The following is a 55,071-nucleotide window of genomic DNA, read 5'->3' on the forward strand; positions in this document are numbered from 1 at the left end:
CGCGCTTCACCCCGCGTGCCCCGCGCTGGATGGAGCACTTCGTGCCGCCGCGCTACCGGCGTCGCGGCTCGGTCGCGGCCCTCTCACCGGAGGTCTCGACGCCTGCGGCGACGGCGGACCAGCACGACCTTGCCGGGGCCGAGGAGCGCGCCCCCGTGGTGGCCGGGGTCGCCGGTGCCAACGGGGCGACCGCCATCGGCCCCCGTTCTCGCCTGACCGACCGGCGCAAGGCCGGGACAAGGTAAGAATCTGACTAGAGCATTGCCAAGTCGTGGGGTTGCGATGGGGGTGCGAAGCGCCCCAATACCAGACAACTCGGCACCCTTCCCGCTCAGACGCGCAGCGTCACTCTCATGTGTGACAGTCCGCACACCTCCAGGTAAAGACTGCATCAAATAGTTTGTGATACGGTTCACGAGAACCCCCGGATAGAGCCGAAGGACCGCAGTGCGACGGTCCGTTGGCGTGAGGTCTCCACTCAGCCCGGGGCTACGCTCGTCCATGACGACACCCCTGCCCCCTGCGAAAGCGGAGTTGCCGCCATGCCGTCCAATGACGCCCGGAACCTCTTGCAGTGCGCTGTGCCCACAGCCGCTGCCGGTGTGGTGGTGGTCGCCGTCAGTGGCGTGGTGGCCGGAGGCAAGGGAGCCGTCGGAGCGGCCGTCGGCACCGCACTGGCCATCCTCTTCATGGGGGTCGGTCTGTACGTTCTCCAGTGGACGGCAAAATCGCTTCCGCAGTTGTTCCAGGCCATGGGGCTGATGCTCTATGTCGCCCAGCTGCTGCTTCTACTGATCTTCGTCGCCCTCTTCAAGGACACCTCTCTCTTCAACGCGAAGACGTTCGCCCTCGGGCTCGTCATCGCCACGGTCGTGTGGATGGCCGCGCAGGCTCGCGCGCACATGAAGGCCAAGATCTTCTACATCGATCCGGAACCCGAGAAGAGTGAGAAGCCCGAGAAGACCGGACCGTCGTCGTGACGGGTAGGGGCGCGATAAAGGGCAGTAGGAACTCCTGCTATCGTCCGGTGCCAACTGCGGCATCGCGGGCGCGGGCATCTGAGCTGACGCCTGCTCGAACGCGAGGCTCGATGCCCCTCAGCCGCCCTCACATCCGTAACACCTGTCCGGTGCCGATCCGCGGCTGCGTGCCGCGCCGACACAACGAGGTTGCCGTACCTATGCGTCACGCCGAAGGAGCCCGTGGTGAGTGCTGACCAGACCCAGCTCGCCTTTGACTGGAGCTGTCGGATCATGTCCGACGGGTGTGGTTTTCCGGCACCGGGCCTGCACTCGTTCCTCTTCAAGCCGATTGCCACGGTTGGAGGGTTCGAGTTCAACAAGGTGATGCTGCTTGCCCTCATCACCACCATCCTCGTCATCGGCTTCTTCTACGCGGCCTTCGGCAAGGCCAAGGTGGTGCCGGGCAAGCTGCAGATGGTCGGTGAAGCCGGTTACGACTTCGTCCGCCGCGGCATCGTCTACGAGACCCTCGGAAAGAAGGAGGGCGAGAAGTACGTCCCCTTGATGGTCTCGCTCTTCTTCTTCATCTGGATCATGAACATCTGGTCCGTGATCCCGCTCGCGCAGTTCCCGGTCTCGTCGATCATCGCCTTCCCGGCGGTTCTCGCCGCGATCGTCTACGTGACCTGGGTCTCGCTGACCTTCAAGCGGCACGGCTTCGTCGGGTTCTTCAAGAACATCACCGGCTACGACAAGTCGCTCGGCCCGGTGCTGCCGCTCGTGATGGTCATCGAGTTCTTCTCGAACCTGCTCGTCCGGCCGTTCACACACGCGGTGCGACTGTTCGCGAACATGTTCGCCGGCCACCTGATGCTGGTCATGTTCACGGTCGCCTCCTGGTACCTGCTGAACAGCTGGATGATCCCGGCGGCCGGTGTCTCCTTCGTCATGACCGTCGCGATGATCGGCTTCGAACTCTTCGTGCAGGCCGTCCAGGCGTACGTCTTCGTACTCCTCGCCTGCACGTACATCCAGGGCGCTCTGGCCGAGCACCACTGAGCCCCTCACCCCCCGCAAGATCCCAAGAACGTCCGGTGGCCAACCCCCGCCGGTCCGTGAAAGAGAAGGAAGAAACAGCATGGCTGCCACTGAGACCCTCGCCGCTGTCTCCGGTTCGCTCGGCTCCATCGGCTACGGCCTCTCCGCCATCGGCCCCGGCATCGGCGTCGGCATCATCTTCGGTAACGGCACCCAGGCCCTGGCCCGCCAGCCCGAGGCCGCCGGCCTGATCCGCGCCAACCAGATCCTGGGCTTCGCCTTCTGTGAGGCGCTCGCCCTCATCGGCATCGTTATGCCGTTCGTGTTCGGTCAGTAATCACCTGCTCACCGACACGTTTCGACGAAAGGCACTGATGTGATCGCCAACCTGGTGCAGCTGGCGGCCGAGGAAGAGCAGAACCCGCTCATGCCTCCCGGCCCCGAGCTGCTCGTCGGCACCATCGCCTTCGCCATCGTGTTCTTCTTCTTCTGGAAGAAGCTGCTTCCGAACATCAACAAGGTTCTGGAGGAGCGCCGCGCGGCGATCGAAGGCGGTATCGAAGAGGCCGAGACCATGAAGGTCGAGGCCCAGAGCGTCCTTGAGCAGTACAAGGCACAGCTCGCCGAGGCCCGGCACGAGGCCGCGCGTCTGCGCCAGGAGGCGCAGGAGCAGGGCGCCACGCTCATCGCCGAGATGCGGGCCGAGGGCCAGCGTCAGCGCGAGGAGATCGTCGCCGCCGGTCACGCCCAGATCGAGGCCGACCGCAAGGCCGCGTCCTCCGCGCTGCGCCAGGACGTCGGCAAGCTCGCCACCGACCTGGCCGGCAAGCTCGTCGGGGAGTCCCTCGAGGACCACGCCCGCCAGAGCCGCGTGATCGACCGGTTCCTCGACGACCTCGAGGAGAAGGCCGAGGCCGGCCGATGAACGGAGCGAGCCGCGAGGCCCTGGCAGCCGCACGTGAGCGTCTCGACGCGCTGACGGACTCCACGTCCGTGGACGCCGGCTCGCTCGCCGACGAGCTGGCCGCCGTCACCGCTCTGCTCCACCGCGAGGTGTCTCTGCGTCGGGTCCTCACCGACCCGTCGCAGTCCGGCGAGGCCAAGGCCGAGCTGGCCCAGCGTCTGCTCGGTACCCAGGTCAGCGGCCCGGCCGCCGACCTGGTGGCCGGCATGGTGCGCTCCCGCTGGTCGCGCTCGCGTGACCTGGTGGACGCCCTGGAGGTGCTGGCCGACACCGCCGACCTCACCGCCGCGCAGCAGGCCGGCAAGCTCGACGACGTCGAGGACGAGCTGTTCCGGTTCGGCCGGATCGTCTCCGGCAGCACCGAGCTGCGTGCCGCGCTGACCGACCGCAAGGCCACCACCTCGGCCAAGGGCGAGCTGCTGCGCAGCCTGCTCGGCGGCCGGGCCCAGCCGGTCACCGAGCGTCTGGTCACGCGCCTTGTGACCGCGCCGCGGGGACGTAGCCTGGAGTCGGGACTGGAGTCCCTGTCCAAGCTCGCCGCCGAGCGCCGGGACCGCATGGTGGCCATCGTCACCTCGGCGGTGCCGCTGAGCGACCCGCAGAAGCAGCGCCTGGGCGCCGCCCTCGCGAAGCTCTACGGCCGCAAGATGCACCTCAACCTGGACGTGGACCCCGAGGTCCTCGGCGGGATCAGGGTGCAGGTCGGTGACGAGGTCATCAACGGCTCCCTCGCGGACCGCATCGAGGACGCCAGCCGCCGGCTCGCCGGCTGAGCAGCAACTCAATAGGCACTACGTACTTACGACGGCCCTGGTTGGGCCGTGCAGAAGAATCCTGGGGGTCGCCCCCAGACCCCCAAAGTGAAACTTCGGGCCCAACAAGGAGAGCAGGGAACCCAGATGGCGGAGCTCACGATCCGGCCGGAGGAGATCCGGGACGCGCTGGAGAACTTCGTCCAGGCGTACAAGCCGGACGCGGCCTCGCGCGAGGAGGTCGGTACGGTCACCTTCGCCGGCGACGGTATCGCGAAGGTCGAGGGTCTGCCCTCGGTCATGGCCAACGAGCTGCTGAAGTTCGAGGACGGCAGCCTCGGTCTCGCCCTCAACCTCGAGGAGCGCGAGATCGGCTGCGTCGTCCTCGGCGAGTTCAGCGGCATCGAGGAGGGTCAGCCGGTCTCCCGTACCGGTGAGGTTCTCTCCGTCGCGGTGGGCGAGGGCTACCTCGGCCGCGTGGTGGACCCCCTCGGCACCCCGATCGACGGCCTCGGCGAGATCGAGACCGAAGACCGTCGCGCCCTGGAGCTGCAGGCCCCGGGCGTCATGGTCCGCAAGTCGGTGCACGAGCCGATGGAGACGGGCTACAAGGCCGTCGACGCGATGACCCCGATCGGCCGTGGCCAGCGTCAGCTGATCATCGGTGACCGTCAGACCGGCAAGACCGCCCTGGCCGTCGACACCATCATCAACCAGCGCGACAACTGGCGCTCGGGCGACCCGAACAAGCAGGTCCGCTGCATCTACGTCGCCATCGGCCAGAAGGGCTCCACGATCGCCGGTGTGCGCGGCGCTCTCGAGGAGGCCGGCGCGCTGGAGTACACGACCATCGTCGCCGCCCCGGCGTCCGACCCGGCCGGCTTCAAGTACCTGGCGCCGTACACCGGTTCGGCCATCGGCCAGCACTGGATGTACCAGGGCAAGCACGTCCTGATCATCTTCGACGACCTGTCGAAGCAGGCCGACGCCTACCGTGCCGTGTCGCTGCTGCTGCGCCGCCCGCCGGGCCGTGAGGCCTACCCGGGTGACGTCTTCTACCTGCACTCCCGTCTGCTGGAGCGCTGCGCGAAGCTCTCCGACGAGATGGGCGCCGGCTCGATGACCGGTCTGCCGATCGTGGAGACGAAGGCCAACGACGTCTCGGCGTTCATCCCGACCAACGTCATCTCCATCACCGACGGCCAGTGCTTCCTGGAGTCGGACCTGTTCAACGCCGGTCAGCGCCCCGCGCTGAACGTCGGTATCTCCGTCTCCCGAGTCGGTGGTTCCGCGCAGCACAAGGCGATGAAGCAGGTCTCCGGCCGTCTGCGCGTGGACCTCGCCCAGTTCCGTGAGCTGGAGGCGTTCGCCGCCTTCGGTTCCGACCTGGACGCCGCGTCCAAGGCGCAGCTGGAGCGCGGTCAGCGCATGGTCGAGCTGCTGAAGCAGGCGCAGTACCAGCCGATGGCCACCGAGGACCAGGTCGTCTCCGTCTGGGCCGGCACCACCGGCAAGATGGACGACGTCCCCGTCGCCGACATCCGCCGCTTCGAGAAGGAGCTGCTGGAGTACCTGCACCGCAAGGAGCAGGGCCTGATGACCTCCATCCGCGAGGGCGGCAAGATGTCCGACGACACCCTTCAGGCCGTCGCCGAGGCCATCGTGGAGTTCAAGAAGCAGTTCGAGACCTCCGACGGCAAGCTGCTCGGCGAGGACACCCCGGCTGCCGGTAAGTGACGACGGAAGGGACCTGACTCATGGGAGCCCAGCTCCGGGTCTACAAGCGTCGCATCCGATCCGTCACCGCGACCAAGAAGATCACCAAGGCGATGGAGATGATCGCCGCCTCGCGCGTCGTCAAGGCGCAGCGCAAGGTGGCGGCCTCCACCCCGTACGCGACCGAGCTCACTCGCGCGGTCACGGCGGTCGCCGGCGGATCGAACACCAAGCACCCGCTCACGACCGAGCCCGAGAACCCGACCCGCGCCGCGGTCCTGCTCCTCACGAGCGACCGCGGTCTGGCCGGCGCCTTCAACTCCAACGCCATCAAGGCCGCGGAGAGGCTCACGGCGAAGCTCGAGGCCGAGGGCAAGGAGGTCGTCAGCTACATCGTCGGCCGCCGCGGTGTCGCCCACTACAACTTCCGCGAGCGCAAGATCGCGGAGTCGTTCACGGGCTTCACCGACGAGCCGTCGTACGCGGATGCCAAGAAGGTCGCGGCCCCGCTGATCGAGGCGATCGAGACGGAGACGGCCGAGGGCGGCGTGGACGAGCTCCACATCGTCTACACCGAGTTCGTGTCGATGATGACGCAGACGGCGATCGAGGCGCGGCTGCTGCCGCTCAGCCTCGAAGAGGTCGAGCAGGAGGCGAAGCCCAAGGGCGAGATCCTCCCGCTGTTCGACTTCGAGCCCTCGGCGGAGGACGTCCTGGACGCCCTGCTGCCGCGCTACGTCGAGAGCCGCATCTACAATGCGCTGCTCCAGTCGGCCGCCTCCAAGCACGCCGCCACGCGGCGCGCGATGAAGTCGGCCACCGACAACGCCGGAGAGCTCATCGAGACGCTCACCCGGCTTGCCAACCAGGCCCGCCAGGCCGAAATCACCCAGGAAATCAGCGAGATCGTCGGTGGCGCCAGTGCCCTGGCCGACGCGACCGCGGGGAGTGACTGACAAATGACCACCACTGTTGAGCCGACCGCTCCTGCTGGCGTGGCCACTGGCCGCGTCGCGCGGGTCATCGGCCCGGTCGTCGACGTGGAGTTCCCCGTCGACGCGATGCCGGAGATCTACAACGCCCTTCACGTCGAGGTCGCCGACCCGGCGCTCGCGGGCGAGAAGAAGACGCTGACCCTCGAGGTCGCCCAGCACCTGGGCGACGGCCTGGTCCGCGCCATCTCCATGCAGCCCACCGACGGCCTGGTCCGCCAGGCCCCGGTGACCAACACCGGCGCGGGCATCACCGTCCCGGTCGGCGACTTCACCAAGGGCAAGGTGTTCAACACCCTCGGTGAGGTGCTGAACAGCGACGAGGTGCACGAGGGCGAGCGCTGGTCCATCCACCGCAAGGCCCCCGCGTTCGACCAGCTCGAGTCGAAGACCGAGATGTTCGAGACGGGCCTGAAGGTCGTCGACCTGCTCACCCCGTACGTCAAGGGCGGCAAGATCGGTCTGTTCGGTGGTGCCGGTGTCGGCAAGACCGTGCTGATCCAGGAAATGATCATGCGTGTCGCCAACCTCCACGAGGGCGTCTCCGTCTTCGCGGGCGTCGGCGAGCGCACCCGTGAGGGCAACGACCTCATCGCGGAGATGGAAGAGTCCGGCGTTCTGGACAAGACCGCCCTGGTCTTCGGCCAGATGGACGAGCCCCCGGGCACCCGTCTGCGCGTGGCCCTGGCCGGCCTGACGATGGCGGAGTACTTCCGTGACGTCCAGAAGCAGGACGTGCTGTTCTTCATCGACAACATCTTCCGCTTCACCCAGGCCGGTTCCGAGGTGTCGACCCTGCTCGGCCGTATGCCCTCCGCGGTGGGCTACCAGCCGAACCTGGCCGACGAGATGGGCACCCTCCAGGAGCGCATCACCTCGACCCGTGGTCACTCGATCACCTCGATGCAGGCGATCTACGTCCCCGCGGACGACCTGACCGACCCGGCCCCGGCCACCACCTTCGCCCACCTCGACGCGACGACGGTGCTCTCCCGTCCGATCTCCGAGAAGGGCATCTACCCGGCCGTGGACCCGCTGGACTCGACGTCCCGCATCCTCGACCCGCGGTACATCTCGGCGGAGCACTACAACGCCGCGATGCGCGTGAAGAACATCCTGCAGAAGTACAAGGACCTGCAGGACATCATCGCGATCCTCGGTATCGACGAGCTCGGCGAGGAGGACAAGCTCGTCGTCCACCGTGCCCGTCGCGTGGAGCGCTTCCTGTCCCAGAACACCCACGCCGCCAAGCAGTTCACCGGCGTGGACGGTTCGGACGTGCCGCTGGACGAGTCGATCGCCGCGTTCAACGCGATCTGCGACGGCGAGTACGACCACTTCCCGGAGCAGGCGTTCTTCATGTGCGGTGGTCTCGAGGACCTGAAGAAGAACGCGAAGGAGCTCGGCGTCTCCTGAGCCCCGTGCTCGTCGGAGGGGGCGGGGTTCGTCCCGCCCCCTCTGCCACGCCTACTAGACTTGTAACCAACACCCGGCACCCACGCCGGGTGGTGACCCGAGGAGCCACCCTTGGCTGCTGAGCTGCACGTCGCGCTGGTCGCGGCCGACCGTGAGGTCTGGTCCGGCCAGGCCACCCTGGTCGTCGCGCGCACCACGTCCGGCGACATCGGCGTCATGCCCGGTCACCAGCCGCTGCTCGGTGTGCTGGAGTCGGGCCCGGTGACCATCCGTACGAGTGAGGGCGGGACGGTCGTCGCCGCGGTCCACGGCGGATTCATCTCGTTCGCGGACGACAAGCTCTCGCTTCTGGCGGAAGTCGCCGAGCTGTCGGACGAGATCGATGTCCAGCGCGCGGAGCAGGAGCTCGAGCGCGCGAAGGCGGATGACGACGCGGAGGCCCGGCGCCGCGCGGACGTCCGTCTGCGGGCTGCCACGGCGGCGCGCTGACCGGAGTCCGCCGTGTGATGACGTCACTCAGCCGCGGCTGGGTACCGGAGAGATCCGGACCCAGCCGCGGCTGAGGCGGATGTGGGTGATTTTTACGTTCCGTTACCTAGGAGACGAGGAGGTCGGTGTCGATGGTCCTCGCTCTGACTGTGTGCGGAATCGTGGTGGCCCTCGTGGTGGTGGGCCTGTTCGTCTTCGGTCTGCGCCGCCGGCTGATCCAGCGCTCGGGCGGCACCTTCGACGCCAGCCTGCGCTGGGACGCCCCGGCCGAGGGTGACACCGACGGCAAGGGCTGGGCGTACGGGGTGGCCCGGTACAACGGGGACCGCGTCGAGTGGTACCGCGTCTTCTCCTACTCCCCGCGACCCCGCCGCACCCTGGAACGGTCCGCGATCGAGGTGGCCGGCCGCCGGGTCCCGGAGGGCGAGGAGGAGCTGGCGCTCCTCTCCGACCATGTGATCCTGGCCTGTCTGCACCGGGGCACGCGTCTGGAACTCGCGATGAGCGAAGACGCGCTGACCGGTTTCCTCGCGTGGCTCGAGGCAGCCCCGCCCGGACAGCGAGTGAACGTGGCGTAGCCACGTTCACTCGCTGTGTGTGGTTCCCCCCGGATGAAGTCCGGGGAGACGTCAACGTGGCGTCATCCGCCGAATCTGTTTACGACAGGCCGCTGTCGATGGCGGTCGCCAGCTCTCCGTTCGCGGTGTCACCGCTGAACTCCCAGAAGAACGCGCCGCCGAGCCCCTGGTTCTTCGCCCAGCTCATCTTCCCGGCGATCGTGGCCGGAGTGTCGTACGACCACCAGTTGCTGCCGCAGTGCGCGTACGCGGTGCCGGCGATGGTGCCGGTGGACGGGCAGGAGTTCTTCAGGACCTTGTAGTCCTCGATGCCCGCCTCGTACGTGCCCGGTGCCGCGCCGGTGGCCGAGCCGCCCGGGGCGGACTGGGTGACACCGGTCCAGCCGCGGCCGTAGAAGCCGATGCCGAGCAGGAGCTTCTCGGACGGGACGCCCTTGGCCTTCAGCTTGGCGATCGCGTCGGCCGAGTTGAAGCCCGCCTGCGGGATCCCCGGGTAGGACGTGAGCGGGGAGTGCGGGGCGGTCGGGCCGTCCTTGTCGAAGGCGCCGAAGTAGTCGTACGTCATCACGTTGTACCAGTCGAGGTACTGGGCGGCGCCGCCGTAGTCGGCCGCGTCGATCTTGCCGCCGGAGGAGCCGTCGGCGGTGATGGCCGCGGTGACCAGGTAGTCCTGGCCGAACTCGGCACGCAGTGCCCGGGAGAGGTTCCTGAACGCCGCCGGACCCGAGGTGTCGCAGGTCAGGCCGCAGGCGTTCGGGTACTCCCAGTCGATGTCGATGCCGTCGAAGACGTCGGCCCAGCGCGGGTCCTCGACCACGGCCTTGCAGGACTTGGCGAACGCGGCCGCGTTCTGCGCCGCCTGGCCGAAGCCGCCGGAGTAGGTCCAGCCGCCGAAGGAGTACAGCACCTTGATGTGCGGGTACTTGGCCTTCAGCTGGCGCAGCTGGTTGAAGTTGCCGCGCAGCGGCTGGTCCCAGGTGTCGGCGGTGCCGCTGACGGACTGGTCGGCGGTGTAGGCCTTGTCGTAGGCGGCGTAGGTGTCGTCGACGGTGCACTGGCCGTTCTTGACGTTGCCGAAGGCGTAGTTGATGTGGGTGATCTTCGACGCCGAGCCTGAGGTCACCAGGTTCTTGACGTGGTAGTTGCGGCCGTAGACGCCCCACTCGGTGAAGTAGCCGAGCTTGATCTTGTCGCCGGTGGGCGGCTCGGTGGTGCCGCCGGTGGTGCGGACCCGGACGGCGCCGCTGACCGGGCCGGTCTGGTCGGCGGTGTCACGGGCCTGGACGGAGTAGGAGTAGTCGGTGCCGGCGGTGAGGCCGGTGCCGGTGTACGAGGTGCCCGTCACGGTGGCGACCTTGGAGCCGTCGCGCAGGACGTCGTAGTTCTTGACGCCCTTGTCGTCGGTGGCGGCGGACCAGGACAGCTTCACCGAGGTGTCGGTGATGTCCGAGGCGGTCGGGGTGCCGGGGGCGCTCGGCGCGCTGTCACCGGGTTCGGTGGTGCCGCCGTCGCAGCTGCCGCCGTTGAGCTCGCAGTTCGCCGGGGAGCCTGAGCCGCTGCCGTTGAAGCCGAAGGAGACGGAGGCGCCGGGGGCGAGGGTGCCGTTCCAGGACTTGTTCTTGGCGGTCCAGTGGGTGCCGGAGGAGGTGACGTCGGCGTCCCAGGAGGAGGTGACGGAGGTACCGGAGGGGAAGTCCCACTCGACGGTCCAGGAGCTGAGGGCCGTGGTGCCGGTGTTCTTCACCGTCCACTTGCCTTCGAAGCCGGAGCCCCAGTCCTGGGTCTTGGCGTAGGTGGCGGTGGCGGACGTCGCGGCCTGGGCCGGGCTCGCCAGGCCTACGAGGCCGGCCAGCGGGAGCAACAGGGTCGCGAACCCTGCCACGGCTCTGTGTCCGAAGCGCATGCTGCGCCTCCTTGATGGAGTTGTGGGGGCGTGACTGAGCCTCACGCCCACTCATGGTGCGGTGAGAATAGAAAGGTCTGGACCACCGGTCAATAGGTCTGGACCACCAGCGTCGAACGCGGTTCAGACACCCAACTCCTGGGCCAGCACCGCGGCTTGCACCCGGCTCCGCAGCTCCAGCTTCCCCAGCAGCCTGCTGACGTGGGTCTTCACGGTCGCCTCGGCCATGTCGAGCCGCTCCGCGATGCCCGCGTTGGACAGACCCTGGCCGAGGCAGGACAGCACCTCGCGCTCCCGCCTGGTCAGCTGTTCGAGCACCGTCGGATCGGCCGCGGGTTCCCGGGCGGGCTTCGCGGCGAACTCCGCGATCAGCCGCCGCGTGACCGCCGGGGCGATCAGCCCCTCCCCGCGCGCGACCGTCCGCACGGCCTCCAGCAGCTGTGTCGCCTCGGTGTTCTTCAGCAGGAAGCCGGACGCGCCCGCCCGCAGCGCCCCGAAGACGTACTCGTCGAGATCGAAGGTGGTCAGCACCAGCACATCCGCCAGCCGTTCCCCGACGACCTGCCGGGTCGCCGACACCCCGTCCAGACGCGGCATCTGAATGTCCATCAGCACCAGGTCCGGCCGCAGCTCGTGGGCCAGCGCCACGGCCTGTTCGCCGTCCGCCGCCTCGCCGACCACCTCGATGTCGGGCGCGCTGCGCAGGATGAGTACGAGCCCTGCGCGGACGGCGGACTGGTCCTCGGCGACCAGGACGCGGATCATGCGGTGTCTCCTTCGAGGCTGTGGCTGACGGGGAGGATGGCGCGGACCACCCAGATCTTGCCCTCGGGTGAGTCCTCGGGGGCGGCTTCGAACGTGCCGTCGAGCAGGGCCACGCGTTCCCTCATGCCGACCAGACCCGCGCCGGAGCCGGGAGCGCGCGGGGCGTCCCGGTCCCCGTAGGGGCTTCTCACGCCGACGACGAGTGAGCCGTCCCGCCGGGCGAGTGACACCGTGACCGGGCCCGGGGCGGCGTGCTTGAGCGCGTTGGTCAGCGACTCCTGCACGATGCGGTAGGCGGCGAGCTCGACGGGTGCGGGCACCTCGCTCCGTTCGACGTCGAGGGTGACGTCGAGGCCGTTGGCGCGGGCACCCTCCACGAGTGAACCGAGACCGTCGAGCGTGGGGGCGACGGACGGTTCCGCGTCGCCGCTGCTGTCGCGCAGGATGCCGATCAGCCGCCGCATCTCGGCGAGCCCCGCCACGCTGTTCTCCCGGATGACCACGAGCGCCTCCTGGGAGGTCTTCGGATCGTCGAGGGACAGCGCGGCGGTGGAGTGGATGGCGATCGCGGACAGATGGTTGGCGACCAGGTCGTGCAGTTCGCGCGCCATCCGGGCACGTTCGGCGGTGACCGCCTGGGTGCGGTCCATCTCGGCGAGCAGCGCGGTCTGCTCGGCGCGCAGCCGGGCCGCCTCGGCGGCGTCGCGGTGGTTGCGGACGATCAGGCCGGTGGCGGCGGGGGCGAAGGTGACGAGGCCGGTGATCACACCGATCAGCAGCGCCTCGGGCTCGCGCCAGACCGCGAACGGCACCACGGCTCCGGCCACCGTGAGCAGCCCGGTGATCCGCGGGATGCGGTGGGCCGAGGCGGGCGGACCGTACAGGACGGCCGCGTACATCAGGTCGGTGTACATCAGGATCGTCACCAGGTTGCCCTGGGTGACGGTGTCCAGGACGATCGCGGGCGTGCCGATCAGCAGAGCGGTGCGGGGGGCGGCCCGGCGCAGCAGCTCGCAGCCCGCCATGACGACGAGCGGCAGCAGAAGCGGCCAGCGCCCCGGCAGGAGCACGTACGGCTCGGTGTGCGGCCGGGTGGCCAGACCGACGCCCCACAGCAGCAGCCCGCCGAGCAGGCCGCCCAGCGCGACGTGGACGTCGAAACGGCGGGGACGGGGGAGTCGTACGGCCATGTCACCATCCAACACGGCCGTCGCGCCCTGCGCGTGATCCCCGCGGAGGGTCCCCGACTGCATCCTTCGATGTACCGCGGGTTCGTCAGTCGCGACGACGATTCCGGACGCGCCGCACGGGAGCCTGGAAAGGTGACCGAGAGGAGCGAACCGTGATCGTCGCCTTGATCGCAGCCTGCGAGATCGGCTTCTGGGTGCTGCTGACGGCCGGGCTGTCCGTCCGCTACCTGCTGCGCATGCCGCGTACGGGGCTGGCGCTGTTGCTGTGCGAGCCGCTGCTGGAAGTCGTCCTGCTGGTCGCCACCGCGCTGGATTTGAAGAACGGTGCCGAGCCGAACTGGACGCACGGCCTGGCCGCGCTGTACATCGGCTACACCATCGGGCACGGCCACCGCACGGTGAAGTGGCTGGACGGCCACGCCGCCCACCGGCTGGGCGGCGCCCCGAAGCCGATCGGCCCGCCCCGCTACGGCATGGCCCGGGCGCGTCACGAGGGCAAGGTCTGGCTGGGCACGCTGGTGGGCGCCGTCGTCGCGACCGTGCTTCTCCAGCTCGCCATCTGGTACGTGGACGACCCGAGTCGCGTCACGTCCCTGGAGAGCTGGCGCTGGGTGGCCTGGCGCACGGCCGGGATCCACGGCCTGATCGCGCTGAGCTATGCGATCTGGCCGCGGCGCGCTCCCGCGGGGGAGCCGGAGGCGCGGCTGGAGAAGGAGAGGGTGCAGCGGTGAGCAAGGCCCGCGGAAATCTGGTGGAGGGGATCGTCACCTTCGTGATCGGCCTCGGACTGTGGCTGTTCACCGGCGATGTGGAGGTCCCCGTCGTCACCCTCACGAAGGTCGGCGTCGTGATGATGTGCGTCGGTGGCGTGCTGGTCGCCTCCGGCCTGTGGCAGGAGGCGCGCGGCAAGAACTAACGCTCCCCGCCCGGTACCCACAGCACGTCCCCGGCCTCCTTGTTCGCCGTCCTCGCGAGGATGAACAGGAGGTCGGAGAGGCGGTTGAGGTAGGTCGCCGTCAGGGGGTTCATCGTCTCGGCGTGAACCTCCAGGGCGGACCACGTCGAGCGCTCCGCCCGGCGTACGACGGTGCAGGCCTGGTGGAGCAGGGCCGCGCCGGGGGTGCCGCCGGGGAGGATGAAGGAGCGGAGCTTCTCCAGCTGCCCGTTGAAGTGGTCGCAGTCCGCCTCGAGCTTGTCGATGTAGAACTGCTCGACCCGCAGGGGCGGGAACTCCGGGTTCTCCACCACCGGCGTGGACAGGTCCGCACCCACGTCGAACAGGTCGTTCTGGACGCGGGTGAGAACCGCGACGACCTCCTCGTCGAGACCGCCCAGCGCGATCGCCGTGCCGATCACCGCGTTCGCCTCGTTGGCGTCGGCGTACGCGGAGATCCGCAGGTCGGTCTTGGCGACCCGGCTCATGTCGCCGAGGGCGGTGGTGCCCTGGTCGCCGGTCCTGGTGTAGATGCGCGTCAGATTGACCATGTGGCCAATCTAGACGTAGGTGTCAGGGACTCACCTCCTCACCTGCGGCGGGCGAACCGGACCACGGCCCGCACCCACGCGGGTCGCGGGGCGTCGACACCCCGGCGCAGGCCGGTCCGTGAGGCGCCAACCGGCGTAAAAAGCAAGGAAATATGGGACGTGACAGGGGTCTCACTCCGTGAGACGTGAAACGCGTTACTAAGTCAGGCGCACGCCGCCTCACGAACGCTAGTGTCCGCCCGAGAGGCAGACATAAGCAGCGCGTCAGGGGAGTCGCACAGTGGCAGGGAAGCTCGCCGTCATCGGGGCCGGCCTCATGGGAGCCGGCATCGCCCAGGTCTCCGCTCAGGCGGGCTGGGAGGTGGTCCTGCGTGACGTCACCGACGAAGCACTGACGCGGGGCACCGACGGCATCAAGGCGTCGTACGACAAGTTCGTCGCCAAGGGCAGGCTGGAGGCGCACGACGCCGATGCCGCCCTGGCCCGCATCACCGCGACCACCGACCTGGACGCCGCGGCCGACGCGGACGTCGTCGTCGAGGCCGTGTTCGAGAAGCTCGAGGTCAAGCACGAGATCTTCCGCACGCTCGACAAGATCGTGAAGGACGACGCGATCCTCGCGTCCAACACCTCCGCCATTCCGATCACCAAGATCGCGGCGGCCACCGAGCGCCCGGAGCGGGTCGTCGGCACGCACTTCTTCTCGCCGGTGCCGCTGATGCAGCTGTGCGAACTCGTCCGCGGCTACAAGACCAGCGACGAAACCCTCGCCACGGCCCGGCGGTTCGCCGAGTCGGTCGGCAAGACCTGCATCGTCGTCAACCGGGACGTCGCCGGCTTCGTGACGACCCGTCTCATCTGCGCCCTGGTCGTCGAGGCCGCCAAGCTGCAGGAGTCGGGCGTGGCCAGCGCCGAGGACATCGACCTCGCCTGCAAGCTGGGCTTCGGCCACGCCATGGGCCCGCTGGCGACGGCGGATATGACCGGCGTCGACATCCTGCTGCACGCCACGAACAACATCTACACCGAGTCCCAGGACGAGAAGTTCGCGGCTCCCGAGTCGATGCGCCGGATGGTTGACGCCGGTGACATCGGACGCAAGAGCGGGCAGGGCTTCTACAAGCACTGAAACCGCACATGCCCCGGGCCCATCACACGCCAGGGTGAATTCGGTATCGGTTCGCTTACAAGAAGCAACCTCTGACTCCTCCACACAGTCAGAGGTTGCATCACCCACATCCAGAACGCGGAGCACGATTCGCACGCACGGGGAGCGCATATGCACATCAGGGGCGACCACGCCGAGCTGGTCGTCGGGGGCCGCCTCGACGTCCGGAGCGCGGCGGACGCCCGTACGGTCCTGCACTCGGCCGTCGACGACGGAGTCGGCGATCTGGTGCTGGACCTGTCCGAACTGGACTCCTGGGACGCCACCGGACTGGGCGTGATCATGGGAGCCCACCGGCGGGCCGGCCGCTGCGGCCGGCGCCTGGTGCTGCGCGGAGTACCGCCGCAGATGCAGCGCCTGCTGGTGGCCACCCGCCTGCACCGGATCCTGGCGATCGAGGGGGGCATCGGGGTGGAGACCCTTCCCCGCGTGTGACGCCTCGTACGGGTGTGAGGCGGGCGACCGGGGAGACCCGGACGCACGTCGTCGCATCGTGCGACGCGCACAATCCTCACGAGACCGTGACGTTACGGACGGCGCGGTACCCCGGACTGTCGTAGATACTGTGCGAAGGTTTAGGGTTCGGCTGCCCGCTGCCTTGACACCCTTCGGCGGGACCGGACCAGAAGCGACAGCGCGGTGTGCAGCAAGGCCGGGAGGGGCTTTTCCGAGCACACACACGCTTTTGGGGGGCTTGACCTATGGATCCTGACAACCAGGGACCCGAGGAGTACGGCCACGAAGGTGACGGCCCCGCGCCGCGCCAGCGCCCTTCCAGGGAATCCCTCACACCCGACTTCGCGCAGCACGCGCCGGCGCTCGCCCGCACGGTGCAGCTCGTCTCCGGCGACTTCCTGCTGACCGTCAACCCCGTCGACGGCAGTGAGATAGAGGCCTGCCCGCCCGCCGAACGACCCGCCCGGCCCGTGAAGCTCACCGCGGCCGAGCGCGCCGAGGCCGAGCGCGCGGCCAGCCCGCCCGTCCCGCCCGGACCCGCGCTGCCCGTCCTGCCGCTGCTGGCCCGCCAGGACGAACGCGAGAGCCTGGTGCGCCTGCTCGCCCGCGGCCGCTCCACGCGCCTCACCGGCGCGGCCGGCTCCGGCCGGACCCGCCTCCTCGACCTCGTCGCCGAGGACTGTTCCGACCTCGCCCCCGACGGCGTCGTCCGCCTCAACGGCTTCGGGCGCACCTCGGGCGACCTGCTGTACGACCTGTTCCACGCGGTGTACAGCGCCCCACTGCACCGCCCCGACCGGGACGAACTGCTCACCTACGTGCGTGAGATCGGCGCGGTCGTCGTCGTCGACGACCTGGAGTTCGGCGGCGCCGCGCTCGACGAGCTGCTGCGGGCCACCCCCGAGTGCGCCTTCCTGCTCGGCGCCACGCCGGACGTGCCCGCCCCCTCCGCCGACTCCGGCGTCGAGGAGGTCGCCCTCGGCGGACTGGAGCGCGCGGCCGGGCTCGACCTGCTGGAACACGCCGTCGGCCGGACCCTCACCGAGGACGAGTCCAACTGGGCGGGCGACCTCTGGTTCGAGTCCGAGGGCCTGCCGCTGCGCTTCGTCCAGGCCGGCGCCCTGCTGCGGCAGCGCGACCGGCTGCGCGCCGGCACCAGCGCCGTCGACGAGTTCGGCGTCTTCGAGGACGTGCCTCCGGCCGACCCCGCCGACGCCCACGACCTCGGTGACGACGTGCCGCTGCCCGCGCTCGGCGAGGCCGCCGCGCCCGCGCCGCTGCTCGCCTCCCGGCTGAGCGCCTCGGCCCGTGCCACCCTGCGGTTCGCCGTCGCCCTGGGCGGCGAGGTCCCGCACCAGGCGCACCTGCCCGCCCTGGTCGGTGACACGCACGCGGACGCCGCCCTCGGCGAACTGGCCGCCTGCGGTCTGGTCTCGCCGGTCGGCTCCCGCTACCGCCTCGCGGCCGGCGTACCGGCCCAGCTGGAGGCCGCCGGGTACGCCGAGGAGGCCGAGGCCGGTGCCCGCAGCGCCGCCCAGCACTACTCCTGGTGGGCCGGGCACCCCTCGGTCACCCCCGAGCGCGTGTGCGCCGAGGCCGACGCGGTGCTCGCCGCCCTGGCCGTCCTCGGACCGGCCACCCGCCCGCCCGCCGAGGACGAGGAGAGCGCGGCCGTCCACCTGGCCCGCACCGCCGCCCCCGCGTTCGCCGCCGGACTGCACTGGAGCGCCTGGGAGCGGGCCCTGCGGGCCGGCGCCGAGGCCGCCCGGCTCGCCGGGGACGTCGGCGAAGAGGCGTACTTCCACCACGAGATCGGTGTCCTCGCCCTGTGCGGGGGACAGCTCGACCGGGCCCGCGCCGAACTGGAGGCCTCCATCGGCCTGCGCGGCGCCCTGGCCGACAAGCGCGGGACCGTCGCCGGCCGCCGTGCCCTGGCCCTGGTCGCCGACCGCTCGGGCACGCCCATCGGGCTCGGGCCGACCGCGGGGGAGGAGGTGCCCGACGCCCGTGGCGAGGAGTCGGCGTCCCCGCCCGGCGGCGTTTCGGCGGCCTTCCCGAGGCTCCAGCAGCCGTCCTCCCCGGCGCTGGTCACGCACCGCAGCTCGCCCGCGCCCTCCCGAGGGACGCGGGGCGGCCTCAAGGGCCTGGCCCGGCGCAACCTCGTGGCGGCCGGCTCCGGTGCCCTGCTCGTCGCGGTCCTGGGCACGGTGGTGACGCTCGGCGCCACCTCCGACAAGGACCCGAACCCGCCGTCCGACCGGGTCGGCGTCAACCCGTCCGCCAGCCAGGGCATCAACGACGGCAGCCTCGGCGCCGACCGGCCGGCCGGCGACGGCGACGGCGACGGGAACAACGGCGGGGCGGCCCCCAGCCCGACGGACCCGGGCCCGGACGGCACACCCGGCACCTCGGACGACCCGACGCCCTCGGACTCCCCGAGCGGTTCGCAGGACCCGAGCACGTCCGCGTCGCCGTCGAAGCCGCCGTCGTCCTCGAAGCCGCCGTCCTCTCCGAGGCCGAGCTCGCCCAAGCCGCCGTCGTCCTCGACCAAGCCGCCGACGAGCCCGACCCCGTCGTCGCCGACGCCCACGCCGTCGGACCCTGGAACGGCCACACCGACGACCACACCACCGACGACCAGCCCGTCCACCTCCGACTCGGCCAGCGGTCCGGCGCCGAGCGCTCCCACAAGCACCACGGCGAGCGCGTCGCAGAGCACCACGGGTACGCCGAGCGGCCCGGAGACGGTGATCTGACACCCGTACAGACGAACAGGGCCGGGTCCGTTCCGCGGACCCGGCCCTGTTCGTCGTCGTACGGCTGTCAGAACAGCCGCAGCTTGTCGTCCTCGATGCCCCGCAGCGCGTCGTAGTCGAGGACCTGACAGCCGATGCCGCGGTCGGTGGCGAGGACGCGGGCCTGGGGCTTGATCTCCTGGGCAGCGAAGACACCGCGCACCGGGGAGAGGTGGGGATCGCGGTTCAGCAGCTCCAGATAGCGCGTGAGCTGCTCCACGCCGTCGATCTCACCGCGCCGCTTGATCTCCACCGCGACGGTCTTGCCGTCGGCGTCCCGGCACAGGATGTCGACCGGCCCGATGGCCGTCGGGTACTCGCGGCGGATCAGCGTGTAGCCCTCGCCGAGTGTCTCGATGCGGTCGGCGAGCAGCTCCTGGAGGTGCGCTTCCACGCCGTCCTTGATCAGGCCGGGATCGACGCCCAGTTCGTGCGAGGAGTCGTGGAGGACTTCTTCCATCGTGATGATGAGCTTCTCGCCCGCCTTGTTGACGACGGTCCAGACGCCCTCTTCCTCGCCGGTGCCCTCCTTCAGGGTGCAGGGCGGCGACATCCAGTTCAGGGGCTTGTAGGCCCGGTCGTCGGCGTGGATCGAGACGCTGCCGTCCGCCTTCACCAGGATCAGGCGCGGGGCCGAGGGAAGGTGGGCGGTGAGCCGCCCGGCGTAGTCCACGGAGCAGCGGGCAATGACGAGACGCATGGTCGGCAACGCTACTCGACGGGCGCCTGTCGACGCGATTCGCCCTGGAAAACACGTGTTCGGTAATGGCCGATTGTGTGCACGGTGTGCTCAGCGGGAGTGTCTCATCTGCGCATTTTCCTGGTGCCGTCACCGTCCGTTGCTTACCGTATGAACGGGAGGTCGCGAGGCGTGTACGCAGCGTGTCCGGTATCGCGAACTCCCCCTATCTGTCCGGCAACCCCTGCTCATCGGGGGTGCGAGAGGAGAACTCATGTCGCTCGACGTCTCACCGGCCCTACTCGAACAGGCCGAGCGAGGCGAGGTCGACGAAGCGGAATTCGTCGACTGCGTCCGGACCTCCCTGCCTTATGCGTGGGAGATGATCAGCTCACTGGTGGCCCAGCTGAAGGTGGACGGCGGCGCGTTCGCCGACAACCAGACGCCCCCGCCGGACGAGCAGGCACGCGGCCAGCTGCTGCGTGCGCTTGCGAGTGACGCGATACGCGGCGCGCTGCAACGGCACTTCGGTGTGCGGCTGGCTTTCCAGAACTGCCACCGGGTGGCCGTGTTCCCGCTTGACTCCTCGGTCGACGAGAAGCTGGGCCGCTTCACCTCGGTCCGCAGCCAGGTGCTCAACCAGTCACCCGAGTTCCGGGACTGCTGACGCGGCGCCGCTTGCTTGCCGCTCCGTACGCGGGAGGTGCAGCTCTGTACCGGAGCGGCAAGCCCCAGGAACCCACCGGGCTCTCACCCGAGTTGGGGGAGCACCTCGGCGCCGAGCCGCCGCACGTTCTCCTCGGTCGCCGCCAGGTCCCCGGAGCCCTCGACGAGCAGCGCGAAGCGCGAGATGCCCGTCCGCTCGCTGGTCGCCGCCAGCCGGTCCGCGCACAGCCGCGGGGTGCCCACCGGATGCAGCCCGCAGAGCAGTTCGGTGTACGCCAGCGGGTCGCGCATCCGGCGTGTGCGCCCGTCGACCGTGACATGGGCCTCCAGGCCCTGCTTCAGCCAGCCCGGCATCGCCTTCATCAGCGTCTCCGCCGCGTCGACCCGCCGGTCCGCGATCTGGCAGACGCCGGCCGACACATGGGACGCGCCCAGGATCTCCTCCTGCGGCCGGCCGCAGGCCCGCGCGTGCTGCCGCCACAGCGCGATCATCTCGGCCTTCTCCTCGTCCCCCACGTGCATTCCGAGCAGCATCGACAGTCCCCGCTCGGCTGCCAGCCGCACACTCGACGGCGAGGTGCAGGCGACGACCAGCTCAGGGCCCGCGGCCTCGGTCAGAGCCTCCGACGGCCGGGGCACCACCGGGACTTCACGGAAGCGGAAGCGCTCCCCGTCCGCCGCCACGGAGGCCTCGCGCAGCCACCGCACCAGAAGCTCCAGGGACTCCGGGAATCCCTTCTCGTACGCCTCCAGACCGGCGCCGAACACCTCCAGGTCGACCCATGGGCCGCCGCGCCCGACGCCGAGCGTGAAACGGCCGCCGCTCGTGTGGTGCAGCAGCGCCGCCTGTTCGCCGAGGGCCACGGGGTGGACGGTGGGCAGGACGCTGACCGCCGTGCCGACCCGGATGCGGCGGGTGCGGCCCAGCAGTAAGGCGGCCAGGGTGATGGCCGACGGGCAGGTGCCGTACGGCACGAAGTGGTGCTCCGCCAGCCAGACCGCGTCGAGCCCGGCCTCCTCGGCCACCTCGGCCGAGCGGACAGCGCGGTGCAGCGCCTCTCCCTCGCCCTGGCCGGGGAACTGGGCCGCCAACACGAAACTTCCAACGCGCATTGCTTTCCTGCTTCCTTGGCTCCGACGCGGAGCTCCCCCACAGCGCATAACCGTCTGACACGTGCCGAGGACACGGCCGGGCGGAGTATTTTGCGGATTGTCTGCAGAATGGGGCGTTCCGCCGGGAGCCCGGGGGAGAGCACGCGGGGCGGGTGCGTCGCGCCCGCGCAGGACTTGTGGCGTTTGGTGCGTTACGCGTACCCCTCTGCGCGCCGCGTAGGCTGGACGCCGCCCGTGCTTCCTGTATAGCCCCGAGAGGTGTCCCGTGTCCCCGCGTCGCAACCGACTCAAGGGCGCCGCTTCGTCCGGCCGGAGCGCGGAGGACGACCGCTCCGGCCGCTACGGCGGCTGGCAGTCCTCGGAGAACTGGCAGGGCGAGAACTGGAGTGTGCGGCACGTGGCCGGCGCGAGCGCGCAGGGCAAGTCCTACCGCTGCCCCGGCTGCGACCAGCTGATCCCGGACGGGGTGCCGCACGTGGTGGCCTGGGCCGAGCACACGGGCGTCGACGACCGCAGACACTGGCACAAGGCCTGCTGGAACGCGCGGGACCGCCGCACCCCGGGGGTGCAGCGGTCCCGTAACGCGCCGAGATTCTGAGCCGACTCAGACGTCCCGCTTCTCCAGCAGCGCGAAGGCGCCGGCGAACGCGACGGCCGTGGCGCCGAGGATGACCCACAGCGGGTCCCAGCCGGACGGGCCGGACTGGCTGAGGGAGTTGGCGTAGAAGACGCTGAGCTGGTTCGGGATCGAGTACTCGAACAGGGCGTCGCGCACACCCTGCAGCGACTCCGAGAACATGAACAGCGCGATCACCAGCGGGGCCAGCACGGCGCCGATCATGATCGTGATGGCGCCGGCCGAGTGCCTGATCATCGAGCCGATGAGAAGCGAGAGCAGGCCCAGCAGCGCGATGTAGAGCGAGATGCCGACCGTGCCCTTCAGCCACTCGCCGCCGGAGGGCGACTTGGCGCCGTCGCCCTCCAGCATCGCCACGTGCAGGAAGGCGACGAGGGACGCGGACACCAGCGTCACGACGAACGCGGTCAGGAAGAACACCACGGCCTTCGCCGCCAGCACCCTGCCCCGGCTCGGGCACGCGACCATCGTGGTGCGGATCATGCCGGTGCCGTACTCCGAGGCCGTGGTCAGCACGCCTAGCGTGATGATGCACATGCTGCCCAGCAACAGCCCGAAGAAGCCCAGCCCGAGGGGGCTCTCGCCGCCCAGGGCCGGGTCGGAGTTGGCCACCACCACGCCGGTCAGCGTGCCGATGCCGATGACGAGCAGGACGAACACACCGAGCGTCCACATCGTGGAGCGCACCGACCTGATCTTCGTCCACTCGGAGGCGATGGCGTTGCCGAGGTGCGTGCGCACGACCGGGATCGGCGAGGTGTAGCCGGGGCTGCCGGCGTACGGGGCGGAACCGGGCGCCGCCTGCCAGGCGGGCGCGGCCTGCGGCGTCTGGGACTGGGGGCTGCTCATCGGGCGTCCTCGGGCTTGGTCAGGTCGGAGGTCGGGGCGGCGGAGGGCGCCGGCGGCGCCGGGGCGGGCTGCGCGGGGGCCGGCTGGGCGGCGGGGGCCGCGGGAACCCGCGCGGCGCCCTGTGGCGCCTGGGGCGCCGGCTGGGCGTACGGGTTGGGCGTTCCCTCGCCAGGGGCGCTCGGAGCGGCGCTGGGGGCCCCCGGGGCGCCGTACGGGCCCGCCGGAGCCTGGCCCGGTGCGCCCTGCGGCGAAGCCGGGAACGGCTGGCCGCCCTGCTGGGGCGGCGGCGGGGCGTACCAGCCCGGCTGGCCCTGACCGGGTACCGGCATCGGCGGCTGCGCGCCGGGCGGCAGCGGCTGCTGGAACCCTTCCTTCTGGTCGATCGTCGAGCGGTAGTCGACGGCGCCCTGCGTCATCCGCATGTACGCCTCCTCCAGGGAGGCCTGGTGCGGCGACAGTTCCCACAGCCGTACGTCGTGGTCGTGCGCGATGTCGCTGATGCGGGGGAGCGGCAGCCCGGTCACGCGCAGCGCGCCGTCCTGCTCGGGCATGACGTGCCCGCCCGACTCGGTGAGCGCGGCCGACAGCTTCTCGCGCTGCTGCGGCTCACTGTCCGGTGTCCGCACGCGCGCGAAGTCCGCGGAGTTCGCCGAGATGAACGCGGTCACGCTCATGTCGGCGAGCAGCTGACCGCGCCCGATGACGATGAGGTGGTCGGCGGTCAGCGCCATCTCACTCATCAGGTGGGAGGAGACGAAGACCGTACGGCCCTCCGCCGCCAGCGCCTTCATCAGGTTGCGCACCCAGAGGATGCCCTCGGGGTCGAGGCCGTTGACCGGCTCGTCGAACAGCAGCACCTGCGGGTCGCCGAGCAGCGCGGCGGCGATGCCGAGCCGCTGGCCCATGCCGAGGGAGAAGCCCTTGGACCGCTTCTTGGCCACGTCCTGCAGACCGACGACCCCGAGCACCTCGTCGACCCGCCGGGCCGGGATGCCCGACAGCTGGGCCAGGGACAGCAGGTGATTGCGGGCGGACCGGCCGCCGTGCACCGCCTTGGCGTCCAGCAGCGCGCCGACCTGGCGGGCGGCGTTGGGCAGCCTGCGGTACGGATAGCCGCCGATCGTCACATGCCCGGCCGTCGGGTTGTCCAGGCCGAGGATCATCCGCATCGTCGTCGACTTGCCCGAGCCGTTCGGCCCGAGGAAGCCGGTGACGGCCCCGGGCCGTACCTGGAAGGAAAGGTTGTACACAGCGGTCTTGTCGCCGTAGCGCTTCGTCAGGCCGACTGCTTCGATCATGCTCCGCACCCATCGCAAGGTTCAGGACAGCGGGGCACACGCCCCCGTAAGGGTTAGGAGGATATCGAGGCGCTGACGGTTCCGCCCAAGAGGAGGTAAAAGGTCAGGCCGAGCCCGCCCCCCCCTAGGCATCGCGCTTCTTCAGCAGCACATAACCGCCCACGAGCGCCGCGAGGACCCACAACCCCATGATCCCCAGGCCGCCCCACGGCCCGTACGGAGTGTCGTCGTCGATCGGCGTGACCACCTGCATGATCTTGCTGCCGGCCTGGTCGGGAAGAAACCGGCCGACCTTCTTCGTCGCGTCGACGTTGCCCAGGATGTTGGAGATCAGGAAGAAGAACGGCATCAGGATGCCCAGCGACAGCATCGGCGAGCGCAGCATCGCGGCGACACTCATGGAGAACAGCGCGATCAGCGCCATGTAGAGGCCGCCGCCGAACACCGCCCGCAGCACCCCCGGGTCGCCGATCTCCGCCCGGTGCGAGCCCAGCATCGCCTGCCCCAGGAAGAAGGCGGCGAAGCTGGTGACGAGGCCGACCAGCAGGGCGAGCCCCCCGGCGACCGCGATCTTGCTGAACAGGAAGGCGCCGCGCTGTGGCACCGCGGCCAGCGAGGTGCGGATCATGCCGGTGCTGTACTCGTTCGACACGACCAGCACCCCGAAGACGATCATGGCGAGCTGACCGAGACTCATCCCCGCGAAGCTGATGAACGTCGGGTCGAACTCGGCCCTGTCCTGCGCGTTCATCGAGTCGAACTCGCTCTTCGACAGGGCCGAGATCAGCATGCCGAGGGCGACCGTCACGACCACCACCAACGAGAGTGTCCACACCGTGGACGCCACCGACCGGATCTTGGTCCACTCCGACCGTACGACCTGTGTCGTCGCCATGCTCAGCCCTTCTTCCAGCCGTCGCCCCACTGCTGCCGCGCCGGCTCGGGACTCGCCGGGCTCGTTCCACTGTGTGCGTGGTATTCCACCGACTCCGCGGTCAGCTGCATGAACGCCTCCTCCAGCGAGGCCTGTTGCGGGCTGAGCTCGTGCAGTGTGATCCGGTGCTGCGCCGCCAGTTCGCCGATCTGCTCGGCCTTGCCGCCGTCCACCTCCAGCACCCCGCCGCCGCTCTCCACGGCCACGATCCCGGCCTGGTGCAGCACGTCGAGCAGCCGCTCCCGCTGCGGACTGCGGACCCGGACGTAACTGCGTGAGTTGCGGTCGATGAAGTCCGCCATGGAGGTGTCCGCGAGCAGCCTGCCCTGTCCGATGACGACGAGGTGCTCGGCCGTCAGGGCCATCTCGCTCATCAGATGGGAGGAGACGAACACCGTCCGGCCCTGCGCGGCGAGCGATTTCATCAGGGTGCGGATCCAGTGGATGCCCTCGGGGTCCAGGCCGTTGACCGGCTCGTCGAACATCAGGATCCGTGGGTCGCCCAGCAGCGCGGCCGCGATGCCGAGCCGCTGCCCCATGCCCATCGAGAAGCCCTTGGTCTTCTTCCTCGCGACCGCCGTCAGCCCCACCGTCTCCAGCACGTCCCGGACGCGGCTGCGCGGAATGCCGTTGCTGTGCGCGAGGCACAGCAGATGGTTGTAGGCGGTGCGCCCGCCGTGCCAGGCCTTGGCCTCCAGCAGGGCGCCGATGTAGGTGAGCGGGTCCTTGAGCTGCTGGTAGTGCTTGCCGTCGATACGGACGTCGCCGGCGGTCGGGTGGTCGAGTCCCAGGATCATCCGCATGGTCGTGGACTTGCCCGCGCCGTTCGGCCCGAGGAAGCCGGTGACGATGCCCGGTCTCACGGTGAAGGACAGGTTGTTGACCGCCACCTTCTCGCCGTAACGCTTGGTCAGCCCCTCCAGCTCAATCATGCCGCCACGCTAGAACGTGGCAAAGCCCTCTGCCACCCGAGCGGCAGAGGGCTTTGCGGAGATTCAGACTCCGTATGCCCGCGTGTTACCGGGACTGCTGCGCCGGGACCCCACGGGAGATCGGCTCGTCCTCGGCCGGCGTGCCGGCGGCGGCCACCGCGGCGCCCGTGAGCGTCGCGAGCATCTCGCGGACGTTCGTCAGCTGGGCGTTGATGCTGTCGCGGCGGTTGGTGAGGGCGGCCAGCTCGCGCTCGGATTCCGAACGGATGCGGTCGGCCTTGGCGTTGGCGTCGGCCACGATGTCCTCGGCCTGGCGCTGGGCCGTCTCCACCGTCTGGCGGGCACGGCGCTCGGCGTCCGTGCGCAGCTTCTCCGCCTCCAGGCGCAGCTGCTCCGCGCGGTGCTCGATCTCGGCGAGGCGCTTCTCGGCCTTGGCCTGACGGGAGGCCAGGTCGCGCTCGGACTGCTCGCGGCGCTTGGCGAGGTTCGTCTCGAAGTCGGCGGCGGCCTGCGCTGCCTTGGCGCGGGTCTCCTCGAAGAGGGCGTCCGCCTCCTCACGCTTGGACTGCGCGTCCTTCTGCGCCTCGCTGCGCAGCTGGGAAGCGTCACTCTTGGCCTTCTCGACGATCCGCAGGCCCTCGTCCTCGGCCTTCGCCTTGCGCTCCGCCGAGTACGACTCGGCGTCGTTGCGCACCTGCTGGGCCGCCGACTCGGCGAGCTCACGGTGCTGCTCGGCCGCGCGCCGGGCCTCCTCGCGCAGGTCCTTCGCCTCTTCCTCGGCGAGGCGGAGGATCTTCTCCACGCGCGCGCCGAGACCCGCGTACGACGGCTCGGCGTCGGTGATCTGGGCCTGGGCGTTCTGCGTCTCGAGGTGGAGCTCTTCGATGCGCTTTTCCAGAGCGGTGATGCGGGCGAGAGCGCTGTCACGGTCGGAGACGAGCTTGGAGATACGTTCGTCCACCTGAGCGCGGTCGTATCCACGCCGCACAAGCTCGAAGCCGTAGGGGGAAGTGTCGCTCATGGGGTTCCTGTCGAATGAGACCGGTGAGGTGATAGGTGGAATCCTAGGGGCCGAAACGGTGTGTCATCGAGCGGATGCGCGTTTGATCTGCAAAATGAGACCCCTTTTGAGTGGCTAACCCCCGGACCGCTTGCCAAAGACTTGGTCAAAGGCCCCAGCACACACCGGATTCGCCCCGTTTGGCTAGCTTTCCGAGCCCTTGCCACCCGAACGGGGTGCGCCGACCGTCGCGCCCGCCTTGACTCCGTTGTCCTTGCCCGTGGCGGGGGCCTCGAAGGACTCCAACGCCTCCAGGACGTCCTGGACACGGGAGATCTCGGCGTTGATGTCCTCGCGGCGGCGGACCAGCACCTCCAGCTCGCGCTTGCCCTCCTCGACCGTGCGCTTGGCCTCGCGGATCGCCTCGGCCTTGAGCTCCTCGGCCTCCCGGACCAGCGTGGACTTCTTCTGCTCGGCCTCCTTGAGCAGCCCCTCCGCCTTCTTCACCGCGGCGATACGGACCTTGCCCGCCTCGGAGTTGGCCTCCGACACGAGCTCCTTGGCCTTCGCCTGCGCCTTCGCCAGCTGCTCCTCGGCCGCCTTGACCAGCGCGTCGCAGCGGTCGCCCGCCGACTTCATCGTCTCGGCCGACTCACGGCGGGCCCGCTCGTGCAGCTCCTCGATCTCGGAGGTGATGCGGTCGCGCAGCTCCTCGGCGCGCTCCCTTATCTGCGTGGCGTCCCGGCGCGCGCCGACCAGCAGCTCGTCCGCGTCCGTACGGGCCTTCTCCACCAGGGAGTTGCCCTCGACCGTCGCCTCGGACACCAGGCGGTCGGCCTCCGTACGGGCCGCGCCGACCATCGTGTCGGCCTGCGACTCGGCCTCCGCGGTGGTCTTGTGCGCCTGCTGCTGCGCCTCGGTCAGCAGCTTGTCCGCCTCGGCCGTGGTCTCCGTGATGAGCTTGTCGACCTGCTCGGCCGCCTCGGAGCGCCGCTTGTTGGCGTCCTTGCGGGCCCCGTCCAGGGTGCGGTCGGCCTCCTCGCGCGCGGCGCCGACCAGCCGCTCCGCCTCCGTCTCCGCGTCGGTCTTGACGCGCTCGGCCTCGGAGCGGATCCGCTCCGCGTGGCGCTGCGCCGAACCGACCGTCTCGGCGGCCTCGGCCCGCAGCCGCTCCGCCTCGCTCGTGGCCTCCCCGACCAGCTGGTCGGCCTTGGCGACCGACTCCGAGCGGACGCGCTCGGCCTCGGTGGCCGCCTCGGAGCGGACGCGCTCGGCCTCGGAGATCGCTTCCGTACGGACCCGCTCGGCCTCGGCGACCGTGTCCATGCGCAGCCGGTCGGTCTCCCGGACCGTCTCCGTCGTGAGCCGCTCCGCCTCGTTGCGGGCCTCGGTGATGAGGGTGTCCGCCTGCGTCGCCGCGTCCGAGCGGATGCGGTTGGCGTCCTCCCGGGCGTCCGCCCGGGTGCGCGAGGCGCTCTGCTCGGCCTCGGCGATCGCGTCCGACGCCTCCGTGCGCACCCGCTGAGCGTGCTCGGCGACGTCCGCGCGGATCCGCTCCGACTCCGAGATCGCCTCGGACATCGTCCGCTCGGCGAGCGCCTTGGCGGCCTCGGACTCCTCGTGCGCCTCGCGCCGCAGCCGGCCCGCGTCCTCGCTCGCCCGCTCCCGCTCGGCGTAGGCGTCGGAGCGGACCCGGTCCGCCTCCTCCTGGGCCTCGCGGCGCGTACGGTCGGCCGCGTGCTCGGCGGCGGAACGCAGACCGGTGATCTCGTCCTGGGCCTGCTCGTGCAGTCCCGCGACGGATTCCCGGACCTGCTGGGCGTGCTGCTCGGCCGCCGACACCATCTCCGTGGCACGGCGGTCGGCCTCCTCGACCAGCCGTACGGCCTCGGTCTGGGCGTCCTCCACGCGCTTGCGCGCCGAGGCCAGCAGTTCCTCGCTCTGCTCGCGGGCCCGCTCGCGCTCCTGGTCGGCCTCCTGTCGGGCGCTGCCGAGGAGCTCCTCGGCCTCGCGGCGGCGCCGGTTGGCCTCCTCCTGGGCGGCGGCCAGCGTCTCCGACGCCTCCGCGGCGAGCCGCTCGGCGGCGGACTGCGCCTCCGCGCGCATCCGGTCGGCGCTCTCCTGCGCCTCCGACTTCAGCCGCTCGGCCTCGCTCGCCGCCTCCGAACGCAGCCGTACGGCGACGGCCTCGCCCTCGGCGCGCGCAGCGGACGCGTCGGACGCGGCCTCGTCACGCAGCCGCTCGGCCTCCGCCTCGGCCTGCTGCTGGAGCGCCCGGATCCGCTCGGCGGCCTCGGCGCGCAGCCGCTCGTTCTCCTCGGCGGCCTCGCGGCGGATCCGCGCGGCCTCCTCCCGGGCGTCCGACAGCGCCTGCTCGGCGGCCGTCAGCCGCTCCTCGGCCTCCGTCTGGAGCCGCGTCAGCTCCTCGGCGGCCTCACCGCGACGGACCTCTATGGCCCGCTCGGTCTCCTCGTGCAGCTCCCGCGCCGCGCGCTCGGCTTCCTCCCGGAGCGCCTCGGCCTGCTCGACGACCTCCTCGCGGTGCCGCTCGGCCTCCTGCCGGGTGCGCTGGAGGGTCTCCTCGGCCTGTCGGCGCAGGGTCGTCGCCCGCTCGATGGCCTCGGTGCGGACCTTCTCGCTGTCCGTCTGGGCCGTCGTGCGCAGCTCGTCCGCGTCCGCCTTGGCCTTGGCGAGCAGCTCCTCGGCGGACTTCGCCGCCTCCTCGATCTGCGCCACGGCCTCCTTGCGGGCCTCGGCGCGGATCTTCTCGCCCTCGTCGACCGCGTCCGCGCGCAGCTGCTCGGCCTCGCCGCGCAGCCGGCGGGCCTCCTCCTGCAGCTCGACCGTCTTGGCGCGGTACTCCTTGGTGTCGTCCTTCGCCGCGCCCTTGAGCTGCTCGGCGATGTCGTGCGCCTCGGCCCGCAGCCGGTCCGCTTCGGCCTCGGCCTCCGAGCGGATCCGCTCGGCTTCCTCGGCCGCGGCCTTCGTGGTCTTCTTGGCGTCCTCCGACGCCTTGTTCAGGACCTCCTCGGCGGTCCTGGCCGCCTTGGACAGCTGGGTCGCGGTCTCCTCGGCGGTGAGCGTGCGGGCCTTCTCGGAGGCCTCCGCGACGATCTTCTCGGCCTCGGCGCGGGCGTCGGCGACCAGCTGCTCGGCATCGGACTTGGTGTTCTCGGCCTCCTTCGTGGCCTCCTCGACCAGCCGGGCGACCTGCTCCTTGGCGGTGCGCGTGCGCGTCTCGTTCGCGGACTCGGCGCTCGACAGGGCCTTGGCGGCGGCCTCCTTGGCCTCCGTGACCAGCTTCTCCGACTCGGTCTGCGCCTTGCGCAGCGCCTCCTCGGCCTCGGCCATCCGCTGCTCGGCGGCCTTGCTCAGCTCCTGGGCCTCGCGGCGCGCGGACTCCGACTCGGTGACGGTCGACGTACGCAGCTGCTCGGCGTGGTCGGTGGCCTCCTGGGCCTGCGTGGAGGCGGCGTTGAGCAGGCGCTCGGCGTCCGTGCGGGCGCGGCGCAGGATCTGCTCGGCCTCGGCCCGGGCCTCCTCGGCAGCGCCCGTCAGCCGCTGCCGCGCCTCGGTCGACAGCCGCTCGGCCTCCGCGCGGGCGGTGGCCAGGGCCTGCTCGGCCTCGGCTCGGGACTCCTCCAGCAGCCGGCGGGCCTGCTGCTCGGTGCGGGCCCGCAGCTGCTCGGCCCAGGCCACGTTCTCGTTGACGTGCGACTCGACCGTCTGGCGGCGCTCGGCCAGCTCCTGGTCCAGCTGCTGGCGGCGGGTCACCGCCTCCTGGTGCAGTTCCGCCTGGAGCCGGGCGGCCTGCTCGGCGTGCTCCTGGAGGATCCGCTGGGTCTGCGCCCGGGCCTCGCTCAGCTCCCGCTCGGCGTCCGTACGGATCTGGTCGGCCTGCACCTGAGCGTTGCGCAGCAACTGCTCGGCCTGCCAGCCGATGTCGCCCCCCTCGAAGGAGGGCCGGGACATGATGGTGCGCCGCGCCTCGTGCAGCTTGGCGCGCAGCACCTCGACCTGGTAGCCGAGGTCCTCGGCGTGCTGGATCGCCTTTTCCCGTTCGGTCTTCAGCCGCTTCATCTCGGCTTCGAACCGAGAGAGGTGGTCGACGTCAGCCGCCGGCTCTCGCTCCTGGCTCTCGTAGCCCCGCACTGCGCGGTCCCATCCGTCCCCTGGTCGCAACACTCTCCAAACGAGCTCCGTCCATCCGCCGAACGGGGCCCCCGGGGAATGGTGTCAGATCATCGGCGGAGCAGAGGCTGCTGCCCCGACGCTCGTCCCCCGAAACCCGGACCCCGGTGGTCCTGCCGTCGCACGGCGGGACCGCGGTCACCCTGGACTGAGCGGCGACCGCACCCAACCCTACCGGCCCCTATGTACGAGGGTCAGTGCTCAGGTGACTCAACAGGCGCCGAAGTGACCAGTTCTGTCAGTACGCCATGGCAGTCCTTGGGGTGCAGGAAGGTGATCCGTGACCCCATGGAACCGCGTCGCGGCTCTTCGTACAGCACGCGTACGCCCTTGCCCTTGATCTCGTCGGCGTCCCCGTCGACATCCGCCGTACCGAAAGCGATGTGGTGGACGCCCTCACCGTTCTTCGCGAGCCACTTGGCGACAGTGGAGTCCTCGCGGGTCGGCTCAAGGAGCTGCAGGTAGGAGGCGCCGCCGTCGGACGTGTCGTTGATCTTGAGCATGGCCTCGCGCACGCCCTGCTCCTCGTTGACCTCGGAGTGGAACACCTCGAAGCCGTAGGTGGCACGGTAGAACTCGACGGTCTTGTCGAGGTCGAAACAGGCGATTCCGATGTGGTCGATTCGCGTCAGCATGGATTCAGTGCAACGCCCCGGAGGTGGTTACGCAACGTGCGCGCGATCACACCGACAGCCCGATGACGGCACGGAGTGCCACTCAGTACATTCGAAGTAAACCCTCGTTCACTCCTCGGCTGTGCAGCCGGTAAGGGGATCGCAGCTCATGTCTTCTGCCACGACCAGTTCGGTGATCGTCTCGGGGGCGCGTACGCCCATGGGGCGGTTGCTCGGCTCGCTGAAGTCCTTCTCCGGAGCCGACCTCGGCGGCTTCGCGATCAAGGCCGCCCTCGACCGTGCGGGGATCGGCGGCGACCAGGTGCAGTACGTGATCATGGGACAGGTGCTCCAGGCCGGAGCGGGGCAGATCCCTGCCCGCCAGGCCGCGGTCAAGGCCGGCATCCCGATGAACGTGCCGGCGCTGACCATCAACAAGGTGTGTCTGTCGGGCCTCGACGCCATCGCGCTCGCCGACCAGCTCATCCGCGCGGGCGAGTTCGACGTGATCGTCGCCGGCGGCCAGGAGTCCATGACCAACGCGCCGCACCTGCTGCCGAAGTCCCGTGAGGGCTTCAAGTACGGCGCCATCCAGATGCTCGACTCCATGGCCCACGACGGTCTGACCGACTCCTTCGAGGGCGTCGCCATGGGCGAGTCGACGGAGAAGCACAACACCCGGCTCGGCATCGCCCGGCCCGAGCAGGACGAGATCGCCGCGCTGTCGCACCAGCGGGCCGCCGCCGCGCAGAAGAACGGCCTGTTCGAGGCCGAGATCACGCCCGTCGAGATCCCGCAGCGCAAGGGCGACCCGGTGCTGTTCAGCAAGGACGAGGGCATTCGCGGAGACACGACCGCGGAGTCGCTCGGGAAGCTGCGTCCGGCGTTCTCCAAGGACGGCACGATCACGGCCGGGTCCGCGTCGCAGATCTCCGACGGTGCCGCCGCCGTCGTCGTGATGAGCAAGGCCAAGGCGCAGGAGCTCGGCCTGGAGTGGATCGCCGAGATCGGGGCGCACGGGAACGTGGCCGGGCCGGACAACTCGCTCCAGTCCCAGCCGTCCAACGCGATCCTGCACGCGCTGAAGAAGGAGGGCCTGGAGGTCTCGGACCTCGACCTCATCGAGATCAACGAGGCGTTCGCGGCCGTGGCCGTGCAGTCCATGAAGGACCTCGGGGTGTCCACCGAAAAGGTGAATGTCAACGGTGGCGCGATCGCCCTGGGTCACCCGATCGGGATGTCCGGTGCGCGGCTCGTGCTGCATCTCGCGCTGGAGCTGAAGCGGCGCGGCGGTGGCGTGGGCGCGGCGGCGCTGTGCGGTGGCGGTGGCCAGGGTGACGCGCTGATCGTGCGCGTGCCCAAGGCCTGACTCCCGGTACGTCCCTTATCTGAACGGAGCTGTGATGCAGGACGTCTCCACCCTGGTGGCCCAGGCCAGGGAAGGCCGGCCGCGGGCCGTGGCCCGGCTGATCTCCCTGGTGGAGGGGGCGTCCCCGCAGCTGCGGGAGGTCATGGCGGCGCTCGCGCCGCTGACGGGCGGGGCGTACGTGGTGGGACTGACCGGGTCGCCCGGGGTCGGCAAGTCCACGTCGACCTCGGCGCTCGTCTCCGCGTACCGCAAGCAGGACAAGCGGGTCGGCGTGCTCGCCGTCGACCCGTCGTCCCCGTTCTCGGGCGGTGCGCTGCTCGGCGACCGGGTGCGGATGTCGGAGCACGCTTCCGACCCGGGCGTGTACATCCGGTCGATGGCGACACGCGGGCATCTGGGCGGGCTGGCCTGGGCGGCCCCGCAGGCGATCCGGGTCCTGGACGCGGCCGGCTGTGACGTGATCCTGGTCGAGACGGTGGGTGTGGGGCAGTCCGAGGTGGAGATCGCCTCGCAGGCGGACACGTCCGTGGTGCTGCTCGCGCCGGGGATGGGGGACGGGATCCAGGCGGCCAAGGCCGGCATCCTGGAGATCGGCGACGTGTACGTCGTGAACAAGGCCGACCGGGACGGGGCGGACGCGACGGCTCGCGAGCTGAACCACATGCTGGGCCTGGGGGAGTCCCGGGGTCCGGGCGACTGGCGTCCGCCGATCGTCAAGACGGTCGCCGCGCGGGGCGAGGGCGTCGACGAGGTCGTCGAGGCGCTGGAGAAGCACCGGGCCTGGATGGAGGAGCGGGGTGTCCTCGCGGAGCGGCGGGCGTCCCGGGCCTCTCACGAGGTCGAGACGATCGCGGTGACGGCACTGCGGGAGCGCATCGCGGACCTGCACGGGGACCGGCGGCTGGGGGCGCTGGCGGAGCGGATCGTGGCGGGGGAGCTGGATCCGTACCGGGCGGCTGACGAGCTGGTGGCGGGGTTGACGGAGGGCTGAGCGGGGCCTGTGGCTTCTCCTGGTGGGGGTGCGGGTGGCATTGCCTGAGCCGGGCTCCGGTGGGGGTGCGCGTTTCGAACGACGCCGGGCTTTGGTGGGGGCGCGCGTTTTCGCCTGGCGCCGGGTGGGGGTGCGCGTTTTCGCCTGGCGCCGGGTGGTGGGTCGGGGCCGCGCCGGGGGTGTCCGTCCTCGGAACGGCGCGATGGGTCGGACGCCGACCGACTGTCCGTTGACGCGCCAACCGCTGCGGGCGGACACCCCCCGACACGTCCCCTTGCGTACGACGGCGGCTGCGGGTGCGTGCCGCCCCAGCCGCGGGCAATCGTGCCGCTAAGGGTGCTGGGGGTCCCCCCTGCCCGAGCGAAGCCGAGAGCTCGGGGGAGGGGGCGCTGGGGGTCCCCCCTGCTCGGAGAGCTTGAGGGAGGCACCTCGCTGCGCCGAGCCGCGCGACGCCCCGGCGTCAGCACGGACGCCGGGGCGGTAAGAAGGCAGCAGTGGCTGATCAGTCCTGGTCGTCGGCGTCGTCCGCGTCGTCGTCCTGGTCGTCGTCGTGGTCCGCCGTGACCTTGCCCGACTTCAGGTCGATCTTCCAGTCCTGCTCGGCGCCGCCGGACTTGCGGGTCTCGGCCTCCCAGGACTTGTCCTTGCCGTCCTCGTCGAGACCGACGGACGTCACCACGCCCTTGCCGGCGGCGGCCTTCGCGGCCTCCTCGGCCGTCACCGAGGAGCCCTTCAGGGCGGCCCGCACCTGCGCCGTGTCGTCCTCGTCGTCGGCATGCGAACCGAGCACCTTGCCGCTGGACGGGTCGACGCTCACGGTGTGCCAGGTGGTGCCGCCGGACAGGACGTCGACCTTCCAGACCACCTTGCCGCCGTCGTCCTCGTCGTCCAGCTCGGCGGAGACGGCCGTGCCCGACGTGTGCTTCAGCGCGGAGGCGATGGCCTCGGGCGCGGTGACGTCGGAGGAGGAGACCCGAGCGGCGTCGTCGTCGCGATCGTCGCGGTCGTCCTGGTCGTCACGGTCGCCGTCGTCCGACAGCTTCGTGTTCGCCGTCTGCCGCGCCGAGCCCTGGTCGTCTCCCGTCGTCGCGAGAGCCGTGGCCGTACCGCCTCCGATCAGAGCGGCGGCAGTCACAGCGGCGATCACGATGTTGCGCTTCATGTGGATTCCTCCTGAGTCGTTTCGTTTGCGATGTCTTCGACTCTGGCTGACGGAGGCTGAGGGGAACCTGAAGCCCCCTGAAGTGATCTTCAGCTTCCCTTTGCGACTCTTTACGCATGCGCCTGTTGATCGTGGAGGACGAGAAGCGGCTGGCCCTGTCGCTCGCCGGGGGCCTGACGGCCGAGGGGTACGCCGTGGACGTCGTCCACGACGGACGGGAGGGGTTGCACCAGGCATCGGAGGGCACGTACGACCTGGTCATCCTCGACATCATGCTGCCCGGCCTCAACGGCTACCGGGTCTGCGCCGCCCTGCGCGCCGCCGGGCACGACGTGCCGATCCTGATGCTGACCGCCAAGGACGGCGAGTACGACGAGGCCGAGGGACTCGACACCGGTGCGGACGACTACCTGACCAAGCCGTTCTCCTACGTCGTGCTCGTCGCCCGGGTCAAGGCGCTGCTGCGGCGGCGCGGCCAGGGGGCCGGCGCTTCGCCCGTGCATGTGCACGGTGATCTGAAGGTGGACACCGCGGCCCGGCGGGTGTTTCTGGCCGAGGAGGAGATCGCCCTCACCGCCAAGGAGTTCTCGGTGCTGGAGCAGCTCGTGCTGCGGGCCGGCGAGGTGGTGTCCAAGTCCGAGATCCTGGAGCACGTCTGGGACTTCGCGTACGACGGTGATCCGAACATCGTCGAGGTGTACGTCAGCACGTTGCGGCGGAAGCTGCGCGCGGGGCTGATCCGCACCGTGCGCGGGGCCGGCTACCGGCTGGAGACGTCGCCGTGAGGCGGCTGTTCGGGTCCGTCCGGGCGCGGGCCACGCTGGGAGCGACCCTCGTGGTCGCCGTGGCGCTCGTCGCGGCCGGGGCCGCCGTGCTGCTGTCCCTGCGGTCCAATCTGATCGGCGAGGCCGGCACGCAGGCGGAGCGCTCCGCGCGGGCGGTCGCCTCCGAGCTCGCCGCCGGAACGCCGTACGACAAGCTCTCCGGGCTGGACGGCGACGACGGTCCGGTGCAGGTCCTGGACGAGCACAAGCGGCTGGTCGCGGCGAGCGAGGACCTGCAGCGGATCAGCGGGACGGACAGCGGCCAGGTGAAGCCGCGGCCGGCGGCGACGCCGTCCGGGGACGATGACGACGACTCCGACGACGCGGGCGAGGCCCTGGAAGCCGGTGAGATCTCCGGGGAGAGCGTCTTCAGCAACGGGTCCGCGACGATCGACGGCGACGCGCAGGACTACCGGTTCGCGGCCGTCGACGTGGAGACCCACGACCGGGGGCACCTCAAGGTCTACGCCGGTGCCCCGCTGGCCGCCGAACACGGGGCCGTGCGGACCGCGCTGACGGTGATGCTGATCGGGTTCCCGCTGCTGCTCGCCGTTGTGGCGGCCGTGACCTGGCTGGTCACCCGGCGGGCCCTGCGGCCCGTGGAGGGGATCCGGCGCGAGATGGCCGCGATCACCCGGTCCGAGGATCTGGCCCTGCGCGTTCCGGTGCCGGACACGCACGACGAGATCGCCCGGCTCGCCAGCACCACCAACGAGACGCTCGCGGCGCTGGAGAAGTCCGTGGAGCGGCAGCGGCGGTTCGTCGCCGATGCCTCCCACGAACTGCGCAGCCCGATCGCCTCGCTGCGGACACAGCTGGAGGTGGCCGCCGCCCACCCCGAGCTGCTGGACCTCGACGGGGCCGTGGAGGACACCGTCCGGCTGCAGCGGCTGGCGGCCGATCTGCTGCTGCTCGCCCGGCTCGACGCGGGGGAGCGGCCGAACGAGGCGAAGGTCGACCTCGCCGGGCTCGCCCGGGAGGAGGCCGAGGGGCGGGCGGGCGTCACCGTGGACGCGGAGCCGGTGGAGGTGGCCGGCTCGCGGGGACAGCTGGGCCGGGTGCTCGCCAACCTGCTCGACAACGCCCAGCGCCATGCCCGGTCGGCCGTCACCGTGAGCGTGCGGCGCGAGGGCGGCCTGGCCGTGGTCGCAGTGGCCGACGACGGTGACGGCGTGCCCGACGGCGACCGGGAGCGGATCTTCGAACGGTTCGTCCGGCTGGATGCCGCCCGCAGCCGCGACGACGGCGGAGCCGGGCTGGGCCTCGCCATCGCCCGGGACGTCGCCGTCCGGCACGGCGGCACGCTCACGGCCGCACGGGGACCCGCAGGCGGAGCCCTGTTCGAACTCCGCCTGCCGCTCGTCTAACCGGAACCGCCGCTAGGGGCGCCCGCGCTGGCCGCGCAGGTGCTGCGCGATGGGCTTGAGTGCCTTGTCGAGCTCGGTCAGGGCCTCGGGGGACAGCAGGTCGATGAAGTGCCTGCGCACGGACGCCACATGGTGGGGGGCGACCTTATGCATCGTCGCCATGCCGTGCTCGGTGAGGACCGCGTAGAGCCCCCGGCGGTCCGACTCGCAGTTCTCCCGCCGGACCAGGTTCGCGTTCTCCATGCGCGTGATCTGGTGCGAGAGGCGGCTCTTGGACTGGAGGGTGGCGGAGGCGAGGTCGCTCATCCGCATCCTCTCGCCGTCGGACTCGGAGAGATTCACCAGGATCTCGTAGTCGTTCATTGTCAGGCCGAACGGCTGCAGGTCCCTCTCGAGCTGGTACGTCAACAGCCTGTTGACCTCCAGGTGGGTGCGCCAGGCGCACTGCTCCGCATCGGTCAGCCAGCGAGTGGCCGTCTCGGTCTCCATGAATGAAGTCTACCTAAAAGGTTGAAAGGCGAACTAGTGAGGGGTGGCGTGTGACGGCGTACGTCTGGCGAACAACAGTGCGCAGGCGTTCGATGTCACACTCCGCAGACTACCGCTCACAGCCCGAAGCGACGCTGGAGGTCCCCCAGCTGTCCGGGAAGACGCGGTGCGCCCGACTGCCCCGCCTGGGGGCCGTGCGCCCCGCCACCGGGCACTCCGGCCTGGTGCGGAACCATCCCCGTGGCCTGCTCCGCCATCAGGGTCTCCGAGGACTGGAGCAGTACCGTCCCGGCGCCGACGAACTCGAACTGGTGCTCCTCGCCGGAGGCCCCGCCGAGCCCCGTCAGTGCACGTAGACCGCCCATGACACCGGTCATGTACCCGTGGTCGTAGTGGTGGCACGGGGAGGGGCAGTCGGCCCAGCCGACCAGGGCCTGGGGGTCGACGCGGATCGGGGGGTCCATGAACACCACCGGCCCGTTCGACGCGGCCACGAACTTTCCGGTTCCGATGAGGGTCAGAAAACCCGGCACGATTGATTGCTTCAGTGACAGAGTTGGCTGAAAAGCGAGGAGGTTGCCCGAGCGAATGGTCAGGTTGCCCTCGGTGAGGTCGTACGAATTGACGTCGAAGGCCCGGTCGGCGAGGAGCATCTTGCCCGAGCCCTCCGCCACGACCCAGTCGCTCGCGTGCAGTGGCGAATGGAAGGACGTGCGGACGAGACGGTCCAGCCGGCCGTGTCCGACGCCGTTGAAGTCGATCGAGCCGTAGTAGGCGATCATCTTCCCCTTCTGCAGGAACCACTGGCTCCCCTTGAGCTCCACGCAGAAGGTGTACGCGTTGACCTTGTCGTCGGGCGGCAGCGTCGCCGGGTCGAAGACCACGGGGCCGGCGCCGGGGCTTCCGTACGTGCTCACAGCTTCTCCTCCGACGCCTGGACGTACACCGCACCGCTGCCGCTGAGCTCCAGCTGGAACGCCTCGCCCGAGCCGCGGCCCACCATGTCCCGCCAGCCCAGCGCCGTGGACAGCTTGTTGCGGACGTCGCCGTGGTGGGCGACGTAGGCCTGCGGGTCCACATGGACCGGCCGCTGCGGGGTGATCGGGATCTCGATGACGCCGCCGTGGGCCATGACCGCGACGGCCCCCTGCCCCTTCAGCGTCGTCGTGAACAGCCCCTGGCCGCTGACCTGCCCGCGCACCATGCCCATGACTCCGCCCTGCGAGCCCAGGAACATCGTGCCCTGCTGGAGCGAGCCCTCGAAGGCCAGGAGGCGGTCCGCCTCCACGTACAGCGTGTCGCCGGTCAGCCGGATCACCTGGATGTGGTGCCCGCCGTGCCCGAACAGGACCGTGCCGCTGCCCTCGACGGTCATCAGGGGGGTGTCCTCGTCGGCGACCCGGCGGCCGATCATCGACATGATCCCGCCCTGGCCGCCCGCCGTGCTGGGCGTGAACGACACCTCGCCGCGGTACGCGAGCATCGCGCCGCGCTGACTGAACAGCCGCTGACCCGGCGTGACCGTCGCCTCGATCATCTTCGCGTTGATCTCCCGGAAGGCCATCTCACACGTCTCCCGCGATCGTGTTCCGCTCGCTCGGCTGCACGTACACCAGCCCGTCCCCCTCGAACCGCATCTGGAAGGCCTCGCCGCCGCCCTCCCCGAGCAACGTGCGGAACGTCACACCGGACTGGAACGACTGCCGGAGGTTGCCCTGGTGCGCCACGTAGGCCCCCGGGTCGACGGTCAGCGGGTACTGCGCGCTCACCCGCAGCACCACCGCCGGGCCGTCCGACATGATCGCCGCCTGGCCGTGGCCCTCGACGGTCGTCGTGAACAGCCCGTTGCCCTGCGAGGCGCCGCGCAGGCCGGTGAACTCCGTGCCCGTGCGCAGCCCGCCGTCGGTCGCGAGCAGGTTGCTCGACTCGACGTAGAGCTTGTCGCCCTGGATGCTGACCAGGTTGATCTCGGAGGCGCGGTCCGCGAACCAGCAGGTCCCCCGGCCCTTCACCTCCATCAACGTCATCTGCTCACCGGTCAGCCGCCGGGTCACCATGCCCCGGATGCCCTCGCCGCCGCCGCTGAGCTTCTTGAAGGCCATCTCCCCGTCGTACGCGACCATCGAGCCGTTCTTCGCCTTCACGGCATCCCCGGTCATGTCGACGGCGAGCACCTTGCTGCTCTGAAGTCGGAACATCGCCACGACTGGAAGGTAGCCGCAGGCCGGGCCCCGCGGACAGGGCCCGTGGGTGGAGAAAGACCCTGACCGCACCCTCAGGGATCGCCCGGGCGAAGTGACGGACCCCGGGCCGGAGGGCCCGCGGCGGTTTGCCACAATGGGCGGGACGCTTGTGCGCGCGTTCACAAACCGCCGGACCGTACGAGCAGACCGACCCGACCGCCGCGTTACTCCCACCGAAGGTGACCCGTGGACCTCAAGACCGCCACCGCCATCCGCCGCCTCCGCCTGGTCTCGGCGCCCGAGGCGATCTCCTTCCTCCTCCTGCTGGTCTGCTCCGTGCTGAAGCGGACCACGGACTTCAACGCCGTGCCGGTGATGGGCGCGGTGCACGGTGCGCTCTTCGTCCTGTACGTGATCTTCTGGGCCGACGCGTGGAACCGGGCGAAGTGGGACCTGAAGACCGCCGCGCTGTACTTCGTCCTCTCGGTGCTGCCCGCCGGCGGGTTCTTCGCCGAGCGCAGGCTGCGGCGTGAGGCCGAGGACGCGGTCATCGCGACGCGGGCGCGCAAGGAAGGCGTGGTGGGCGCGTGATCGTCGCCTTCTCCGTGACGCCGCTCGGTGTCGGCGAGGACGTGGGGGAGTACGTCGCCGACGCCGTGCGGGTGGTGCGTGAGTCGGGGCTGCCGAACCGTACCGACGCGATGTTCACCTCCGTCGAAGGAGAGTGGGACGAGGTCATGGACGTCGTCCGGCGCGCGGTCGCCGCGGTCGAGCGGCGGGCACCCCGGGTCTCCCTCGTCCTCAAGGCGGACATCCGCCCCGGAGTGACCGACGGCCTCACCTCCAAGGTGGAGACCGTGGAGCGGCACCTCGCCGAGTAGCCGTCCCGGACGCCGCGGTCACGCCCGCACGGTCCGCGTGGATCCACGTGAGGTGAGCGGGGCCCCGGTCAGCCCGTGGCGTTGCGGGCCAGCTCCAGGGCGTACCGGGGCCACCAGCGTCCGGCGGCCGGGCCGCCCTCGCAGGTTCCGTCCGACTCCCCGGGACGCTTGACCCACAGGAAGGCGTCCACGACGGGTTCGCCGGTGCCGGTCGTCGGCGGGGTGCCGAGTGCCCGGCCCGGCGGGTTGCACCACACCCCCGGCAGGGGCCCGTTGCCGTTGCGGCTGGTGTCGACCACGAAGTGCTTGCCACCGAGGGCCTCGGCGAGCCGCACTCCGTACCGCGTGGTCACCTCGTTCGTCTGGAAGTTGGACACGTTGAGCGCGAAGCCGTCGGCCTGCTCGATCCCGGCCCGCTTCAGCGGCTCCACCAGCCGGGCCGAGTCCCGGATCCAGTCGGCGTTGCCCGCGTCCAGGTACACCTTGGTGTTGGGCTGCTGCTTGAGCCGGGCGACGGCCTCGCCCAGCAGCTGCTCGCGCTCGGCGTGGTACTCGCCCGGGGTGCAGCCGTCCACGGCGTGCGCGATCGCGTCGGGCTCCAGGACGACCAGGGCGTCGGCCTCGCCGAGGGCGTCGGCGAACTTCCCGATCCACTCCCGGTAGACGGTGCCGTCCGCCGCCCCGCCCGCCGAATGCCCGCCACAGTCCCGGTGCGGGATGTTGTACGCGACGAGGACCGCGGTCTTCCCCGCCCGGGCCGCGGCCGAGGCCGCCGCCTTCACCGCCGGCGCCGGGTCGCCCTCGCCCGCGGGCCACAGCGCGACCGGCTCGTCGGCGATCCGCCGGATCAGCTCGGCGTCCTGCCCGCGGCCCTGCCGCTGCCAGATCCGGGCCTGCCGGGCCGCGGGGCTCCCGGGGTCGACCCAGAAGGGGGAGGCGCCGGCCGCGTAGGCGGCGTTCCCGGCGTCGCCGTCGGACGTCGTCGCGACGCGGGACGAGCAGCCCGCGGCGAGACCGAGCACCGCGAGTGCCGCGAAGGCGTGGATCAGCCGGGACATGCCGCTCCCTGTGCAAGGTGACGTACGGCGACGAAAGAGACGCCAATCGTTACACATGGGAATGAAACGTTACGGAAAGGACATGACCTCCCCGAGGTCGCGCACCGGAACGGATGCCGCCCGCCCGAAGGGCGAGACAGGGCTGACCACCATGTGACCGGCCGGTAGGGTCGGGTTCGTGCCGAAGCCGCTCAGTCTCTCCTTCGATCCGATCGCGCGCGCCGACGAACGCTGGAAGCAGCGCTGGGGAAACGTGCCGTCCATGGCCGCGATCACCTCGATCATGCGCGCCCAGCAGATCCTCCTCGCCGAGGTCGACGCGGTGGTCAGGCCGTACGGGCTGACGTTCGCGCGCTACGAGGCGCTGGTGCTGCTCACCTTCTCCAAGTCCGGTGAGCTGCCGATGTCCAAGATCGGCGAGCGCCTCATGGTGCACCCCACGTCCGTCACGAACACGGTGGACCGGCTGGTGAAGTCGGGCCTGGTCGGCAAACGGCCCAACCCGAACGACGGCCGCGGCACCCTCGCCAGCATCACCGACAAGGGCCGCGAGGTCGTCGAGTCGGCCACCCGTGACCTGATGGCGATGGACTTCGGGCTCGGCGCGTACGACGCGGAGGAGTGCGCGGAGATCTTCGCGATGCTGCGGCCGCTGCGCCTGTCGGCGGGCGACTTCCAGGAGGAGTGACCCGGGGCAAGATCTCCCGGAACGGGTCGTTACGCTCGACCGCATGAAAAAGAGCGTGCTGACCCGCTATCGCGTGATGGCCTACGTCACCGGCGTGCTGCTGGTCCTGCTGACCTTCGGCATGATCGGCAAGTACGTGCTCGACCTGAACGGCGCGGCCGACTTCACGCGCGTCGTCAGCATCGCGCACGGCTGGCTGTACGTCGTGTACCTGATCTTCGCCTTCGACCTGGGCTCCAAGGCGAAGTGGCCGGTGGGCAAGCAGCTGTGGGTGCTGCTCGCCGGCACCGTTCCGACGGCCGCGTTCTTCGTGGAGCGCCGGATCAGCCGAGAGCTGGAGGGCCGGATCGCCGAGGACGCGCCCGCCCCCGCCAAGGCCTAGCCGGGCGCAGGCACCCCGCCGCACGCACGCGTGCGGCGGTCGCTCTCACCCGTTCGCCCGGTGACTCCCGTCAGCCGTCGACATTTACTAGGACGTCCAAGTAACTTCGAGGGTATGGACGCTCACGCCATCGAGGAGGGCCGCCGTCGCTGGCAGGCCCGGTACGACGCCGCTCGCAAGCGCGAGGCCGCGGGTTCGGGGGCGAAGCCCCCAAGGGACTGGACACGTACCACGCTGTCCGGCGACCCCGTGGAGCCGGTGTACGGGCCACGGCCCGGTGACACCTACGACGGTTTCGACCGGATCGGCTGGCCGGGGGAGTACCCCTTCACCCGCGGCCTGTACGCGACCGGCTACCGAGGGCGCACCTGGACCATCCGGCAGTTCGCCGGGTTCGGCAACGCCGAGCAGACCAACGAGCGCTACAAGACGATCCTCCGCAACGGCGGAGGCGGTCTCTCGGTCGCCTTCGACATGCCGACGCTCATGGGCCGCGACTCCGACGACCCCCGCTCGCTGGGCGAGGTCGGGCACTGCGGGGTCGCCATCGACTCGGCCGCCGACATGGAGGTCCTGTTCAAGGACATCCCGCTGGGCGACGTCACGACGTCGATGACCATCAGCGGCCCGGCCGTCCCCGTCTTCTGCATGTACCTGGTCGCCGCCGAACGGCAGGGAGTCGACCCGTCCGTCCTCAACGGCACGCTCCAGACGGACATCTTCAAGGAGTACATCGCGCAGAAGGAGTGGCTCTTCCAGCCCGAACCGCACCTGCGGCTCATCGGCGACCTCATGGAGCACTGCGCGGCCGGCATCCCCGCGTACAAGCCGCTGTCCGTCTCCGGCTACCACATCCGCGAGGCCGGGTCGACGGCCGCGCAGGAGCTGGCGTACACGCTGGCGGACGGCTTCGGGTACGTGGAGCTGGGCCTGTCGCGCGGGCTGGACGTGGACGTCTTCGCCCCCGGCCTGTCCTTCTTCTTCGACGCGCACGTCGACTTCTTCGAGGAGATCGCCAAGTTCCGCGCGGCGCGGCGGATCTGGGCCCGCTGGATGCGTGACGTCTACGGCGCGAAGTCCGAGAAGGCCCAGTGGCTGCGCTTCCACACGCAGACCGCGGGCGTCTCCCTCACCGCGCAGCAGCCGTACAACAACGTCGTACGCACCGCCGTGGAGGCCCTGGCGGCCGTACTGGGCGGCACGAACTCGCTGCACACCAACGCGCTCGACGAGACCCTCGCCCTGCCGAGCGAGCAGGCCGCGGAGATCGCGCTGCGCACGCAGCAGGTGCTGATGGAGGAGACCGGCGTCGCCAACGTGGCCGACCCGCTGGGCGGTTCCTGGTACGTCGAGCAGCTGACCGACCGCATCGAGGCGGACGCCGAGAAGATCTTCGAGCAGATCAAGGAGCGGGGGCTGCGGGCGCACCCCGACGGGCAGCACCCCATCGGCCCGATCACCTCCGGCATTCTGCGCGGCATCGAGGACGGCTGGTTCACCGGGGAGATCGCCGAGTCGGCGTTCCGGTACCAGCAGGCGCTGGAGAAGGGCGACAAGAGGGTCGTCGGCGTGAACTGTCACGACGGATCGGTCACCGGGGACCTGGAGATCCTGCGGGTCAGCCACGAGGTGGAGCGCGAGCAGGTCCGGGCGCTGGGCGGGCGCAGGACGGTCCGTGACGGCGCCGCGGTGCGCACCGCGCTGGACGCCATGCTGGCCGCCGCCCGGAGCGGCGCCAACATGATCGAGCCGATGCTGGACGCGGTGCGGGCGGAGGCGACGCTCGGGGAGATCTGCGGGGTGCTGCGGGACGAGTGGGGGGTGTACACCGAGCCCGCCGGGTTCTGAGCGGCGGCCGCCAGGACCGGGGTGACGTCGCCGGTCACGTCACCGCGAGCGGGCCCCCGACGATGGGCAGGGGCGAGGCTCAGTCGCCGGACGGGTGTGCGGTTCAGCCGTCGGACGGCTGTGCGGTTCAGTCGTCGACCGGCGTGCCGGCTCAGCCGCTGGCAGGGTGTGCGGTTCAGTCGTCGACCGGCGTGCCGGCTCAGCCGTCAGGGTGTGCGGTTCAGTCGTCGACCGGCGTGCCGGCTCAGCCGTCGGCCGGGTGTGCGGCCTCTCCGGCCAGTCCTCGCAGCAGCACGCCGGTGAAGCGGTGGACCCACTCCTCGTCCGCCGGTTCCGCGCTCACCAGGGTGCGGTGGACCACCGCACCCGCCACCATGTCGAAGATCAGGTCGACCGTGCGGGCGGACGAGGCGGGGTCCGGTTCGGCGGGGAGTTCGCCCCGGGCCTGGGCCCGCGCGCGGCCCGCCAGGACCAGCCGCTTCTGGCGGTCGACGACCGACGCCCGGATGCGTTCCCGCAGGGCCTCGTCCCGGGTGGCTTCCGCCACCACCGCCATCAGACCGCTCCTCGCCTCCGGAAGAGCCAGGATCGAGGCGAACTGGAGGACCACGCCCTCGATGTCGGCGGCCAGGGAACCGCGGTCGAACAGTTCCAGCTCGTCGAAGAGTTCCGCGACCGCGTCGACGACCAGTTCGTTCTTGCCCGCCCAGCGGCGGTAGAGGGTGGTCTTCGCAACCCCGGCGCGCGTCGCGACGTCCCCCAGGGTGAGTTTGGACCAGCCCAGTTCCACCAGAGCCTCGCGTGTCGCGGCCAGGATCGCGGCGTCCGCCGTGGCGCTGCGCGGGCGCCCCGTGCGGCTGGCTGGGCTGCGGCTCTGCATCTCACGACCATAGACCCGGCGCTTCCCGTGCGGCCGTGAGGGAGATCACCGGGGGGTGGTGTCCCGGCGCCCAGGCGGGGTATTACGCTACGACGCGTAGCGAAAGGCGAAAGCCCGTGACGGACGTACACGGGCTTCGGCAACACCCGGCGTGGGGTGGGGACCCGGCGCCGAAAGGCACCGGACCGGCCTGGCTTTCACACCGTTTTTCACACGCGCGCGCAAGACGGGGGAGGATAGGCGCATGCAGCCACGGAACATGTCCATGAGCGGAGTCGTCGACCTCGCCGCGGTGAAGGCGGCCCAGGAGGCCAAGGCGAAGGCGGAGCAGGCGCGCGCGCAGTCCGCCCGGGAGGGCGGGGCGGGGGCGATCTCCCCGGCCGATCTCGTCATCGACGTCGACGAGGCGGGTTTCGAGACGGACGTCCTGCAGCGTTCCGCCGAGGTGCCCGTCGTCATCGACTTCTGGGCCGAGTGGTGTGAGCCCTGCAAGCAGCTCAGCCCGGTCCTGGAGCGGCTGGCCGTCGAGTACAACGGCCGCTTCCTCCTCGCCAAGGTCGACGTCGACGCCAACCAGATGCTGATGCAGCAGTTCGGCATCCAGGGAATCCCCGCGGTGTTCGCGGTCGTCGCGGGTCAGGCGCTGCCGCTCTTCCAGGGAGCGGCGGGCGAGGCGCAGATCCGGCAGACCCTGGACCAGCTGGTGCAGGTCGGCGAGCAGCGCTTCGGCCTGACCGGTCTCACCGTCGACGCCGAGGCCGACCCGGGCGGCGTCCCGGCGGCTCCCGAGCGGCCGGCCGGCCCGCACGACGCGCTCCTGGAGGCCGCCGTGCAGGCGCTCGACTCGGGCGACCTGTCCGGTGCCGTCCAGGCGTACAAGAACGTACTGAACGAGGACCCCGGCAACGAGGAGGCCAAGCTGGGCCTCGCCCAGGCCGAGTTGCTCCAGCGGGTGCAGGGTGTCGACCCGCAGCAGGTGCGCCGCGACGCGGCCGACAAGCCGGCCGATGTGCAGGCGCAGATCGCCGCCGCCGACCTGGATCTGGTGGGCGGTCATGTCGAGGACGCCTTCGGCCGGCTCATCGAGACCGTGCAGCGCACGGTGGGTGACGACCGCGACACCGTACGGATGCGACTGCTGGAGCTGTTCGAGGTCGTCGGACCCGACGATCCCCGCGTGATCGGGGCGCGCAGGGCGCTGGCGCGCGCCCTATTCTGACCAGTCGTTAAACGCGCGGGCGTGTGGTGCCCGCGTGAAAAGTTTGCCGATAGAAGGTCACTGCGGCCGCGCTTTACCAAATCTTGGTAAACGCGGCCGCTGTTACTGCGAGTAAGCCTCCGGCGTTGATCTGTCGGATTCTGTCCATTGATCAACAGCTTTGTGCCGCCGTCCGGCACCACCCTGTGTCGTCGGCCGAGACCGATGGGTCGTTGTTCGGTTATCCGGCCGTTACTAGCGAGTAACGAACCCCCTTGTGCGGGCGGCGAGAATGCACCACGATCGGCCACGCTCGGTCCAATCCCGTACCCCGGCAGCCGGTTGGGTCACGGGACGTCCTGGGTCCCCACCGAGCAGAGCCGGCGGCAGTGGCGCCGGCTCTTGGACAGGGGGGTCTTCGCCCTTCCGGCGAAGCCTGTCCAGCAGGGTTGTGCGTGATGCGTGTCAGGCGCGACCAGTGGTTGTGTCGCTCGGGGGTGATCGCCGGTGATTCGGGCGCAGTTGCGCCGCCGAGTGCAGGCGCTCTCCTTCCCGAGGACGTAGCACTTCTCCCATCCCTGCCCGGCGAGCCGTCAATCGGGGCGAGCCAGGACAGGAGATGTACGTCCGAGAAGGAGGAAATATGGAGTCCCAGGTGCGTGGCGGGACCAGATGGAAGCGGTTCGCTGTGGTCATGGTGCCCAGCGTCGCCGCCACGGCTGCGATAGGTGTCGCCCTCGCGCAGGGCGCTCTCGCCGCGTCGTTCAGTGTCTCCGGGCAGTCGTTCAAGGTCACGACCGACCAGCTCGTCGGTACGGGCTTCTCGCAGTACGGCGCCCTCGACGAGGGTTACACGATGGACGGCAAGAAGGCCGTCCACCCGGTCGCCGTCTCGTCGTTCAAGCAGGCGACGATCAAGAACCTGTGCCAGTCGGTCGTCACCCCGAACATTCCGGTGCTCGGGAACGTCAGCCTGATCCTGCGTGCGGGTCAGGGTGCGGAGCCGGTCAAGGCCCAGAACCTCTACATCGATGTCGCCGATCTCAGCGCCGACGCGACGTTCGAGAACATCGACATCGGTGTGGCCGCCAAGGACGCCACCAAGGGTCCGGCCATGCGGAAGGGCGAGACGTCCAACCCGTACGGCTTCGCCCAGCAGGCGGACAAGGCGACCCTGACCGACGTGAAGCAGACGGCGTGGGCGACCACTGCCGGAACCTTCAAGCTCAGCGGCCTGAAGATGTCGCTGTCGACGGGTGTCAAGGAGTGCTACTAAGCACTCGATGACGGGCGGGGGAGCCGGTGGCGCCCCCGCCCGTCCACCTTCCGGCCGCGCCTTCACGCGGGGCCCACATCACCACCACAGCAACGCTGTACCAGGGAGCTGTTTTTCCATGAGCGCCGAGACCCCTGCCGCCACCGGCCAGTTCACCGTCCGGAGGCAGCAGTTCCGCGCCTGGCGGGGTGAGCGGCCGTTCTGGGCCGGGATGTTCGTCCTCCTCAGTGGACTGCCCATCGCCTACTTCCCGTACGCGAACCTCCAGATCGGTCACCTGACGCTGGCGATGGCGACCACCGCGGGTGCCGGGTCCCTGATCATCGGCGTGCTGCTCGTCGTACTGGGCGTGAGCCTCTGGTTCCAGAAGCACGTCCGCGTCTTCGCGGGAGTCGCGGCCATCCTGCTGGCGCTGGTGTCCCTCCCCGTGTCGAACCTGGGCGGCTTCCTCATCGGCTTCCTCCTCGCCATCGTGGGCGGGGCGATGGCCGTGGCCTGGGCGCCGGGCGCACGTCCCGCGGGACAGCCCGCCGCCATGGCCAGCACCGGCACGGGCGGGACTCCCGAGGCAACGGACCACGACACCACGGTGCTGCGGCCCGCGGGCGGAGTGGACGAGCCGAACGATCTGTCAGGAACGAACCCGGCCAACGGGGCGAACGGGAGGCACAGTGCCGGCTGACGAGGTGACCCACGGGGCTGATGTGGGGGCGTCCCGTGTGAGAACCGGGCCGCGCCACGCGGCACCCAAGAAGCCGCTGTTCACCAGGTTCAGCAGGCCCACCGGCAAGGCGATAGCCATGGCGGCGATGCCGACGGCGGTGCTCATGGGTATGGGCTTCACGTCGACGCTCGCCATAGCCGACAGCGACACCCCGGCGGCGCCGACGTCGAAGAGCCTGACCGCCGACGAGTACAAGGACTGCGTGGCGGCCCTGGAGGACTCCGAGAAGGACTCCGAGGGCGACGAGTCCGCCTCGCCCACGCCGTCCCCCTCGGAGAGCGACGGCGCGACGGACGAGAAGGACGACCAGGGCGACACGGCCCCCGAGCCGTCCCCCTCGGGCGGCGCGGACGCGAGCAACGGCGGTTCCTCCTCGTCGGATTCAGGTGCCGACGACGAGGCCGAGCCGAAGCCGACCCCGTCCACGAGCGCGCCCGCCACGGGCGACGACGCGCCCGCCACCCCGTCCCCCTCGCCGTCCGAGAGCGGCGGCAACGTGCTGGAGGACATCGGCGACGCGATCGGCGGCATCTTCGACGGCGGGAACAAGGACGAGGCGAGCCCGACCCCGTCCGCCTCGGCGTCGCAGAGCACCGAGAAGCCGGCCGAGGACGCCGCCGACGCCGTGAAGGACAACGCCGAGAAGGCCGCCGGCACGGTCGAGGACACCGTCAAGGACACCACCGGCAAGGCGTCCGACACGGTGAAGGACACCGGCAAGACGGTGGAGGACACCACCAAGGCCGTCGAGAAGGCGGCCGAGGAAGCGGCGGAGAAGGCGAAGGAGGCCACCGCCTCGCCGAGCCCCTCCCCGAGCGCCAGCACGGACCCCGACGACTGCCCGGCCGCCACCGACGCCGAGGGCGGCGTCGACAACAAGGTGCCGCTGCCCGACGACCCGTGGTTCCTCAACGCCAGCTCGCTGACGCTGAAGGGCGCCGACTACCAGGGCGTCGTCGAGGTGCGCACCGCCAACGGCACCGTCAAGAAGGTTCTGAAGTACGTCATATCGGGCGGCACCGACATCGGTGACCTGCACCAGACCGTCAAGGACAAGCAGTCCGGCAAGACCTACCACGTGCAGGCGGCCAAGGGCTCGACGTCCACGATCCGCGACGGCGACACCGTGATGTACACGGAGAGCATCTCCGGCAACCTGCTCGGGCTGATACCGATCACGTTCGACCCGGAGCACCCGCCGCCGCTGAACATCCCGCTGATCTACTTCACCAACGTGAAGGTGCAGCAGGCCGGCCAGTTCGGCGGGACCCTGCACGTGCCGGGGCTGCACAACTTCGTCACCGGCTGAGGGCCCCTCAGAGCCCGTTCGGGAGCCGCACACACCGAGGGCGCCCCCTGGATCCCAGGGGGCGCCCTCGCTGGCGTGTACGGGCCTTCACGGCCCTTCGCGGATCAGTGCTTGCTCTCGCCCAGGTGGTGGACCCGCACCATGTTGGTGGTGCCGGGCACACCGGGGGGTGAACCGGCGGTGATGACCACGATGTCGCCCTCGTTGAAGCGGTTGAGCTTCACCAGCTCCTGCTCCACCAGGTCGACCATCTCGTCGGTGCTGTTCACGAACGGCACCACGTGCGGCTCCACGCCCCAGCTCAGCGCCATCTGGTTGCGGGTGCCCTCGTCGGTGGTGAAGGCGATGATCGGCTGGACCGCGCGGTAGCGCGAGAGACGGCGGGCGGTGTCGCCGGACTGCGTGAAGGCCACCAGGCCCCGGCCGCCGAGGAAGTCGGCGATCTCGCACGCGGCCCGGGCCACCGAACCGCCCTGTGTGCGCGGCTTCTTGCCCGGCACCAGCGGCTGCAGGCCCTTGGACATCAACTCCTGCTCGGCGGCGGCGACGATCTTCGACATCGTCTTCACGGTCTCGATCGGGTACGCGCCCACGCTCGACTCGGCGGACAGCATGACCGCGTCGGCGCCGTCCAGGATCGCGTTGGCCACGTCGGAGGCCTCGGCGCGGGTCGGACGGGAGTTGGTGATCATCGACTCCATCATCTGGGTCGCCACGATCACCGGCTTGGCGTTGCGCCGGCACAGCTCGATCAGGCGCTTCTGCACCATGGGGACCTTCTCGAGCGGATACTCGACGGCCAGGTCACCGCGGGCGACCATCACACCGTCGAACGCCATCACGACGTCCTCCATGTTCTGCACCGCCTGCGGCTTCTCCACCTTGGCGATGACCGGGACGCGGCGGCCCTCCTCGTCCATGACGCGGTGCACGTCCTGGACGTCCGTGGCGTCCCGGACGAAGGACAGCGCGACCAGGTCGCAGCCCATGCGCAGCGCGAAGCGGAGGTCGTCGATGTCCTTCTCGGACAGCGCGGGCACGTTGACGGCCGCGCCGGGCAGGTTGATGCCCTTGTGGTCGGAGATGACGCCGCCCTCGATGACGATCGTCTTCACCCGGTGGCCCTCGACCTCGGTGACCTTCAGCTCGACGTTGCCGTCGTTGATGAGGACCTGGTCGCCCTTGGTGACGTCGCCGGGCAGGCCCTTGTAGGTCGTCCCGCAGATCGTCTTGTCGCCCGGGACGTCCTCGGTGGTGATGGTGAACTCGTCACCGCGCACCAGCTCCACGGGGCCCTCGGCGAAGGTCTCCAGACGGATCTTCGGGCCCTGGAGGTCGGCGAGGACACCGATGGCCCGGCCGGTCTCCTTGGCGGCGGCGCGGACACGGTCGTACCGGCCCTGGTGCTCGGCGTGCGAGCCGTGGCTGAAGTTGAAGCGGGCCACGTTCATGCCGGCTTCGATCAGCGCGACAAGCTGATCGTGGGAGTCGACCGCGGGGCCGAGAGTACAGACGATTTTCGAACGGCGCATGGGGGCGATCCTATCGGTTTGTTTCCCAGCGGAATATTCCGTCTGGCGGAAAATACAAAAGGGCGGGAGGCCGCTCAGGTGTGATTCCCCGAACCAATTACCAGCGCGTAGGTCTGTGTCGCGATCTCCAATTCCTCGTCAGTAGGCACCACCGCCACCGCGACCCGGGCGCCCTCGGGCGAGATCAGCCGGGCCTCGTCGCCGCGCACGGCGTTCCGCTCGCCGTCCACCGCCAGGCCCAGCTCCGCCAGGCCCGCCAGGGCGGCCGCCCGCACGGGAGCCGCGTTCTCACCGACACCGGCGGTGAAGGCCACCGCGTCCACCCGCCCGAGCACGGCGTAATAGGCGCCGATGTACTTCTTCAGCCGGTGAATGTAGATGTCGAACGCCAGCTCCGCCTGCTCGTCGCCCTCGTCGACGCGGCGGCGGATCTCCCTCATGTCGTTGTCACCGCACAGACCGATCAGACCGCTCTTCTTGTTGAGAAGAGTGTCGATCTCGTCGGCGGACATTCCACCGACACGCATCAAATGGAAGATGACGGCCGGGTCCATGTCTCCGGAGCGCGTACCCATCACGAGCCCCTCCAAAGGCGTCAGACCCATGGAGGTGTCCACGCAGCGACCGCCCCGCACGGCCGAGGCGGACGCCCCGTTGCCCAGGTGCAGCACGATCACGTTCGTGTCGGCGGGGTCCTTGCCCAGGAGCTCCGCCGTGGCCCGGGAGACGTAGGCGTGTGAGGTGCCGTGGAAGCCGTAGCGGCGCACGCGGTGCTCGTCGGCGGTCTTCACGTCGATGGCGTAGCGGGCGGCCGACTCCGGCATGGTCGTGTGGAACGCGGTGTCGAACACGGCGACCTGCGGCAGGTCGGGCCGCAGCACCTGGGCCGTGCGGATGCCGGTGAGGTTGGCCGGGTTGTGCAGCGGGGCCACCGGGATGAGGCGTTCGATCTCGGCGAGCACCGCCTCGTCGATCACGGTCGGCTCGGTGAAGGTCCTGCCGCCGTGCACCACCCGGTGCCCTATCGCGGCCAGTTCGGGCGAGTCCAGTCCGAGGCCGTCCCTGGCGAGCTCCTCGGCGACGGCCTTCAGCGCGGCGTCGTGGTCGGCGATCGCGCCACCGCGCTCGCGGCTCTCACCGCCCGCCGGGGTGTGCTTGAGCCGGGAGGTCTGCTCACCGATGCGTTCGACCAGCCCCACCGCCAGCCGGCTGCTGTCGCGCATGTCGAGCAGCTGGTACTTCAGCGACGAGGAGCCGGAGTTCAGGACGAGGACACGGGACGGGCTCACTGGGTGGTCGCCTTCTCGCTCGGGGCCGGGGCGGGGGACTGGGCCTGGATCGCCGTGATGGCGACGGTGTTCACGATGTCCGAGACCATGGCGCCCCGGGACAGGTCGTTGACCGGCTTGCGCAGACCCTGGAGCACCGGGCCGACGGCGATCGCGCCGGCCGAGCGCTGCACGGCCTTGTAGGTGTTGTTGCCGGTGTTCAGGTCGGGGAAGATCAGCACGCTCGCCTGCCCGGCGACCTCGGAGCCGGGCAGCTTGGTCGCCGCGACCGACGGCTCCACAGCGGCGTCGTACTGGATCGGGCCCTCGATCTTCAGGTCGGGCCGGCGCGAGCGGACCAGCTCGGTGGCCTCGCGCACCTTGTCGACGTCGGCGCCGGAGCCGGAGGTGCCGGTGGAGTACGACAGCATCGCGATCCGGGGCTCCACGCCGAACTGCCCGGCCGTGGTGGCCGACTGGATGGCGATGTCGGCGAGCTGCTCGGCGTCGGGGTCCGGGTTGACCGCGCAGTCGCCGTAGACGAGGACCTTGTCGGCCAGGCACATGAAGAACACCGACGAGACGATGTCCGCGTCCGGCTTGGTCTTGATGATCTCGAAGGCCGGGCGGATGGTCGCGGCCGTGGAGTGCACCGAGCCCGACACCATGCCGTCGGCGAGGCCCTCCTGGACCATCAGCGTGCCGAAGTAGTTCACGTCCGAGACGACGTCGTAGGCCAGCTCCACGGTGACGCCCCGGTGGGCGCGCAGGGCCGCGTACTGCTCGGCGAAGGCGTCCCGCAGCTCGGAGGTCGCCGGGTCGATCAGCCGGGACTCGCCGAGGTCGATGCCGAGGTCGGCGGCCTTCTTGCGGATCTGGTCGACCGGGCCGAGCAGGGTCAGGTCGCACACGCCCCGGCGCAGCAGCACCTCGGCGGCGTGCAGGACGCGCTCCTCGGTGCCCTCGGGCAGGACGACCCGGCGCAGGTCGGAACGGGCCTGCTCCAGCAGCTTGTGCTCGAACATCATCGGGGTGACGCGGTCGCTGCTCGGCGCGGAGACCCGGTGGGCCAGCTCGCCGGTGTCGGCGTACCGCTCGAACAGGCCGAGTGCCCGCTCGGCCTTGCGCGGGGTGGCCGCGTTGAGCTTGCCCTCCAGGGAGAACAGCTGCTCGGCGGTGGGGAAGCTGGTGCCCGCCACCGAGAGCACCGGGGTGCCGGGTGCGAGGCGGTCGGCGAGGGTCAGGATGTCGTCGCCGGGCACCTCGTCCAGGGTGAGCAGCATGCCGGCTATCGGCGGGGTGCCGGCGCTGTGCGCGGCGAGGGAGCCGACGACCAGGTCGGCGCGGTCGCCCGGGGTGACGACGAGGCAGCCGGGGGTCAGGGCGCCCAGGAAGTTCGGCAGCATCGCGCCGCCGAAGACGAAGCCGAGCACGTCCCGGGCGAGCCCCGAGTCGTCGCCGAGCACCACCTTGGCGCCGAGGGCGTGGCCGATCTGCGAGACGGTCGGCGCGGACAGGGCCGGCTCGTCGGGCAGGACGTAACAGGGCACGGGCAACCGGGAGTCGAGCTGGCCGGCGATCTCGTCGCGGTCCTCGCGGGACACCCGGTTGGCGACCATGGCCAGGACGTCGCAGCCGAGGGTCCCGTAGGCGCGGTAGGCGTTGCGCGTCTCGGCGAGCACCGACTCGACGGTCTGCTTGCGGCCCCCGACGACCGGGATCACGGACGCGCCGAACTCGTTGGCCAGCCGGGCGTTGAGCGACAGTTCGTCCGGGAGCTGGGTGTCCGCGTAGTCGGTGCCGAGGACGAGCACGACGTCGTAGTCCCGGGCGACCAGGTGGAAGCGGTCGACGAGGGTGGACACCAGCTCGTCGGTTCCGGCCTCGGCCTGGAGGGCGGACGCCTCGTGGTAGTCCATGCCGTAGACGGTCGCCGGGTCCTGGGTGAGCCGGTACCGGGCGCGCAGCAGCTCGAAGAGGCGGTCGGGCCCGTCGTGGACCAGGGGGCGGAACACGCCCACCCGGTCGACCTGCCGGGTGAGGAGCTCCATGACCCCCAG

Annotated in this window: 54 protein-coding genes (2 of these 54 only partly in view); 31 read left to right on the top strand and 23 right to left on the bottom strand. The window is 70.4% G+C overall.

Going from position 1 to position 55,071, the window contains the following annotated elements; all coding sequences use genetic code 11:
- The 11 genes from ACFY9S_RS21775 to ACFY9S_RS21825 form a co-directional block, all read left to right on the top strand.
- Positions 1-245: the end of an MraY family glycosyltransferase gene (locus ACFY9S_RS21775; RefSeq protein WP_391131016.1), read on the top strand. 1,102 nt of this gene lie to the left of the window's left edge; only the last 245 of its 1,347 coding nucleotides appear in the window; the start codon falls outside the window, past its left edge; its stop codon occupies positions 243-245.
- Positions 246-542: 297 nt separating this feature from the next.
- The gene (locus tag ACFY9S_RS21780; RefSeq protein ID WP_391131018.1) at positions 543-980 is read left to right on the top strand and encodes a hypothetical protein; all 438 of its coding nucleotides are present in this window, start codon (positions 543-545) and stop codon (positions 978-980) included.
- 273 nt (positions 981-1,253) lie between these two features.
- On the top strand, positions 1,254-2,021 hold the full coding sequence (gene atpB / locus ACFY9S_RS21785; protein ID WP_391131200.1) for a F0F1 ATP synthase subunit A: 768 nt from the start codon (positions 1,254-1,256) through the stop codon (positions 2,019-2,021).
- Between the two features lie 79 nt (positions 2,022-2,100).
- Positions 2,101-2,337: an ATP synthase subunit C gene (locus tag ACFY9S_RS21790; RefSeq protein ID WP_010040161.1), complete on the top strand. Its 237-nt coding sequence runs from the start codon at positions 2,101-2,103 to the stop codon at positions 2,335-2,337.
- 39 nt (positions 2,338-2,376) lie between these two features.
- Entirely contained in the window at positions 2,377-2,925 is a 549-nt protein-coding gene (locus ACFY9S_RS21795; protein WP_386502860.1) for a F0F1 ATP synthase subunit B, read from the top strand.
- Positions 2,922-3,737, top strand: a complete 816-nt coding sequence (locus ACFY9S_RS21800; protein ID WP_391131023.1) for a F0F1 ATP synthase subunit delta — start codon at positions 2,922-2,924, stop codon at positions 3,735-3,737. The genes ACFY9S_RS21795 and ACFY9S_RS21800 overlap by 4 nt, the downstream gene beginning before the upstream one ends.
- A gap of 126 nt (positions 3,738-3,863) precedes the next feature.
- Positions 3,864-5,453, top strand: coding sequence for a F0F1 ATP synthase subunit alpha (gene atpA, locus ACFY9S_RS21805; protein WP_391131026.1), 1,590 nt, complete (start codon positions 3,864-3,866; stop codon positions 5,451-5,453).
- Positions 5,454-5,473: 20 nt separating this feature from the next.
- Positions 5,474-6,388 (top strand): F0F1 ATP synthase subunit gamma, encoded by a 915-nt coding sequence (locus ACFY9S_RS21810; protein ID WP_391131029.1) that lies wholly within the window; start codon positions 5,474-5,476, stop codon positions 6,386-6,388.
- Positions 6,389-6,391: 3 nt separating this feature from the next.
- Positions 6,392-7,840, top strand: coding sequence for a F0F1 ATP synthase subunit beta (gene atpD / locus ACFY9S_RS21815; RefSeq protein WP_391131032.1), 1,449 nt, complete (start codon positions 6,392-6,394; stop codon positions 7,838-7,840).
- Between the two features lie 111 nt (positions 7,841-7,951).
- Positions 7,952-8,329, top strand: a complete 378-nt coding sequence (locus ACFY9S_RS21820) for a F0F1 ATP synthase subunit epsilon (protein ID WP_391131035.1) — start codon at positions 7,952-7,954, stop codon at positions 8,327-8,329.
- Between the two features lie 131 nt (positions 8,330-8,460).
- The gene (locus tag ACFY9S_RS21825) at positions 8,461-8,907 is read left to right on the top strand and encodes a DUF2550 domain-containing protein (protein WP_102908177.1); all 447 of its coding nucleotides are present in this window, start codon (positions 8,461-8,463) and stop codon (positions 8,905-8,907) included.
- Between the two features lie 79 nt (positions 8,908-8,986).
- On the opposite strand, the gene ACFY9S_RS21830 is transcribed toward ACFY9S_RS21825, so the two are convergent.
- From ACFY9S_RS21830 to ACFY9S_RS21840, 3 genes are all read right to left on the bottom strand, one after another.
- Positions 8,987-10,810, bottom strand: coding sequence for a glycosyl hydrolase family 18 protein (locus tag ACFY9S_RS21830; protein WP_391131038.1), 1,824 nt, complete (start codon positions 10,808-10,810; stop codon positions 8,987-8,989).
- Between the two features lie 123 nt (positions 10,811-10,933).
- Positions 10,934-11,575: a response regulator gene (locus ACFY9S_RS21835; protein WP_391131041.1), complete on the bottom strand. Its 642-nt coding sequence runs from the start codon at positions 11,573-11,575 to the stop codon at positions 10,934-10,936.
- Entirely contained in the window at positions 11,572-12,765 is a 1,194-nt protein-coding gene (locus ACFY9S_RS21840; RefSeq protein ID WP_391131045.1) for a histidine kinase, read from the bottom strand. The genes ACFY9S_RS21835 and ACFY9S_RS21840 overlap by 4 nt, the downstream gene beginning before the upstream one ends.
- A 152-nt stretch (positions 12,766-12,917) precedes the next feature.
- Here ACFY9S_RS21840 and ACFY9S_RS21845 point away from each other — a divergent pair, with 152 nt between their 5' ends.
- A complete protein-coding gene (locus ACFY9S_RS21845; RefSeq protein ID WP_391131048.1) occupies positions 12,918-13,496 on the top strand; it encodes a hypothetical protein in 579 nt (192 codons plus the stop codon).
- Entirely contained in the window at positions 13,493-13,681 is a 189-nt protein-coding gene (locus ACFY9S_RS21850; RefSeq protein WP_391131051.1) for a DUF5708 family protein, read from the top strand. Before ACFY9S_RS21845 ends, ACFY9S_RS21850 begins: the two co-directional genes overlap by 4 nt.
- Here the strand turns inward: ACFY9S_RS21850 and ACFY9S_RS21855 are convergent.
- Complete coding sequence (locus ACFY9S_RS21855) at positions 13,678-14,250, bottom strand: cob(I)yrinic acid a,c-diamide adenosyltransferase (protein WP_391131054.1); 573 nt, start codon at positions 14,248-14,250, stop codon at positions 13,678-13,680. The two genes, ACFY9S_RS21850 and ACFY9S_RS21855, sit on opposite strands and share 4 nt — an antisense overlap.
- Positions 14,251-14,530: 280 nt before the next feature.
- On the opposite strand from ACFY9S_RS21855, the gene ACFY9S_RS21860 reads away from it, so the two are divergent.
- The 3 genes from ACFY9S_RS21860 to ACFY9S_RS21870 all read left to right on the top strand — a co-directional run bounded on the left by ACFY9S_RS21860 (position 14,531) and on the right by ACFY9S_RS21870 (position 18,630).
- Complete coding sequence (locus tag ACFY9S_RS21860; RefSeq protein WP_391131057.1) at positions 14,531-15,379, top strand: 3-hydroxyacyl-CoA dehydrogenase NAD-binding domain-containing protein; 849 nt, start codon at positions 14,531-14,533, stop codon at positions 15,377-15,379.
- A 150-nt stretch (positions 15,380-15,529) separates the two neighbouring features.
- A complete protein-coding gene (locus ACFY9S_RS21865) occupies positions 15,530-15,853 on the top strand; it encodes an STAS domain-containing protein (RefSeq protein WP_003993003.1) in 324 nt (107 codons plus the stop codon).
- Positions 15,854-16,119: 266 nt separating this feature from the next.
- Positions 16,120-18,630: an ATP-binding protein gene (locus tag ACFY9S_RS21870; protein WP_391131060.1), complete on the top strand. Its 2,511-nt coding sequence runs from the start codon at positions 16,120-16,122 to the stop codon at positions 18,628-18,630.
- A gap of 67 nt (positions 18,631-18,697) precedes the next feature.
- Here ACFY9S_RS21870 and nucS read toward each other — a convergent pair whose 3' ends face one another.
- On the bottom strand, positions 18,698-19,369 hold the full coding sequence (gene nucS / locus ACFY9S_RS21875; RefSeq protein WP_180989840.1) for an endonuclease NucS: 672 nt from the start codon (positions 19,367-19,369) through the stop codon (positions 18,698-18,700).
- Positions 19,370-19,622: 253 nt separating this feature from the next.
- Here nucS and ACFY9S_RS21880 point away from each other — a divergent pair, with 253 nt between their 5' ends.
- Positions 19,623-20,015 (top strand): SCO5389 family protein, encoded by a 393-nt coding sequence (locus tag ACFY9S_RS21880; protein WP_030246492.1) that lies wholly within the window; start codon positions 19,623-19,625, stop codon positions 20,013-20,015.
- A gap of 83 nt (positions 20,016-20,098) precedes the next feature.
- Here ACFY9S_RS21880 and ACFY9S_RS21885 read toward each other — a convergent pair whose 3' ends face one another.
- On the bottom strand, positions 20,099-21,127 hold the full coding sequence (locus ACFY9S_RS21885; RefSeq protein WP_391131064.1) for an LLM class flavin-dependent oxidoreductase: 1,029 nt from the start codon (positions 21,125-21,127) through the stop codon (positions 20,099-20,101).
- A 265-nt stretch (positions 21,128-21,392) separates the two neighbouring features.
- On the opposite strand from ACFY9S_RS21885, the gene ACFY9S_RS21890 reads away from it, so the two are divergent.
- Complete coding sequence (locus ACFY9S_RS21890; protein WP_391131067.1) at positions 21,393-21,725, top strand: ATP/GTP-binding protein; 333 nt, start codon at positions 21,393-21,395, stop codon at positions 21,723-21,725.
- A 6-nt stretch (positions 21,726-21,731) separates the two neighbouring features.
- Here the strand turns inward: ACFY9S_RS21890 and ACFY9S_RS21895 are convergent, their stop codons facing one another.
- The 7 genes from ACFY9S_RS21895 to mce all read right to left on the bottom strand — a co-directional run bounded on the left by ACFY9S_RS21895 (position 21,732) and on the right by mce (position 31,603).
- Positions 21,732-22,613: an ABC transporter permease gene (locus tag ACFY9S_RS21895; RefSeq protein WP_391131070.1), complete on the bottom strand. Its 882-nt coding sequence runs from the start codon at positions 22,611-22,613 to the stop codon at positions 21,732-21,734.
- A complete protein-coding gene (locus ACFY9S_RS21900) occupies positions 22,610-23,911 on the bottom strand; it encodes an ATP-binding cassette domain-containing protein (RefSeq protein ID WP_391131073.1) in 1,302 nt (433 codons plus the stop codon). The genes ACFY9S_RS21895 and ACFY9S_RS21900 overlap by 4 nt, the downstream gene beginning before the upstream one ends.
- Positions 23,912-24,035: 124 nt before the next feature.
- Positions 24,036-24,806 carry an ABC transporter permease gene (locus ACFY9S_RS21905; RefSeq protein WP_391131076.1) on the bottom strand — a complete coding sequence of 257 codons (771 nt, stop codon included), beginning with the start codon at positions 24,804-24,806 and terminating at the stop codon, positions 24,036-24,038.
- Positions 24,807-24,808: 2 nt separating this feature from the next.
- Positions 24,809-25,777, bottom strand: coding sequence for an ATP-binding cassette domain-containing protein (locus tag ACFY9S_RS21910; protein ID WP_391131079.1), 969 nt, complete (start codon positions 25,775-25,777; stop codon positions 24,809-24,811).
- An 85-nt stretch (positions 25,778-25,862) separates the two neighbouring features.
- Positions 25,863-26,798: a cellulose-binding protein gene (locus tag ACFY9S_RS21915; protein ID WP_031140747.1), complete on the bottom strand. Its 936-nt coding sequence runs from the start codon at positions 26,796-26,798 to the stop codon at positions 25,863-25,865.
- A gap of 183 nt (positions 26,799-26,981) precedes the next feature.
- On the bottom strand, positions 26,982-30,929 hold the full coding sequence (scy, locus tag ACFY9S_RS21920) for a polarized growth protein Scy (RefSeq protein ID WP_391131082.1): 3,948 nt from the start codon (positions 30,927-30,929) through the stop codon (positions 26,982-26,984).
- A 233-nt stretch (positions 30,930-31,162) separates the two neighbouring features.
- Positions 31,163-31,603, bottom strand: coding sequence for a methylmalonyl-CoA epimerase (mce, locus tag ACFY9S_RS21925; protein ID WP_102911843.1), 441 nt, complete (start codon positions 31,601-31,603; stop codon positions 31,163-31,165).
- 148 nt (positions 31,604-31,751) lie between these two features.
- Between mce and ACFY9S_RS21930 the strand changes: the two genes are divergently transcribed.
- Together ACFY9S_RS21930 and meaB are read left to right on the top strand one after the other, a co-directional pair.
- Positions 31,752-32,951 (top strand): acetyl-CoA C-acyltransferase, encoded by a 1,200-nt coding sequence (locus ACFY9S_RS21930; protein ID WP_391131085.1) that lies wholly within the window; start codon positions 31,752-31,754, stop codon positions 32,949-32,951.
- A gap of 34 nt (positions 32,952-32,985) precedes the next feature.
- Positions 32,986-33,942, top strand: coding sequence for a methylmalonyl Co-A mutase-associated GTPase MeaB (meaB, locus tag ACFY9S_RS21935; RefSeq protein WP_391131088.1), 957 nt, complete (start codon positions 32,986-32,988; stop codon positions 33,940-33,942).
- 502 nt (positions 33,943-34,444) lie between these two features.
- Here the strand turns inward: meaB and ACFY9S_RS21940 are convergent.
- Positions 34,445-35,104 carry a PepSY domain-containing protein gene (locus ACFY9S_RS21940; protein ID WP_391131091.1) on the bottom strand — a complete coding sequence of 220 codons (660 nt, stop codon included), beginning with the start codon at positions 35,102-35,104 and terminating at the stop codon, positions 34,445-34,447.
- 116 nt (positions 35,105-35,220) lie between these two features.
- Between ACFY9S_RS21940 and ACFY9S_RS21945 the strand changes: the two genes are divergently transcribed.
- On the top strand, positions 35,221-35,889 hold the full coding sequence (locus ACFY9S_RS21945) for a response regulator (RefSeq protein ID WP_391131094.1): 669 nt from the start codon (positions 35,221-35,223) through the stop codon (positions 35,887-35,889).
- Positions 35,886-37,295, top strand: a complete 1,410-nt coding sequence (locus ACFY9S_RS21950; RefSeq protein ID WP_391131097.1) for an ATP-binding protein — start codon at positions 35,886-35,888, stop codon at positions 37,293-37,295. The genes ACFY9S_RS21945 and ACFY9S_RS21950 overlap by 4 nt, the downstream gene beginning before the upstream one ends.
- A 12-nt stretch (positions 37,296-37,307) precedes the next feature.
- Here ACFY9S_RS21950 and ACFY9S_RS21955 read toward each other — a convergent pair whose 3' ends face one another.
- From ACFY9S_RS21955 to ACFY9S_RS21970, 4 genes are all read right to left on the bottom strand, one after another.
- The gene (locus ACFY9S_RS21955) at positions 37,308-37,784 is read right to left on the bottom strand and encodes a MarR family transcriptional regulator (RefSeq protein WP_391131100.1); all 477 of its coding nucleotides are present in this window, start codon (positions 37,782-37,784) and stop codon (positions 37,308-37,310) included.
- A 116-nt stretch (positions 37,785-37,900) separates the two neighbouring features.
- Complete coding sequence (locus tag ACFY9S_RS21960; protein WP_391131103.1) at positions 37,901-38,701, bottom strand: AIM24 family protein; 801 nt, start codon at positions 38,699-38,701, stop codon at positions 37,901-37,903.
- Positions 38,698-39,348 carry an AIM24 family protein gene (locus ACFY9S_RS21965; RefSeq protein ID WP_102911819.1) on the bottom strand — a complete coding sequence of 217 codons (651 nt, stop codon included), beginning with the start codon at positions 39,346-39,348 and terminating at the stop codon, positions 38,698-38,700. Before ACFY9S_RS21965 ends, ACFY9S_RS21960 begins: the two co-directional genes overlap by 4 nt.
- Position 39,349: 1 nt before the next feature.
- Complete coding sequence (locus ACFY9S_RS21970) at positions 39,350-39,982, bottom strand: AIM24 family protein (protein WP_031105041.1); 633 nt, start codon at positions 39,980-39,982, stop codon at positions 39,350-39,352.
- Between the two features lie 231 nt (positions 39,983-40,213).
- On the opposite strand from ACFY9S_RS21970, the gene ACFY9S_RS21975 reads away from it, so the two are divergent.
- Together ACFY9S_RS21975 and ACFY9S_RS21980 are read left to right on the top strand one after the other, a co-directional pair.
- The gene (locus tag ACFY9S_RS21975; protein WP_102911821.1) at positions 40,214-40,558 is read left to right on the top strand and encodes a DUF3817 domain-containing protein; all 345 of its coding nucleotides are present in this window, start codon (positions 40,214-40,216) and stop codon (positions 40,556-40,558) included.
- Positions 40,555-40,848, top strand: coding sequence for an MTH1187 family thiamine-binding protein (locus ACFY9S_RS21980; protein ID WP_030854324.1), 294 nt, complete (start codon positions 40,555-40,557; stop codon positions 40,846-40,848). The genes ACFY9S_RS21975 and ACFY9S_RS21980 overlap by 4 nt, the downstream gene beginning before the upstream one ends.
- A 68-nt stretch (positions 40,849-40,916) precedes the next feature.
- Here ACFY9S_RS21980 and ACFY9S_RS21985 read toward each other — a convergent pair whose 3' ends face one another.
- Entirely contained in the window at positions 40,917-41,906 is a 990-nt protein-coding gene (locus ACFY9S_RS21985) for a glycoside hydrolase family 6 protein (protein ID WP_391131106.1), read from the bottom strand.
- A gap of 178 nt (positions 41,907-42,084) precedes the next feature.
- On the opposite strand from ACFY9S_RS21985, the gene ACFY9S_RS21990 reads away from it, so the two are divergent.
- The 3 genes from ACFY9S_RS21990 (at position 42,085) to ACFY9S_RS22000 (ending at position 44,824) form a co-directional block, all read left to right on the top strand.
- Positions 42,085-42,594: a MarR family winged helix-turn-helix transcriptional regulator gene (locus tag ACFY9S_RS21990; protein WP_102911823.1), complete on the top strand. Its 510-nt coding sequence runs from the start codon at positions 42,085-42,087 to the stop codon at positions 42,592-42,594.
- Between the two features lie 43 nt (positions 42,595-42,637).
- The gene (locus tag ACFY9S_RS21995; RefSeq protein WP_391131110.1) at positions 42,638-42,976 is read left to right on the top strand and encodes a DUF3817 domain-containing protein; all 339 of its coding nucleotides are present in this window, start codon (positions 42,638-42,640) and stop codon (positions 42,974-42,976) included.
- Between the two features lie 114 nt (positions 42,977-43,090).
- Positions 43,091-44,824, top strand: coding sequence for a methylmalonyl-CoA mutase family protein (locus ACFY9S_RS22000; RefSeq protein ID WP_391131113.1), 1,734 nt, complete (start codon positions 43,091-43,093; stop codon positions 44,822-44,824).
- Positions 44,825-45,068: 244 nt separating this feature from the next.
- Here ACFY9S_RS22000 and ACFY9S_RS22005 read toward each other — a convergent pair whose 3' ends face one another.
- The gene (locus tag ACFY9S_RS22005) at positions 45,069-45,704 is read right to left on the bottom strand and encodes a TetR/AcrR family transcriptional regulator C-terminal ligand-binding domain-containing protein (RefSeq protein ID WP_391131115.1); all 636 of its coding nucleotides are present in this window, start codon (positions 45,702-45,704) and stop codon (positions 45,069-45,071) included.
- Between the two features lie 244 nt (positions 45,705-45,948).
- On the opposite strand from ACFY9S_RS22005, the gene ACFY9S_RS22010 reads away from it, so the two are divergent.
- From ACFY9S_RS22010 to ACFY9S_RS22025, 4 genes are all read left to right on the top strand, one after another.
- Positions 45,949-46,923, top strand: a complete 975-nt coding sequence (locus tag ACFY9S_RS22010; RefSeq protein WP_391131118.1) for a tetratricopeptide repeat protein — start codon at positions 45,949-45,951, stop codon at positions 46,921-46,923.
- A 622-nt stretch (positions 46,924-47,545) separates the two neighbouring features.
- A complete protein-coding gene (locus ACFY9S_RS22015; protein ID WP_102911961.1) occupies positions 47,546-48,178 on the top strand; it encodes a DUF6230 family protein in 633 nt (210 codons plus the stop codon).
- Between the two features lie 118 nt (positions 48,179-48,296).
- Positions 48,297-48,860: a DUF6114 domain-containing protein gene (locus ACFY9S_RS22020; RefSeq protein ID WP_391131121.1), complete on the top strand. Its 564-nt coding sequence runs from the start codon at positions 48,297-48,299 to the stop codon at positions 48,858-48,860.
- Positions 48,850-50,211, top strand: coding sequence for a hypothetical protein (locus tag ACFY9S_RS22025; RefSeq protein WP_391131123.1), 1,362 nt, complete (start codon positions 48,850-48,852; stop codon positions 50,209-50,211). Before ACFY9S_RS22020 ends, ACFY9S_RS22025 begins: the two co-directional genes overlap by 11 nt.
- A 104-nt stretch (positions 50,212-50,315) precedes the next feature.
- Here the strand turns inward: ACFY9S_RS22025 and pyk are convergent, their stop codons facing one another.
- From pyk to pta, 3 genes are all read right to left on the bottom strand, one after another.
- Positions 50,316-51,743 carry a pyruvate kinase gene (gene pyk, locus ACFY9S_RS22030; protein WP_391131125.1) on the bottom strand — a complete coding sequence of 476 codons (1,428 nt, stop codon included), beginning with the start codon at positions 51,741-51,743 and terminating at the stop codon, positions 50,316-50,318.
- Between the two features lie 74 nt (positions 51,744-51,817).
- The gene (locus ACFY9S_RS22035; protein WP_391131127.1) at positions 51,818-53,032 is read right to left on the bottom strand and encodes an acetate/propionate family kinase; all 1,215 of its coding nucleotides are present in this window, start codon (positions 53,030-53,032) and stop codon (positions 51,818-51,820) included.
- On the bottom strand, positions 53,029-55,071 hold the 3' portion of the coding sequence (gene pta / locus ACFY9S_RS22040) for a phosphate acetyltransferase (RefSeq protein WP_391131130.1). The gene runs 60 nt beyond the window's last position; only the last 2,043 of its 2,103 coding nucleotides appear in the window; the start codon falls outside the window, past its right edge; it ends in the stop codon at positions 53,029-53,031. Before pta ends, ACFY9S_RS22035 begins: the two co-directional genes overlap by 4 nt.

This window comes from Streptomyces sp. NPDC012474, assembly GCF_042955185.1.
Taxonomy (GTDB): Bacteria; Actinomycetota; Actinomycetes; order Streptomycetales; family Streptomycetaceae; genus Streptomyces; species Streptomyces cahuitamycinicus.

Excerpts from the sequence above, each read along its gene's own strand:
- ACFY9S_RS21830 (WP_391131038.1), bottom strand. The coding sequence starts at position 10,810 with ATGCGCTTCGGACACAGAGCCGTGGCAGGGTTCGCGACCCTGTTGCTC.
- atpA (WP_391131026.1), top strand. The coding sequence starts at position 3,864 with ATGGCGGAGCTCACGATCCGGCCGGAGGAGATCCGGGACGCGCTGGAG.
- ACFY9S_RS21895 (WP_391131070.1), bottom strand. The coding sequence starts at position 22,613 with ATGAGCAGCCCCCAGTCCCAGACGCCGCAGGCCGCGCCCGCCTGGCAG.
- meaB (WP_391131088.1), top strand. The coding sequence starts at position 32,986 with ATGCAGGACGTCTCCACCCTGGTGGCCCAGGCCAGGGAAGGCCGGCCG.
- ACFY9S_RS21985 (WP_391131106.1), bottom strand. The coding sequence starts at position 41,906 with ATGTCCCGGCTGATCCACGCCTTCGCGGCACTCGCGGTGCTCGGTCTC.
- ACFY9S_RS21835 (WP_391131041.1), bottom strand. The coding sequence starts at position 11,575 with ATGATCCGCGTCCTGGTCGCCGAGGACCAGTCCGCCGTCCGCGCAGGG.
- atpB (WP_391131200.1), top strand. The coding sequence starts at position 1,254 with ATGTCCGACGGGTGTGGTTTTCCGGCACCGGGCCTGCACTCGTTCCTC.
- ACFY9S_RS21880 (WP_030246492.1), top strand. The coding sequence starts at position 19,623 with ATGTCGCTCGACGTCTCACCGGCCCTACTCGAACAGGCCGAGCGAGGC.
- ACFY9S_RS21905 (WP_391131076.1), bottom strand. The coding sequence starts at position 24,806 with ATGGCGACGACACAGGTCGTACGGTCGGAGTGGACCAAGATCCGGTCG.
- ACFY9S_RS21800 (WP_391131023.1), top strand. The coding sequence starts at position 2,922 with ATGAACGGAGCGAGCCGCGAGGCCCTGGCAGCCGCACGTGAGCGTCTC.
- ACFY9S_RS22015 (WP_102911961.1), top strand. The coding sequence starts at position 47,546 with ATGGAGTCCCAGGTGCGTGGCGGGACCAGATGGAAGCGGTTCGCTGTG.
- ACFY9S_RS22000 (WP_391131113.1), top strand. The coding sequence starts at position 43,091 with ATGGACGCTCACGCCATCGAGGAGGGCCGCCGTCGCTGGCAGGCCCGG.
- ACFY9S_RS21855 (WP_391131054.1), bottom strand. The coding sequence starts at position 14,250 with ATGGTCAATCTGACGCGCATCTACACCAGGACCGGCGACCAGGGCACC.
- ACFY9S_RS21810 (WP_391131029.1), top strand. The coding sequence starts at position 5,474 with ATGGGAGCCCAGCTCCGGGTCTACAAGCGTCGCATCCGATCCGTCACC.
- ACFY9S_RS21865 (WP_003993003.1), top strand. The coding sequence starts at position 15,530 with ATGCACATCAGGGGCGACCACGCCGAGCTGGTCGTCGGGGGCCGCCTC.
- ACFY9S_RS21910 (WP_391131079.1), bottom strand. The coding sequence starts at position 25,777 with ATGATTGAGCTGGAGGGGCTGACCAAGCGTTACGGCGAGAAGGTGGCG.
- ACFY9S_RS21840 (WP_391131045.1), bottom strand. The coding sequence starts at position 12,765 with ATGGCCGTACGACTCCCCCGTCCCCGCCGTTTCGACGTCCACGTCGCG.
- ACFY9S_RS21945 (WP_391131094.1), top strand. The coding sequence starts at position 35,221 with ATGCGCCTGTTGATCGTGGAGGACGAGAAGCGGCTGGCCCTGTCGCTC.
- ACFY9S_RS21940 (WP_391131091.1), bottom strand. The coding sequence starts at position 35,104 with ATGAAGCGCAACATCGTGATCGCCGCTGTGACTGCCGCCGCTCTGATC.
- ACFY9S_RS21995 (WP_391131110.1), top strand. The coding sequence starts at position 42,638 with ATGAAAAAGAGCGTGCTGACCCGCTATCGCGTGATGGCCTACGTCACC.
- ACFY9S_RS21870 (WP_391131060.1), top strand. The coding sequence starts at position 16,120 with ATGGATCCTGACAACCAGGGACCCGAGGAGTACGGCCACGAAGGTGAC.
- ACFY9S_RS22005 (WP_391131115.1), bottom strand. The coding sequence starts at position 45,704 with ATGCAGAGCCGCAGCCCAGCCAGCCGCACGGGGCGCCCGCGCAGCGCC.
- atpD (WP_391131032.1), top strand. The coding sequence starts at position 6,392 with ATGACCACCACTGTTGAGCCGACCGCTCCTGCTGGCGTGGCCACTGGC.
- ACFY9S_RS21790 (WP_010040161.1), top strand. The coding sequence starts at position 2,101 with ATGGCTGCCACTGAGACCCTCGCCGCTGTCTCCGGTTCGCTCGGCTCC.
- ACFY9S_RS21970 (WP_031105041.1), bottom strand. The coding sequence starts at position 39,982 with ATGTTCCGACTTCAGAGCAGCAAGGTGCTCGCCGTCGACATGACCGGG.
- ACFY9S_RS21965 (WP_102911819.1), bottom strand. The coding sequence starts at position 39,348 with ATGGCCTTCCGGGAGATCAACGCGAAGATGATCGAGGCGACGGTCACG.
- ACFY9S_RS21825 (WP_102908177.1), top strand. The coding sequence starts at position 8,461 with ATGGTCCTCGCTCTGACTGTGTGCGGAATCGTGGTGGCCCTCGTGGTG.
- pyk (WP_391131125.1), bottom strand. The coding sequence starts at position 51,743 with ATGCGCCGTTCGAAAATCGTCTGTACTCTCGGCCCCGCGGTCGACTCC.
- ACFY9S_RS21955 (WP_391131100.1), bottom strand. The coding sequence starts at position 37,784 with ATGGAGACCGAGACGGCCACTCGCTGGCTGACCGATGCGGAGCAGTGC.
- ACFY9S_RS22010 (WP_391131118.1), top strand. The coding sequence starts at position 45,949 with ATGCAGCCACGGAACATGTCCATGAGCGGAGTCGTCGACCTCGCCGCG.
- mce (WP_102911843.1), bottom strand. The coding sequence starts at position 31,603 with ATGCTGACGCGAATCGACCACATCGGAATCGCCTGTTTCGACCTCGAC.
- ACFY9S_RS22020 (WP_391131121.1), top strand. The coding sequence starts at position 48,297 with ATGAGCGCCGAGACCCCTGCCGCCACCGGCCAGTTCACCGTCCGGAGG.
- ACFY9S_RS21900 (WP_391131073.1), bottom strand. The coding sequence starts at position 23,911 with ATGATCGAAGCAGTCGGCCTGACGAAGCGCTACGGCGACAAGACCGCT.
- ACFY9S_RS21915 (WP_031140747.1), bottom strand. The coding sequence starts at position 26,798 with ATGAGCGACACTTCCCCCTACGGCTTCGAGCTTGTGCGGCGTGGATAC.
- ACFY9S_RS21780 (WP_391131018.1), top strand. The coding sequence starts at position 543 with ATGCCGTCCAATGACGCCCGGAACCTCTTGCAGTGCGCTGTGCCCACA.
- ACFY9S_RS21885 (WP_391131064.1), bottom strand. The coding sequence starts at position 21,127 with ATGCGCGTTGGAAGTTTCGTGTTGGCGGCCCAGTTCCCCGGCCAGGGC.
- nucS (WP_180989840.1), bottom strand. The coding sequence starts at position 19,369 with ATGCGTCTCGTCATTGCCCGCTGCTCCGTGGACTACGCCGGGCGGCTC.
- ACFY9S_RS21930 (WP_391131085.1), top strand. The coding sequence starts at position 31,752 with ATGTCTTCTGCCACGACCAGTTCGGTGATCGTCTCGGGGGCGCGTACG.